53 protein-coding genes and 1 tRNA gene (1 of these 54 cut by a window edge) are annotated in these 55813 nt (G+C 70.8%); 23 read left to right on the top strand and 31 right to left on the bottom strand.

Annotated features, from left to right (window positions below):
* A protein-coding gene (locus tag H0488_RS01765; RefSeq protein ID WP_183097557.1) for a PucR family transcriptional regulator crosses the window boundary here: on the bottom strand, window positions 1-639 show its 5' portion. Its footprint begins 591 nt before the window's first position; only the first 639 of its 1230 coding nucleotides appear in the window; it begins with the start codon at window positions 637-639; the stop codon falls past the left edge of the window.
* A 122-nt stretch (window positions 640-761) separates the two neighbouring features.
* Here H0488_RS01765 and H0488_RS01760 point away from each other — a divergent pair, with 122 nt between their 5' ends.
* Complete coding sequence (locus H0488_RS01760) at window positions 762-2294, top strand: aldehyde dehydrogenase family protein (RefSeq protein ID WP_183097556.1); 1533 nt, start codon at window positions 762-764, stop codon at window positions 2292-2294.
* Window positions 2291-3115 carry an SDR family oxidoreductase gene (locus tag H0488_RS01755; RefSeq protein WP_183097555.1) on the top strand — a complete coding sequence of 275 codons (825 nt, stop codon included), beginning with the start codon at window positions 2291-2293 and terminating at the stop codon, window positions 3113-3115. Before H0488_RS01760 ends, H0488_RS01755 begins: the two co-directional genes overlap by 4 nt.
* Before the next feature lie 7 nt (window positions 3116-3122).
* Here the strand turns inward: H0488_RS01755 and H0488_RS01750 are convergent, their stop codons facing one another.
* On the bottom strand, window positions 3123-3818 hold the full coding sequence (locus H0488_RS01750; RefSeq protein WP_183097554.1) for an Ig-like domain-containing protein: 696 nt from the start codon (window positions 3816-3818) through the stop codon (window positions 3123-3125).
* Between the two features lie 91 nt (window positions 3819-3909).
* Here H0488_RS01750 and H0488_RS01745 point away from each other — a divergent pair, with 91 nt between their 5' ends.
* Complete coding sequence (locus tag H0488_RS01745; RefSeq protein ID WP_183097553.1) at window positions 3910-4596, top strand: acetoacetate decarboxylase family protein; 687 nt, start codon at window positions 3910-3912, stop codon at window positions 4594-4596.
* Window positions 4597-4688: 92 nt separating this feature from the next.
* Here the strand turns inward: H0488_RS01745 and H0488_RS23575 are convergent, their stop codons facing one another.
* From H0488_RS23575 to H0488_RS01720, 5 genes are read right to left on the bottom strand one after another with little or no spacing between them, the layout of a single operon-like run.
* Window positions 4689-5090 (bottom strand): hypothetical protein, encoded by a 402-nt coding sequence (locus tag H0488_RS23575; RefSeq protein WP_220794094.1) that lies wholly within the window; start codon window positions 5088-5090, stop codon window positions 4689-4691.
* A gap of 26 nt (window positions 5091-5116) precedes the next feature.
* Window positions 5117-5704, bottom strand: a complete 588-nt coding sequence (locus H0488_RS01735; protein ID WP_183097552.1) for a hypothetical protein — start codon at window positions 5702-5704, stop codon at window positions 5117-5119.
* A gap of 10 nt (window positions 5705-5714) precedes the next feature.
* The gene (locus H0488_RS01730) at window positions 5715-7007 is read right to left on the bottom strand and encodes an ABC transporter permease (protein ID WP_183097551.1); all 1293 of its coding nucleotides are present in this window, start codon (window positions 7005-7007) and stop codon (window positions 5715-5717) included.
* On the bottom strand, window positions 7004-7759 hold the full coding sequence (locus H0488_RS01725; RefSeq protein ID WP_183097550.1) for an ABC transporter ATP-binding protein: 756 nt from the start codon (window positions 7757-7759) through the stop codon (window positions 7004-7006). The genes H0488_RS01730 and H0488_RS01725 overlap by 4 nt, the downstream gene beginning before the upstream one ends.
* Entirely contained in the window at window positions 7756-9309 is a 1554-nt protein-coding gene (locus H0488_RS01720) for an efflux RND transporter periplasmic adaptor subunit (protein WP_183097549.1), read from the bottom strand. Before H0488_RS01720 ends, H0488_RS01725 begins: the two co-directional genes overlap by 4 nt.
* Before the next feature lie 253 nt (window positions 9310-9562).
* Between H0488_RS01720 and H0488_RS01715 the strand changes: the two genes are divergently transcribed.
* The 4 genes from H0488_RS01715 (at window position 9563) to H0488_RS01700 (ending at window position 13987) form a co-directional block, all read left to right on the top strand.
* Entirely contained in the window at window positions 9563-10279 is a 717-nt protein-coding gene (locus tag H0488_RS01715; protein WP_183097548.1) for a response regulator transcription factor, read from the top strand.
* On the top strand, window positions 10279-11691 hold the full coding sequence (locus H0488_RS01710) for a sensor histidine kinase (protein ID WP_183097547.1): 1413 nt from the start codon (window positions 10279-10281) through the stop codon (window positions 11689-11691). The genes H0488_RS01715 and H0488_RS01710 overlap by 1 nt, the downstream gene beginning before the upstream one ends.
* Window positions 11688-12380, top strand: a complete 693-nt coding sequence (locus tag H0488_RS01705; RefSeq protein WP_183097546.1) for a GTP pyrophosphokinase — start codon at window positions 11688-11690, stop codon at window positions 12378-12380. The genes H0488_RS01710 and H0488_RS01705 overlap by 4 nt, the downstream gene beginning before the upstream one ends.
* Window positions 12381-12475: 95 nt before the next feature.
* A complete protein-coding gene (locus tag H0488_RS01700; protein ID WP_183097545.1) occupies window positions 12476-13987 on the top strand; it encodes a PxKF domain-containing protein in 1512 nt (503 codons plus the stop codon).
* Window positions 13988-14167: 180 nt separating this feature from the next.
* Here H0488_RS01700 and H0488_RS01695 read toward each other — a convergent pair whose 3' ends face one another.
* The 9 genes from H0488_RS01695 to H0488_RS01655 are packed head-to-tail and all read right to left on the bottom strand — an operon-like array spanning window position 14168 to window position 24153.
* Window positions 14168-16090 (bottom strand): hypothetical protein, encoded by a 1923-nt coding sequence (locus tag H0488_RS01695; protein ID WP_183097544.1) that lies wholly within the window; start codon window positions 16088-16090, stop codon window positions 14168-14170.
* Between the two features lie 24 nt (window positions 16091-16114).
* Window positions 16115-17215, bottom strand: coding sequence for an MCE family protein (locus H0488_RS01690; protein ID WP_183097543.1), 1101 nt, complete (start codon window positions 17213-17215; stop codon window positions 16115-16117).
* Window positions 17212-18231 (bottom strand): MCE family protein, encoded by a 1020-nt coding sequence (locus tag H0488_RS01685; protein WP_183097542.1) that lies wholly within the window; start codon window positions 18229-18231, stop codon window positions 17212-17214. The genes H0488_RS01690 and H0488_RS01685 overlap by 4 nt, the downstream gene beginning before the upstream one ends.
* Before the next feature lie 26 nt (window positions 18232-18257).
* Window positions 18258-19322, bottom strand: coding sequence for an MCE family protein (locus H0488_RS01680; RefSeq protein ID WP_183097541.1), 1065 nt, complete (start codon window positions 19320-19322; stop codon window positions 18258-18260).
* Window positions 19319-20284, bottom strand: a complete 966-nt coding sequence (locus H0488_RS01675; protein ID WP_183097540.1) for an MCE family protein — start codon at window positions 20282-20284, stop codon at window positions 19319-19321. Before H0488_RS01675 ends, H0488_RS01680 begins: the two co-directional genes overlap by 4 nt.
* Complete coding sequence (locus H0488_RS01670) at window positions 20281-21348, bottom strand: MCE family protein (RefSeq protein ID WP_183097539.1); 1068 nt, start codon at window positions 21346-21348, stop codon at window positions 20281-20283. Before H0488_RS01670 ends, H0488_RS01675 begins: the two co-directional genes overlap by 4 nt.
* Window positions 21345-22469, bottom strand: a complete 1125-nt coding sequence (locus H0488_RS01665) for an MCE family protein (RefSeq protein ID WP_183097538.1) — start codon at window positions 22467-22469, stop codon at window positions 21345-21347. The genes H0488_RS01670 and H0488_RS01665 overlap by 4 nt, the downstream gene beginning before the upstream one ends.
* Window positions 22466-23305, bottom strand: a complete 840-nt coding sequence (locus tag H0488_RS01660) for an MlaE family ABC transporter permease (protein WP_183097537.1) — start codon at window positions 23303-23305, stop codon at window positions 22466-22468. The genes H0488_RS01665 and H0488_RS01660 overlap by 4 nt, the downstream gene beginning before the upstream one ends.
* Window positions 23305-24153: an MlaE family ABC transporter permease gene (locus H0488_RS01655; protein ID WP_246371310.1), complete on the bottom strand. Its 849-nt coding sequence runs from the start codon at window positions 24151-24153 to the stop codon at window positions 23305-23307. Before H0488_RS01655 ends, H0488_RS01660 begins: the two co-directional genes overlap by 1 nt.
* Before the next feature lie 126 nt (window positions 24154-24279).
* Here H0488_RS01655 and H0488_RS01650 point away from each other — a divergent pair, with 126 nt between their 5' ends.
* Window positions 24280-24921, top strand: coding sequence for a TetR/AcrR family transcriptional regulator (locus tag H0488_RS01650; protein WP_183097536.1), 642 nt, complete (start codon window positions 24280-24282; stop codon window positions 24919-24921).
* 42 nt (window positions 24922-24963) lie between these two features.
* Here the strand turns inward: H0488_RS01650 and H0488_RS01645 are convergent, their stop codons facing one another.
* From H0488_RS01645 to H0488_RS01620, 6 genes are all read right to left on the bottom strand, one after another.
* The gene (locus H0488_RS01645) at window positions 24964-26214 is read right to left on the bottom strand and encodes an acyl-CoA dehydrogenase family protein (RefSeq protein ID WP_183097535.1); all 1251 of its coding nucleotides are present in this window, start codon (window positions 26212-26214) and stop codon (window positions 24964-24966) included.
* Window positions 26211-27092, bottom strand: a complete 882-nt coding sequence (locus H0488_RS01640; RefSeq protein WP_183097534.1) for an SDR family oxidoreductase — start codon at window positions 27090-27092, stop codon at window positions 26211-26213. Before H0488_RS01640 ends, H0488_RS01645 begins: the two co-directional genes overlap by 4 nt.
* A 44-nt stretch (window positions 27093-27136) precedes the next feature.
* Window positions 27137-28000 (bottom strand): MaoC/PaaZ C-terminal domain-containing protein, encoded by an 864-nt coding sequence (locus H0488_RS01635; RefSeq protein WP_183097533.1) that lies wholly within the window; start codon window positions 27998-28000, stop codon window positions 27137-27139.
* Between the two features lie 7 nt (window positions 28001-28007).
* Window positions 28008-28442, bottom strand: a complete 435-nt coding sequence (locus tag H0488_RS01630; RefSeq protein ID WP_183097532.1) for a type II toxin-antitoxin system Rv0910 family toxin — start codon at window positions 28440-28442, stop codon at window positions 28008-28010.
* A 79-nt stretch (window positions 28443-28521) separates the two neighbouring features.
* Complete coding sequence (locus H0488_RS01625) at window positions 28522-29724, bottom strand: lipid-transfer protein (RefSeq protein WP_183097531.1); 1203 nt, start codon at window positions 29722-29724, stop codon at window positions 28522-28524.
* Window positions 29725-29824: 100 nt separating this feature from the next.
* Entirely contained in the window at window positions 29825-30682 is an 858-nt protein-coding gene (locus H0488_RS01620) for an SDR family NAD(P)-dependent oxidoreductase (protein WP_220794093.1), read from the bottom strand.
* A gap of 83 nt (window positions 30683-30765) precedes the next feature.
* On the opposite strand from H0488_RS01620, the gene H0488_RS01615 reads away from it, so the two are divergent.
* From H0488_RS01615 to H0488_RS01595, 5 genes are read left to right on the top strand one after another with little or no spacing between them, the layout of a single operon-like run.
* Entirely contained in the window at window positions 30766-32256 is a 1491-nt protein-coding gene (locus H0488_RS01615; protein WP_220794092.1) for an aldehyde dehydrogenase family protein, read from the top strand.
* Window positions 32253-33068, top strand: a complete 816-nt coding sequence (locus tag H0488_RS01610; RefSeq protein ID WP_183097530.1) for an alpha/beta fold hydrolase — start codon at window positions 32253-32255, stop codon at window positions 33066-33068. Before H0488_RS01615 ends, H0488_RS01610 begins: the two co-directional genes overlap by 4 nt.
* Window positions 33069-33077: 9 nt before the next feature.
* Window positions 33078-34862, top strand: a complete 1785-nt coding sequence (locus tag H0488_RS01605; RefSeq protein WP_183097529.1) for an AMP-dependent synthetase/ligase — start codon at window positions 33078-33080, stop codon at window positions 34860-34862.
* A 25-nt stretch (window positions 34863-34887) separates the two neighbouring features.
* On the top strand, window positions 34888-36765 hold the full coding sequence (locus tag H0488_RS01600) for a hypothetical protein (protein ID WP_183097528.1): 1878 nt from the start codon (window positions 34888-34890) through the stop codon (window positions 36763-36765).
* Window positions 36762-37754 carry an alpha/beta hydrolase gene (locus H0488_RS01595; protein ID WP_312856166.1) on the top strand — a complete coding sequence of 331 codons (993 nt, stop codon included), beginning with the start codon at window positions 36762-36764 and terminating at the stop codon, window positions 37752-37754. The genes H0488_RS01600 and H0488_RS01595 overlap by 4 nt, the downstream gene beginning before the upstream one ends.
* Before the next feature lie 3 nt (window positions 37755-37757).
* Here the strand turns inward: H0488_RS01595 and H0488_RS01590 are convergent, their stop codons facing one another.
* Window positions 37758-38492, bottom strand: coding sequence for an LmeA family phospholipid-binding protein (locus tag H0488_RS01590; protein WP_183097526.1), 735 nt, complete (start codon window positions 38490-38492; stop codon window positions 37758-37760).
* A 160-nt stretch (window positions 38493-38652) separates the two neighbouring features.
* Here H0488_RS01590 and H0488_RS01585 point away from each other — a divergent pair, with 160 nt between their 5' ends.
* The 3 genes from H0488_RS01585 to H0488_RS01575 are packed head-to-tail and all read left to right on the top strand — an operon-like array spanning window position 38653 to window position 41413.
* On the top strand, window positions 38653-39354 hold the full coding sequence (locus H0488_RS01585) for a response regulator transcription factor (protein ID WP_183097525.1): 702 nt from the start codon (window positions 38653-38655) through the stop codon (window positions 39352-39354).
* Window positions 39351-40814 (top strand): sensor histidine kinase, encoded by a 1464-nt coding sequence (locus H0488_RS01580; protein ID WP_183097524.1) that lies wholly within the window; start codon window positions 39351-39353, stop codon window positions 40812-40814. The genes H0488_RS01585 and H0488_RS01580 overlap by 4 nt, the downstream gene beginning before the upstream one ends.
* Before the next feature lie 44 nt (window positions 40815-40858).
* Window positions 40859-41413, top strand: a complete 555-nt coding sequence (locus H0488_RS01575; protein ID WP_183097523.1) for a hypothetical protein — start codon at window positions 40859-40861, stop codon at window positions 41411-41413.
* Here H0488_RS01575 and H0488_RS01570 read toward each other — a convergent pair.
* Entirely contained in the window at window positions 41406-43553 is a 2148-nt protein-coding gene (locus tag H0488_RS01570) for an MMPL family transporter (RefSeq protein ID WP_183097522.1), read from the bottom strand. The genes H0488_RS01575 and H0488_RS01570 overlap by 8 nt on opposite strands.
* Window positions 43554-43769: 216 nt before the next feature.
* Window positions 43770-43856, bottom strand: a tRNA-Ser gene (locus H0488_RS01565).
* Between the two features lie 136 nt (window positions 43857-43992).
* Between H0488_RS01565 and H0488_RS01560 the strand changes: the two genes are divergently transcribed.
* The 3 genes from H0488_RS01560 (at window position 43993) to H0488_RS01550 (ending at window position 47272) form a co-directional block, all read left to right on the top strand.
* Window positions 43993-45213 carry a GAF domain-containing protein gene (locus tag H0488_RS01560; protein ID WP_246371307.1) on the top strand — a complete coding sequence of 407 codons (1221 nt, stop codon included), beginning with the start codon at window positions 43993-43995 and terminating at the stop codon, window positions 45211-45213.
* A gap of 142 nt (window positions 45214-45355) precedes the next feature.
* Entirely contained in the window at window positions 45356-46879 is a 1524-nt protein-coding gene (exaC, locus tag H0488_RS01555; RefSeq protein ID WP_183097520.1) for an acetaldehyde dehydrogenase ExaC, read from the top strand.
* Window positions 46880-46891: 12 nt separating this feature from the next.
* Window positions 46892-47272, top strand: a complete 381-nt coding sequence (locus H0488_RS01550) for a DUF779 domain-containing protein (protein ID WP_183097519.1) — start codon at window positions 46892-46894, stop codon at window positions 47270-47272.
* Window positions 47273-47638: 366 nt separating this feature from the next.
* Here the strand turns inward: H0488_RS01550 and H0488_RS01545 are convergent, their stop codons facing one another.
* From H0488_RS01545 to H0488_RS01535, 3 genes are read right to left on the bottom strand one after another with little or no spacing between them, the layout of a single operon-like run.
* Entirely contained in the window at window positions 47639-48214 is a 576-nt protein-coding gene (locus tag H0488_RS01545; protein WP_183097518.1) for a TIGR03086 family metal-binding protein, read from the bottom strand.
* Between the two features lie 31 nt (window positions 48215-48245).
* A complete protein-coding gene (locus H0488_RS01540; RefSeq protein ID WP_183097595.1) occupies window positions 48246-48677 on the bottom strand; it encodes a nucleoside deaminase in 432 nt (143 codons plus the stop codon).
* A gap of 37 nt (window positions 48678-48714) precedes the next feature.
* A complete protein-coding gene (locus H0488_RS01535; RefSeq protein ID WP_183097517.1) occupies window positions 48715-49197 on the bottom strand; it encodes a tRNA adenosine deaminase-associated protein in 483 nt (160 codons plus the stop codon).
* A gap of 54 nt (window positions 49198-49251) precedes the next feature.
* Between H0488_RS01535 and upp the strand changes: the two genes are divergently transcribed.
* The 3 genes from upp to pntB all read left to right on the top strand — a co-directional run bounded on the left by upp (window position 49252) and on the right by pntB (window position 53032).
* Window positions 49252-49893: a uracil phosphoribosyltransferase gene (gene upp / locus H0488_RS01530; RefSeq protein WP_183097516.1), complete on the top strand. Its 642-nt coding sequence runs from the start codon at window positions 49252-49254 to the stop codon at window positions 49891-49893.
* Between the two features lie 108 nt (window positions 49894-50001).
* Window positions 50002-51531 carry a Re/Si-specific NAD(P)(+) transhydrogenase subunit alpha gene (locus tag H0488_RS01525; RefSeq protein WP_183097515.1) on the top strand — a complete coding sequence of 510 codons (1530 nt, stop codon included), beginning with the start codon at window positions 50002-50004 and terminating at the stop codon, window positions 51529-51531.
* Window positions 51532-51586: 55 nt separating this feature from the next.
* A complete protein-coding gene (pntB, locus tag H0488_RS01520; protein WP_220794100.1) occupies window positions 51587-53032 on the top strand; it encodes a Re/Si-specific NAD(P)(+) transhydrogenase subunit beta in 1446 nt (481 codons plus the stop codon).
* Between the two features lie 58 nt (window positions 53033-53090).
* Here the strand turns inward: pntB and H0488_RS01515 are convergent, their stop codons facing one another.
* Genes H0488_RS01515 through H0488_RS01505 form a run of 3 tightly spaced genes read right to left on the bottom strand, consistent with a single transcriptional unit; the run spans window position 53091 to window position 55049 of the window.
* Complete coding sequence (locus tag H0488_RS01515; protein ID WP_183097514.1) at window positions 53091-53705, bottom strand: trimeric intracellular cation channel family protein; 615 nt, start codon at window positions 53703-53705, stop codon at window positions 53091-53093.
* Window positions 53706-53709: 4 nt separating this feature from the next.
* Window positions 53710-54285 carry an RNA 2',3'-cyclic phosphodiesterase gene (gene thpR / locus H0488_RS01510; protein ID WP_183097513.1) on the bottom strand — a complete coding sequence of 192 codons (576 nt, stop codon included), beginning with the start codon at window positions 54283-54285 and terminating at the stop codon, window positions 53710-53712.
* A gap of 5 nt (window positions 54286-54290) precedes the next feature.
* Window positions 54291-55049, bottom strand: a complete 759-nt coding sequence (locus tag H0488_RS01505) for a VIT1/CCC1 transporter family protein (protein WP_183097512.1) — start codon at window positions 55047-55049, stop codon at window positions 54291-54293.
* Between the two features lie 103 nt (window positions 55050-55152).
* Between H0488_RS01505 and H0488_RS01500 the strand changes: the two genes are divergently transcribed.
* Window positions 55153-55740 (top strand): hypothetical protein, encoded by a 588-nt coding sequence (locus H0488_RS01500; RefSeq protein WP_183097511.1) that lies wholly within the window; start codon window positions 55153-55155, stop codon window positions 55738-55740.
* Window positions 55741-55813 lie beyond the last annotated feature (73 nt).

The following is a 55813-nucleotide window of genomic DNA, read 5'->3' as shown; positions in this document are numbered from 1 at the left end:
GGCGTCCCCGTCGGCCCGGGCGTCGGCCTCCCAGAGCACGAGCGCGGTCTGGTGCCGTCGCAGCGAGTGGCCGAGGTCCCGCCCCGCCTCGTCGATGTCGACGCGGTCGCCGTCGAGGATGCTCGCGACCAGCTGGGTACGACGGGTCAGCGCGCTGCGCAGCCAGCGCTCGCGCTCCTCGCCGTACGCCCCGATCAGCTGCTCGACCGAGTGGGCGAACCACTCGATCGCCTGCCCCCACACGGTGACCAGCGCGCCGGTGACCTGCGCGGGCGCCAGGGCGGCGTCCTTCGCGACCGAGGTCACGTAGGCGAGCGCCGCCTGCTGGCCGGAGCGGTAGACCTCGAGGAGCGAGGCGAGCTCGACGCCGCGGGCCGCGAACTCCCGCGCCAGCAGGAACGCCTCGTCGGGCGGACGCAGCTCGCCCGGGTTGACCAGGTGGGTGACGAAGGACCGCAGCTGGGCGCGGGTGCTGGCGTCCAGGGCCGCGCGCAGGTCGGGGTCGCGGGCGATGACGGCGACCTGGGCCGCGATCTGCTCGTCGAGCAGCCGCACCACCCGGTCGACCTCCTCCGAGGCCAGGCTCTCGACGGCGAACGTCCGGATCCACGCGGCGACGGCTTCGTCAGGTTGCTCCACCCCTCGATTGTGCGCCATGCACAGTCGGGGGCGATGGGATTGGGCGAGATCAGCCTTCCCCAGCCTCGGCGTTGTTCGGCACGATCGGAGGCGATCCGACCCCGTGCACCAAAGGAGGCGCCGTGAGCGTCGACACCACGTCCGCCGTACTCGACGTCCGCAACCCCGCCGACGGGAGCCTGGTCGGCAGCGTGCCGATCCTCGACGCCCGCGCGGTCAACGAGGCCGCGGCCGAGCTGCGGATGGCCCAGCGAGGCTGGGAGGCGCTCGGCGCCGACGGTCGCGCGGTGTGGCTGCGCCGGTGGCGCACCTGGATCCTCGAGCACGTCGACGAGCTCACCGACCTGCTGCAGGCCGAGACGGGCAAGGCCCGGCCTGACGCCGCGATCGAGCCCATCGCGTCGTGCGAGCTCGTCAGCTACTACGCCGACCACGCCGCGGCGTTCCTGGCCGACGAGAACGTGAAGCCGGCCAGCCCGATCAGCCTCCCGAAGAAGCTGACCAAGGTGTACTCGCCGTACCCGGTGGTCGGGATCATCACGCCCTGGAACTTCCCCATCACCCTCTTCCTGATGGACGCCGCGCCCGCGCTGGCCGCCGGTTGTGCCGTGCTGTCGAAGTCCTCGGAGGAGACGCCGCTGGCGTGCGCCCGCCTGATCGAGGGCTGGCACGAGATCGGCGCGCCGCCGGTGATCGCCAACGTCACCGGCCTGGGCGACACGGGCGCCGCGGTCGTGGACGCCGCGGACTACGTGCAGTTCACCGGGTCCACGGCGACCGGCCGCAAGATCGGCGTGCGCTGCGCCGAGCAGCTCAAGCCCTACAGCCTCGAGCTCGGCGGCAAGGACCCCGCGATCGTGCTCGCGGACGCCGACCTCGACCGCGCCGTCAACGGCATCGCCTGGGGAGGGCTGTTCAACGCCGGCCAGGTCTGCATCTCCGTCGAGCGGGTCTATGTCGAGGCTCCGGTCTACGACGAGTTCGTCGAGCGGCTGCAGAAGAAGGTGGCCGGACTGTCCCAGGGCGTCGCGAAGGGCGACGACGTCGGGGCGATGGTGACGGCCCAGCAGGTCGACATCGCCGACCGCCACGTCCGCGAGGCGATCGCGGACGGCGCCCGGGTGCTCACCGGCGGCAGCCGCGGGAGCTCCGGCAACTTCTTCGCCCCGACCGTCCTCGTCGACGTCGACCACTCGATGTCGTGCATGACCGAGGAGACCTTCGGCCCCACCATCCCGGTGATGAAGGTGGCCGACGAGGACGAGGCGGTGCGGATGGCCAACGACTCGCCGTACGGCCTCTCGGCGACGGTCTGGACCGGCGACGTCGACCGGGGCCAGCGGGTGGCGCGGCGGCTCGAGGCGGGCGCGGTCAACATCAACGACGTCTTCAGCAACCTGTTCGCCGCTCCCCTGCCGCACTCCGGCTGGAAGGAGTCGGGGGTGGGCGCGCGGCTCGGCGGTGCGTACGGCGTGCACAAGTACTGCAAGGTCCAGGCGGTCACGGCTCCTCGCATCCCGACGCTGTCCAACGAGCTCACCTGGTACCCCTACTCGGCGCGGCGCACCGCGCTCGCCGGCCGCGTCATGCGGGCGATGGCCGGACGCGGACTGCGACAACGCCTGGGCCTGCGCACGAAGGAGACCGGCCGATGAGCGCGCTGCACGGGAAGGTCGTCGCCATCACCGGAGGCGCCCGCGGGATCGGCTACGCCACCGCCAAGGAGCTGCTCGGGCGCGGCTGCCGGGTCGCCATCGGCGATGTCGACGAGGTCCGGCTCAAGGAGGCGGCGCTGGAGCTGGGCATCGACACCTACGCCCGGCTCGACGTCACCGACCCCGGGTCCTTCCGGGCGTTCCTCGACCTCGTCGAGACCGAGCTCGGCGACCTCGACGTGCTCATCAACAACGCGGGCATCATGCCGACCGGGCACACCCACGAGGAGGAGGACGCGGTCACCCGCCGTCAGGTCGAGATCAACGTCCTCGGCGTCATCTACGGCACCAAGCTGGCCTTGGAGCGGATGCTGCCGCGCGACCGCGGCCACATCATCAACACGGCGTCGCTGGCCGGCGAGCTCGCCGTACCCGGGCTGGCGACGTACTGCGGCACCAAGCACGCCGTCATCGGCTTCACCGAGGCGGCGCGGCTGGAGTACCGCAAGACCGGGATCCGGCTCTCGACCGTGCGCCCAACGTTCACCAACACCGAGCTGGTCGCCGGCACCGCGGGGGCGAAGGGCTTCCGCAACGCCGAGCCCGAGGAGATCGCCCGGGCGACCGCCGCGCTGATCGAGAAGCCCAAGCCGTTCGTGCGGGTGACCCGGGTCGCGGGCGGCATGGTGACGGGGATGAAGTTCGTCCCTCGCCGGATCGCCGAGGGCCTCAGCTCGGCGCTCGGTGGCGACGACGTCTTCCTCGACGAGGTCGACATGAGCGCGCGCAAGAGCTACCTCGACCGGATCCGGGGCAGCTGAGCCCAGCTCAGGGGCGCTGCTCGGCCCACATCCGGGCCTCGGCCCGGCTCAGGGTGACGCGGGTGCGGGCACTGCCGTCGTCGCCCGCCGGAAGCTGGATGTCACGCACGTGGCCGATCCCGACCAGGATGTCGCGGCCCATGTAGGCGACCCAGTCGATCCGATGACGGTGCACCCGGATGACGACCGAGTCGTTCGGCATCACCCGAGCCCGACCGTCGGGACGCTCCTCCCGGAAGCTGCCGTAGAGGAACCGGACCACCCGGTCGTTGTCGTTGGTCACGCGCAGCCGCCCCGGACGGTCGAGCTTGACGATCTTCATCGGGAAGATCTCCCGCAGGGAGATGGTCAGCGTCGCCGGCACCAACGTGTCGAAGTCGCACGCGTAGTAGGTGATCACGATGTCCTCGAGGCTGCCGCCGAACGGCGCGACGAGCAGCCGGCCCTCCACGATCTCGGCGTAGTAGCGGTCCTCGTCGACCTCACCCAGCCGACAGATCGCGAGCTGGTCGCCGTCGGCATCGGTGTCGTTGCGCAGCACGTTGATCAGCCGGACCTGACCGGGGTACATCGTCCGGTAGTCGTCGACCGCGACGGGCGGCGCCGCCGCGGCCGGCGCGGCCGACGTCAGGGTGGCGGCGGCCACGAGGGCGGTAGCGAGGACGGCGAGCGCGGCGGCGCGGAACCCGAGGAGTGCTGGCATCCCACCAACCTAGGTGACCTCGGGCCCGCCCATCGGGGATTCCGGGCGGACGCTCTGGAACTTCCTCGCTAGAACATGTTCTACTGCGATCGTGACTGCGACCCACGACATCCTCGGCAAGACCGTGACCATGCCCGTCGACGTGCGCGACGGATCGAGCGCCACCGTGATCTTCGACGTCGCGCTGGACGCCGCCCGGGCCCTCGCGCCGTCCGGCTTCGAGGTGGTCGAGTCGGCGCCCGGGCGGGCCCAGTTCGCCCTGGCCCTGATCGACTACCGGGACAACGACCTCGGTGCCTACCTCGAGGTCGGCACCCTCCTGTTCGTCCGTCCGGAGGGCGGCGGGGAGGACGGCACGTTCATCACCCACCTGCCCGTGACCGAGCAGTTCACCTGCGTGGCCGGCAACCAGATCTGGGGCTTCCCCAAGTCGGTCGAGCGGATCGAGGTGACCAACACCGACACCACCAGCCGCTGGGTCCTGACGATGGACGGCGAGCTGGTCGTCGACGTCACGGTGCCGCGCGGCGGTTCGGAGGAGATGCCGGCCATGCCGCTGGCGGCGTACACCCTGATCGACGGCCGCCCCCACGTCACGCGGTTCACCCAGGGCGGCAGCGGCAGCGGGGTGTACTTCGACGCCGACGTCGCCCTCACCCTGGGCGATCACGCGATCGCCAAGGAGCTCGCCTCCCTGGACCTCTCCCCCGACACGGTCGTCCTCACCACCTGGACCGAGCGGATGCAGGCGCGCTTCGAAGAGCCGGCCGCGCTCTGACCACGCTCGCACCTGAAGTTCCGGCCCCATCTGGACCGGATCCGGGGCCGAAACCTCAGGTACGACGGGCGGCGGGTGCGGAGGCAGGGAGGCTAACCCTGGTCGGGGGGCTGCGGCAGGTCGATGCCGCAGGCCTCGAGCGCTTCCTGGACCTCGGGGTCCTGGAACGCCCCGCCGCCGGGCCCACCGGAGCCGAAGTCCGACGGCAGGTCGGACGGGAGGTCGGTCGGGAGGTCCGACGGCAGGTCGGTCGGCAGGTCGGTCGGCTGCCCGGAGGGGAGCTGGTCCTCCAGGCCCGCCGCCTCGAGGCACTGCTGGATCTCCTCGAGCTGTTCGGCGTCGAAACCGGGGGCGCCCGACGGCGCGGCAGCGGCGTCGGTGGCGGTGTCGGTGGCGGTGTCGGCGCCGCCGTCGGAGTCCTCGCCGCCGCAGGCGGTGAGGGTGAGCAGGGCGGCGAGGCCGACGGCCCCGATCGCGGTGCGGGTCTTCTTCACTGAGCTGGTTTCCTTCCGGTTGGCGGTCATCGCAAGGTGACCTCGTCGGCCTTGATCCGGCCGCCGCTGCTGGTGCCCGTGATGTCGACGGGGTCGCCGACCTCCACCTGGGCGGGCTCGATGCGGGTCTCGCGGACGACGTCGGTGTCGTCGCCGACCTCGATCTCGTGGCGCTCGCCGCCGAGGTCCTCGACGATCCACAGGTCGCCGCGGACCTCGACGACCTCGCCGATCACCGACCCCCGGTCGTCCCCGCCGTCGGCGGTCGAACCGGCGGAGTCCTCCGAGTCACCCGGAAACCCGCCCTGGCCGATGTTCTCGGGGATGCCTTCGGGGAGCCCCTCGGGCAGCTGGCCGCCGGGGAAGCCCCCTGCGCCGGCCGCGGTGTCGCCGACGGCGTCGGTCCCCAGCTGCTTCTGGACCAGCGCGCCGCCGAGGAAGCAGACCGCGGCCGCGAGCAGCACGACGAGCACGGCGCGGAGCCGCGATCGTGCCGCAGGGGCGGCGAGCCACTCGTCGTCCAGCATCGGGTCGTCGAGGTCGGTGTCGTTCCTGGTGTCGTTCGTGGTGTCGTTCCTGGTGTCGTTCGTGGTGTCGTTCCTGGTGTCGTTCATCGGGGGGTCCTCACTCGTAGCGCAGGGCTTCGATCGGGCGCAGCGACGCGGCCCGGTTGGCGGGGTAGAGGCCGAAGAACAGGCCGATCAGGATGGCGACGCCGAAGGCCAGGAACACCGAGTACGGCGCGACCACGGGCTCGACGCCGACGATGGTGAACTGCGAGCCGATCAGGCCGGCGGCGACGCCGACCACGCCACCGAACAGCGACAGCAGCACGGCCTCGGCGAGGAACTGGCCGATGATGTCGGCCCTGCTGGCGCCGATGGCCTTGCGGATGCCGATCTCCCGGGTCCGCTCGGTGACGGTGACCAGCATGATGTTCATGACCCCGATGCCGCCGACCAGCAACGAGATCGCGGCCACCGCCCCGAGGAGCACGGTGAACGTCTGGTTGGACGAGGTGGCGGCCTCCAGGATGGACGAGGCACTGGTGACGCTGTAGTCGCGGTCGGCCGAGCTCACGTCGTGCCGGACGTCGAGGATGGCCTGCACCTCGCTCTGGGCGGCGGTCACGTCGTCGGCCGAGGTGGCCTTGACCGAGATCGAGCTGAGCGCGCCGTACCCCGAGAGCGTGTCCTGGACCGCGGTCGCCGGGGCGATCACCCGGTCGTCGGAGTCCATCGGCCCGGTGCTGCCCTTCTCGGCGAGCACGCCCACGACCTCGAACTGGAACCCGTTGAAGGAGACCGTCTGTCCGACGATCGTGCCGACGTCGTCGCCGACGAGCTCTTCGGCGACGGTCTGACCGAGCAGCGCCACGCGGCGGTGGGCGGTGTAGTCGTCGTCGGTGAACGCGTTGCCGTGGCGGACCTCGGAGTTGTCGATGAGCAGGTAGGCGGCCGTGGTGCCGGTGAAGGTGCCGACGTCGTGGGAGGCGCCGTCGTACGTCGCCGTCACCGAGGTCGCGCTGACCACCGGTGCGACGCCGAGCACGTGGTCGGCCTCGTCGCTGGTCGCGATGGCCTCGGCGTCGTCCATCGTCAGCTCGGCGGCCCTGGTCGAGGTGGCGTTCTCGCTGGTCGTGGTGTCGCCGCCGAACAGCCCACCGCCGGGGAAGCCGCCGCCGGGGAAGCCACCGGCGGTCCCGCCGCCGCCTCCGGAGCTGGCCGTGACGGTCAGGGTGTTGCTGCCCAGCGCGCCGATGGAGTCCTGGACGGCCTTGCTGGAGCCGGTGCCGACGGCGACCAGGATGATGACGGCGGCGACGCCGATCAGGATGCCCAGCGTCGTCAACGCCGAACGGGTCTTGTTGGCGGTCACGCCCTGCCAGGCGAACCGGCCGGTCTCGCGGACGTTCACCAGACGACTGCCCGGCTGGGGCGCCAGCGCGGCGGGGGTTGCTCGACCCCGACCTGACGGTCGTCGGAGACGATCCTGCCGTCGCTCATCCGGATGATCCGCTTGGCGTGGTGGGCCACCTCGTCCTCGTGCGTGATCACGACCAGGGTGCGACCGCTGACCGCGAGGTCGTCGAAGAGCGCCAGTACGTCGGCGGTGCTGTGGCTGTCCAGTGCGCCGGTGGGCTCGTCCGCCAGCAGCAGCACCGGTTCGGTGACCAGCGCCCGTGCGACGGCCGCTCGTTGCTGCTGACCACCCGACAGCTCGGCCGGGACGTGGTCGGCGCGGTCGGAGAGACCGACCCGGGCCAGGGCGGCCGCCGCCCGGCGGGCCCGTTCGGCGGATCGCACGCCGGCGTACGCCAGCGGCAGCTCGACGTTGCGCTGCGCCGAGGTGCGGGCGATCAGGTTGAAGCTCTGGAAGACGAACCCGATCTTGCGGTTGCGCACCAGGGAGAGGCGGCGTTCGTCGAGGCGTCGTACGTCGATGCCGTCGAGGAGGTAGCGACCCGAGGTCCCGACGTCGAGACAGCCGATGATGTTCATCAGGGTGGACTTCCCGGAGCCGGAGGCGCCCATGATCGCGACGTAGTCGCCGTGGCCGACGCGCAGGTCCACGCCGTCGAGGGCACGCACCTCGGCCTCGCCCTGGCCGTAGACCTTGGTGGTGCCGGTCAGCTCGATGACCGGCCGGGCCGGCGCGATCCCGGTCATCCGATCCCGCCGATCCCGCCGCCACCGGGGAAGGTGAACCCGGTCGGCGCCTCGGCCTGCTCCGGCAGCACGACGGTGTCGCCGGCGTCCAGTCCACTGAGGACCTCGGTGTACCCGTCGCCCTCCAGCCCGGTGACGACCTGGACCGTGCGGGTGGTGCCGTCGTCGTCCTGGACGGTGGCGGTGGTGCTGTCGCCGATGGTGGTCAGCGCGCTGGCCGACACCCGGACGACGCCCTGCTTGCTGCCGGTGGTCACCACGACCTGGGTGCTCTGGCCGAGCTTGACCCCCTTCGTGTCGCCGAGGGTGACGGTGACGCCGTACTCCACGACGTTGTTGGTCACGGTCTCGATCGCATCGACCGCGGTGACCGTGCCGGCGACCTCCTTGCCGCTGGCCGACAGCGTGACCGTGGCTTCCTGCCCGACCTGGACGTCGGCGATGTCTGCCTCCGCGACGTCGGCGGTGACCTGCAGCGCATCGGTCTTGGTCAGGGTGACGAACCCGGCCGCCTCGGTGGTCGAGGTGCCGGTGGTGGTGGTCGAGCCGGACGAGGCGGTGGAGGCGCTGGAGGTCGAGCCGGCCGGCTCGCCGACGGTGCCGTTGACCTTCGCGACGGTGCCGGCGACCGGCGCCCGCAGCGTGGTCTGCTCGAGCGTGGTCCGGGCCTGGTCGACCGCGACCTCGGCGCTGTCGACCTGGGCCTGGGCCTGGGCGACCTCACTGTCGCGAGGGCCCTGCTGGTTGACCGCCACCCCGGCCCTGGTCGACGCGAGGCTCGACTGGGCGGAGGACAGCTGGTCCCGCGCGCCGGCCACCTGCTGGCGCGCCTGCAGCAGGGTCGATTCCCGGTTGGCGCGGGCGGTGGCCAACGCGGACTGGGCCGTGTCGACGGCAGCCTCCGCCGTCGTGACCGCCTGCTTGTTCTCCGGCGTGCGGTCGGCCTGGTAGGCCGCGCGGGCGGCCTGCAGGTCCTCGCGCGCCTCGTCCACCGCGTCCTCGGCGCGCCGGACCGCGGCGTCCTGCTGGCGCTGCGCGAGGTTCAGGCTCTGTTGCGCCGAGCGCAGGCTGGTCCGGGCACTGGCCACCGAGGTCTCGGCCTGGTCGACGGTGCGGGCGTCGGCCGCCTGCTCGGCGGGCGTCTGGCCCTGGATCGCGCCCTGGTACGACGCCAGCGCCGAGTCCAGCTGCGCTTGGGCGGAGGCCAGTCCCTGGCGGGCCGAGGTCTGGTCCACCCGGGCGAGGACCTGGCCCTTGTGCACCTTCTCCCCCGGCTCGACCAGGATCGCGGTGACGACGCCGCCCGAACCCTGGAAGTCGACGTTCACGGCAGTCCCCGAGGCGATGTTGCCGTTGGCCGACACGGTGGCCGTCACGGCGCCGGTGTCCACGGCGGCGGTCTGGTCCGTGGCCTCCTCCTCGCTGCCGGTGCCACGAACGGTCCACACGATCAGCGCCACCACCAGCAGGACCGCCAGCAGGATGACGAGGTTGAGGATCAACCCGCGCCGTCCCAGCAGCCGCCGGCGGGTCGAGTCCGGGTTGCTCATCAGTTCGTTGCTCCTCGCATCAAGAGTCGGGCCCGCCCGCGACGGCGCCACCCGATGGGTCCGTCGACCCCCCAGGTGCGGGCGGGTGTCAAGGAGACTGGCGAAGGAACCTCCGAGCCCGCTGCGACGGATCTGGGAGTTCGCTGGGAGCCGGCGCATTCACAGGCAACGCCCAGGAACCTCCCAGAAGCGGGTCAGCGTCGTACCCCAGCATCGGTGGCACGCGTCGCGCGTCATCAGCAGGAGGAAGCACATGGCGGTCACCCCGGACTCCGTCGTCCCCGGCACTCGGCTCCTGGTCGTCGAGGACGAGCCCGCGATCCAGGACATGCTGGCGATGAGCCTGGCGTTCGTCGGGTACGACGTGCTCCGCGCCAGCACCGGCGCCGAAGCCGTCGCGCACGCCGACCGGACGAAGATCGACCTCGCACTCCTGGACGTGATGCTGCCCGACACCGACGGTGTCGACCTGCTCCGACAGCTGCGCAAGGTGCACCCGGACATGGCGGCCGTGTTCGTGACCGCCCGCGACGCCCTCGAGGACCGGCTCGCCGGCCTCACCCTCGGCGGCGACGACTACGTCACCAAGCCGTTCTCCCTCGAGGAGGTCGTCGCCCGGGTCGGGGTGGTGCTGCGCCGCACCAGGCCGGCCACGCGCGACGAGTCGAGCCGGCTCGCCTACGCCGACCTCGAGCTCGACGAGGCCCGGCACGAGGTGCACCGTGCCGGTGAGCTCATCGCCCTGTCCCCGACCGAGTTCGCGCTCCTGCGCTTCTTGATGCGCAACGCCGAGCTGGTGATGAGTCGCGCCCAGATCCTCGATCACGTGTGGCACTACGACTTCAACGGCAACTCCGGCGTCGTCGAGTCGTACATCAGCTATCTGCGCCGCAAGGTCGACGTCGTCGACCCGCCGTTGATCCACACCGTCCGCGGAGTCGGGTACGTGCTGAAGACGCCGAGCGCCTGATGCGGATCCCCGCGCTGGGGCTGTCGATCCGGGCCCGGCTGGTGCTCGGGATGGTGGTGCTGGTCTCGGTGGGGCTCGCGGTCACCAACGTGGCCGGCATCCTGCTGATGCGGTCCTACCTGCTCGACCGGGTCGACAGTCAGGTCGGATCCATCGCCCCCGACGACGAGGAGGGCCGCCCGCCCGGCGCTCCCACCAACCTGTGCGCCAATCCACGGGACCCGCAGGGCCTGCGCAGCGACTTCGTGCTGCTCGTGCTCGACGCCGACGGCGAGGTGGCCTGCTCCCTGGGCCCGGACCTCGGGGACGCCGCGCCGGCGTTCGAGCCGGCCGACCTGGCCGGCACCGACGAGGTGGTCACGCTGCGGTCGGTCGACGGGGACAGCCGGTGGCGGGCGCGGGCGATGCCGGACGAGGACACCGGCCAGACGCTCGTCCTGGCGGTCTCGCTCGCCGACGCCGACGCCACCGTCTCCCGGCTCACCTGGCTGTCCCTGCTGGTGAGCACCCTCGTGCTGCTCTTCACGGCTGCCGCAGCGTGGGCGATCGCCCGGATCGGGCTGCGCCCGCTGGAGCGCATCGAGGAGACCGCCGAGCACATCGCGGCCGGCGACCTGACCGAGCGGGTTCCCCACTACCGGCGCCGTACCGAGGTCGGGCGGCTCGCCCACGCCCTGAACGGCATGCTCGGCCAGATCGAGCGGGCCTTCTCGGCCAGCACCACCTCCGAGACCCGCCTGCGCCGCTTCATCTCCGACGCCAGCCACGAGCTGCGCACTCCCGTGGCCGCGATCCGCGGCCACGCGGAGATGTGGCGCACCGGGATCACCACGGACGTCGACACGAGCATGGCCCGCATCGAGTCGGAGTCGAAGCGGATGGGTGACCTGGTCGACGACCTGCTGCTGCTCGCCCACCTCGACCAGTCCAGGCCGATGGAACGGACGCCGGTCGACCTGCTCAGCCTCGCCACCGACGCGGTGATCGACACGCAGGCCCTGCAGCCCGAACGACCGATCGCCCTCGACGCGCGACCCGGGACGAGCCCCCCGGTCGTGATCGGCGACCAGTCACGGCTGCGGCAGGTCCTCGCCAACCTGCTCACCAACGCGCTGGCCCACACCCCGGTCACCTCACCGATCGAGGTCGCCGTCCGGACCCGCGACCACCACGTCGACCTCTCGGTCCGCGACGCCGGCCCCGGGATGACACCCGAGGTCGTCGCCAAGGTCTTCGACCGCTTCTACCGCGCCGACCCCTCCCGCACCCGCGCCCACGGCGGCTCCGGCCTGGGGCTCGCGATCGTCAAGTCCCTCACCGAGGCCCACGGAGGTACCGTCAACTGCATCAGCGACCCGAGCTCCGGCACCACCTTCACCGTGAGCCTCCCCCTCGAAGCGAGCAGTCCATGACGAGCCCCGACCCCGACCCCTCCGGGCAGTCCGAGATCGCGTTCCTCGACGGGCAGGGTCCGGAGCTCCGGCAGGTGCATCAGCAGCTCAACCGGTTCCGACTGCGGTACAAGTTCGCCATCGACGAGGTCACCACCAAGATCGCGATCCTGCGCGAGGAGTTCGAGGAGACCTACGACCACAGTCCGATCGAGCACGTCCGGAGCCGACTGAAGTCGCACGACAGCCTGTTCGAGAAGGCCTCCAGACGAGGCAGCCACAACTCGCTGGACGCCATCGCCGAGTCCGTCCTGGACATCGCGGGCGTCCGCGTCGTGTGTCCGTTCGTGTCCGACGTCTACTGGATCAAGGAGATGCTGACCCGGCAGTCCGACGTCACCGTCCTCGAGGTCGAGGACTACATCGCCGACCCGAAACCCAACGGCTACCGCAGCCTGCACCTCACCATCGAGGTCCCGGTCTTCCTCTCCGACCGCACCGAGCACGTCCCGGTCGAGCTGCAGATCCGCACCATCGCGATGGACTTCTGGGCCAGCGTCGAGCACGCCATCTACTACAAGTACGACGCGACCGTGCCGCACACGCTGGTCGAGGAGCTCACCGACGCGGCCCGGATCGCCGCCGACCTCGACCACCGGATGACCCAGCTGCGCGAGGAGGTACGGGGGCTGCAGGTCCCGCGGGACTGAGCCGCGCGGGTGCGGTGGGCCCCGTGCTTATGGGCTTGAACGCCCAGCTGCCCGTTCGTGGCCTCGGGGGACGCGATCCGCGTGCAACCTGAGCCATGCGCATCTCACGCCTTGCCGCGGCGGCCGCGGTCCCCGTTCTGTTCCTCGGGTCGATGGCCCCGAGCCACGCCGACGACGTCTCCAACGACCTCGACACCACCATCGACGCGGTGGCCGAGTCGATGGCGCTGAACGTCGGCGGCTCGCCCGGCACCACGGACCTCTACGTGAAGCCGCTCAACGGTGACGGCAAACCGGGCTGCAACCTCAGCAGCGGGCAGCTGACTCTCTCGGTCAGCTCCTCCGACACCTCGGTCGCCACCGTCAGCCCCGGCACCGTCACGTTCACGACCGGCTGCGGCGACACCCCCACCCTCACGGTCACCCCGGTCGCCGCCGGCGGCACCTCGGTGACGGTGGCCGTCCTGTCGAACACCACCGGCGGCTCGTTCAACCTCGACTCCGCCAGGTTCGACGTCGAGGTGGCGGGCGCCTCGAACACCGCTCCCGTGGTCGACCTCGCGGGAGTCACCGCCGGAGCCGCCTACGACAAGGGCGCCGTGCCCGACGCGATCTGCATGGTCAGCGACGCGGAGGACGGCAACTCCTCCTTCGCCGCCACCCTCAGCGCGATCACCGGCCCGTACGCCGTGGACGGCATCGGCTCCCAGACCGCGAGCTGCTCCTACACCGACGGCGGCGGGCTGACCGCCAGCGCCTCGGCGACCTTCAGCATCGTGGATCCCACCGCTCCCGACATCGGCTACACCGTCTCGCCGGCGTCGCCCGACGGTGACAACGGCTGGTACCGCAGCGACGTGTCGGTCGACTGGACCGTGACCGAGGAGGAATCCCCCAGCTCGCTGCAGACGACCGGCTGCGACGACGTCACGATCGAAGCCGACCAGGGTGAGACGTCGTACACGTGCTCAGCAACGGGCGCCGGCGGCACCTCCGAGGTCACCGCCGGACCGATCAAGCGCGACGCCACCGATCCGTCGGTCGACGTCGTGGACGGCCCGCAGGACGGCGCGAGCTACTACTGGGGCAGCGTCCCGGCCGCGCCGACCTGCTCCGCCGACGACGTCACCTCCGGCGTCACGGACGCCGGCTGCACGGTGAGCGGCTACTCCACGGCGGTGGGCTCGCACACGGTCTCCGCCTCCGCGACCGACAACGCCGGCAACAGCACGACCGTCAGCCGGTCCTACCAGGTGCTCGCCTGGACGCTCAAGGGGTTCTACGCGCCCGTCGACATGGGCGGGGTGTTCAACGTCGTCAAGGGCGGGAGCACGGTCCCTCTGAAGTTCGAGGTGTTCGCCGGGAGTGAGCTGACGAGCACCGCGGCGGTGAAGAGCTTCACCACCACGAGGATCGCCTGCAACGGCACGGCACCGCAGGACACCGTCGAGATCGTCAGCACCGGCGGCACCTCGCTGCGGTACGACGCCACGGCCGGCCAGTTCATCCAGAACTGGAAGACGCCCACCACGGTCGGCGCGTGCTACTCCGTCAAGATGACGACGATGGACGGCTCGTCCATCACCGCGTTCTTCAAGCTGAAGTGACGGGCTGAACCGCCCGTCTCACGGACCTGACGACGAGGCCGACCGTCACGGCCATGACCAGGGTCGCCAGCCCTGCCCGAGACACGGGCAGGGCTGGCGTTGATCTCGGGCCCGCCATCCCGACGACAGCGCGAGCGCAAGCGGTCCGAGCACCGCATCCAACGCCGGGACGGCCGGACCTCACTCATGCCAGCTGCGGAACCCCCCAGCCGCGGCCGACACCAGTCCGGTGATCCCTGGGGGAATCGTGACGACGCCGGTCGGGCCCGTGATGTAGCGGTGCGTGCCGACGGTGACGGTCGCCCCGTTGACCGGCCGCGGCCGGGCATCCTCGGCGACGAGGGACGTGACCGTGACGACCCGGGCGCCACCTAGGCCCGGAGCCACGTCCGCCTCGAGGGCCGGCTGCCGCATCCCGGGACAGTCAGCCTGCCGGGGGACGCCGGTCCAGGTCTGCCCGTTGATGGTCGTGACGACGTCTCCGGTCGCACTTCCGTCGGGCTGGATGGCCAGACGGCCCTTGGTCGTACCCCGCCGGGCGCCGGTCGATCTCAGGTCCGCGGTCCACACCGAGACCCCCGCGGCGGCAGGCACGCGGATCGACTCCCGCCCGGAGAGGAAGTTCACGCCGTCGTCGGAGTAGTTGCGGTAGCGAACCTTCCAGCTTCCTCCGGCGAAGGCACCGAGGTAGGTCAGCACGGCCCTTCCGCTCTCGCGGCCGCGAAGCACGCGGACCGGGACCTGGCGCGACGCGATCCCGCGGTACTCAGCAGCCGGCACGCTCACCGCATCCCAGTCGACCTCGTCGAGAGACTGCTCCGGCATCGGCTCCGTGGCAGGCCCGGGCAGGCGGACGACGCGAAGACGGAACTGCCGGCCCCGCGGAACGCCGCTGGCGACGTTCGGCAGCAGCTGCTCGGTGAGGAGGATGTGCTTGCTGTCCGGGTACCACTGTCTCTTGCGCGCGAGCCAGTTGTCCTCGGTGAGGAGAGGCTGCCCGCCGTACCCGTCCTGGCGCTGCCCTCCGAAGCCCATCAACCACGCCTCGTTCATGCACCGGCGGTTGTTGAAGAGCCCGACCCTGCCGATCTGGCCGAACGCGACCATGTCGATGAAGGGGGGCCGCACGAGCTGGGTGAACACGTCCATCCGGTCGAGTCCGCGAGCAGACGAGTACGTGTACCAACTGCCGTCGGGCGACGCGTCACCGGTCTCGTTGTAGTCGAGGTCCCGGGTCATGAACCGGTACTGGCCGGTGGACAGGTCGAGGAGCCCGGTGTCGTAGTTCAGGGCCGTCCGCGTCGTCTGGTACTTGAGGTAACGGTTGCCGAGCACGAATCGCCCGCCTTCGTAGAAGCGACCGCCAGCCACCCAGTCGGCGGGACCGCCCGTGGTCGAGAACTGCGGCTGGACGACTCGGGGATCGACCACGCGGTACTGCGTCGCACCGCGTTCGATCCGGCCGACCGTCACCCGGGTGCCTTCGAGCGTGCGGACCTCGTTCCACACCACGTAGCGACCCTCGCCGTCGGGGGTGGCCTCGCGGTTCTGCGCTCCCTGGGGCAGCGACGTCAACGAGTCGATGGGGAAGTCGACGGGGACCAGCGTCCGGTCCCGGCAGTCGTAGATGTCGGGGGCGCACTCCAGCATCGACCACTGGAAGTCGGCCAAGGCGCCTGAGGTCTGGCCGCTGGTGTTGGTGAGCCAGATCCGCTTCTCGTCCTCGAGGACCTCGGGCTTCTCCGCAGCGGGCGTCAGGCCGCAGGTGAGGCACTGGTAGTCGGACCCGTCCGGACGGGTGACCGCGAAGTGGGCGGCACCGTCGACAGTGATGCCGAGCAGCCAGTGCTCGCCGTCCGGCAGCAGGTCGACGCCGGTGACCACCGTGCCTGCCGGCACCGGGATCTCATCGAAGTAGATCGTGTCGACGACCTCGATGGCCTGGAGCGGCGGCGGTGCCGCGGTCGTGTTGTCGGGGATGGTCTCCCCCCATGTCACCGGCGCTTCGGGCCCCGCCGTGGAACCGGCGGGGCTGACGAAGGCGCCGGTAGCGAGGAGCACGACGCTCGCTACCGCCACGCTGGGACCTAGGTGCCTGATCATGATCGTTCTCCTTGTGCGAGCACCTCATCGAGGTGCGTGGGCGGATCCTCGGAAGTTGGTGGCGCCCTCACGGCACGCCAGGTCGTAACGGGGCGGGGCGATCGACAGGTCCTGGGTGGAACGCCACTCGTCCGGCGGCAGGTAGCCGACCTGGCAGGGAGTGGGCGACGGCGTCGCGGCCAGGCTGAACTGAGCCTGCCCGTCGCGAACGCCGACCTGGGCGGCCGCAAGGCTGTAGGGGAACGCGATGAGGGCCTGTTCGACGCCGTCGAGCCGACCTGCCACGACCTCGACGTACGGCAGGGTGTTGGCGAGGAAGCGCGGCGCGAGGGGACCGAGATCGCCCACCAGCGCCGCCAGCTCTGCCGCCGCCGGGCCACCGTCCCGGAGCACGGCCCGGAGCTCCCGATCACTCATCACCAGCGTCTCCGACAGCAACCTGAGGTCTCCGGAGATGCGTCGGAGGTCGTCCCCGTGGCGTGCCTGGGTGCGCAGGACCACCAGCCCGGAGCGCAACAGTCGCTGGGTGGCATCGAGACCCTCGGTCGCCTCGTCGACCAGCTGTTCCGACCCGTCGAGGATGCGCCGGAGGTCGACGTCGGCGTCCTCGAAAGCGTGGCCGAGCTCCCGGATGACGACCCGGAGCGCAGGGCGATCGACCGACGTCACGAACCGGTCGACGTTCGCGAGCAGCTCCTCCTCACCGAGCGGCGTGCTGGTGACCGAGCGCGGGATCCGGCTGCCGTCCTCGAGCAGCGCCGGCTCCCCCGCGCTGGTCAACGCTGCGGGGTCGGGGGCGAGATCGAGGTACTGCTCACCGACCGCCGACCGGTTGCGTACCGCAGCGTGCACGTCCGCCGGGATCTCCGCGTCGTCGTCGATCTTCAGCACGGCGTGGACCGAGTCGCTCGTCAGTCGGAGGTCGTCGACCCGTCCGACCGGCACTCCCCGGTAGGTCACCTCGGCTCCTTCGAACAGACCGCCGGTCTGCGTCAGCTCCACGGTGACCGCGTAGGTCGGTGAGTAGACCGCATCGGTCAGCCGTGCGTAACGCGCCCCTGCGTACGCGACCGCGACGGCGCCGATGACCGCGAACAGGAGAAGTCGCAACCGGATCGCGTTCATCGGGCGCCTCCGAGGTCGAGGGCCTCGAGCTGCCGGGGACTCAGCGCCCCCAGGAGGTCGAGCAGGTCGGTGACCCGAAGTGCGTACTGGGCAGCGAAGTTGACGTAGTCACCGCGCACCGCTGACATCGCCGACTCGGGGAAGGGATAGGTGAGCAGGAACTCCAGGGAGCGCGGAATGGCATCCCCTGCCTCGACCAACCGGGCGAGCGTCGGCTCCAGCGCATCGAGTACGGCGAGCAGGTCCGACCGCATCGCGCGGACCGTTCGGGTTCCGACGTCGCTCAGTCGGTCCATCGACGCCAGTGCCCGGACCAGTCCGCGCCGCTGGTCGGCGAGCACAGCGATCGCGGCCGGAAGCCGGTCGAGCGTGCGGTCGATCACCTCCGACCCGTCGGCTACGCGTCGAGTGAGGACGTCCAGACCCCTCAGCGCGCCGTTGATGTGGCGCCGGTTCGCAGCGAGGGTGCGGGTGAAGACGTCGACGTTCCCGAAGAGTGAGCGCATCTCCTCCTCGTTGCCGTCGAGAGCGTCATGCAGCTCGACGGTGATCGTGCGCAGGTTCTCCAGTCCGCCGCCATTGAGGAGCAGCGACAGCGAGGCGAGCACCTCCTCGACCTCGGTCGACCTGCTCGTCCGCTCCAGCCGGATCAGCTGCCCGTCCGCGAGCCGGCCGTGCGCGCGCTCGTCGACCGGAGGCGCGAGCTCGACGTACTTCTCGCCCAGCAGACCCGTCTGTCGAACCGCCGCCACCGCGTTGGCGGGCAGGTCGACGTCCCCGCGGAGCGAGAGCGTTGCCTCCGCCCGCCAGCCCACCCGCTCGATCCTCACCACCTCACCGACCGTGACGTCGTCGACCTTCACGGTGGCGCCGCGGGCGAGGTTGAGCACGTCCCGGAACTGCACGGTCACCGTGACCGGCGAGTCGCCGACGTCGACGCCTCCCGGCAACGGCAGGTCGGCGAGGCCGTCGTAGGAGCCGCCTCCACAGCCGCCCAGCAGTAGCGCCAGAACCACCGCCGCAACGACAATCCGGAACCGCCTCACGATCCACCTCCGACGAGGCGGTCGCACAGCCGCCCAGGCAGCGGTACGCCGGCACGGATGATCGCGTCACAGATCAGACCGTCGAGATCGTTCAGGATCTGGTCGAGGTTGGCCCGGGACCGGATCGCCTGGCTGTCCTCGTCCCAGACCCGGTTGAGGTTGTTCAGCGCGACGGGCACGACCCGGAGCAGGCTGTCCAGGGCCACCTGCTCGGCGGTGAGCGCCCGACCGACCCGAGTGAGGTGCTGCACGTTCCGGACGACGAGGTCCCGGTTGTCGTGCACGAAACCCCGAACCTCGCCCAGTGAGACAGCGAGCGACTGCAACACGGCCGCCAAGTCCCGACGGTCGTCGGCCAGGAACGCCGCGACGTCACTGAGGTGGTCGTAGAGGCGCCGGACGTCCTGGTCGTCCCGCGCCAGCGTGGTCGTGAGGTCGGCGAGGTTGTCGACGGTCGCGAACAGGCCCGGACTCAGCTCGCCCATCGTCGCGGCCGCGTCGCCCATGCGATCGAGCAGGCGCCGCAGCGCAGGACCTTGGCCACGGAGATCGGTCGCGGCCACGGCGAGGGCATCGTTCAACGCGCCCTCCTGGTTCGCTCCCCTCGGGCCGAGAGCGACCAGGAGCTGGTTCATCGTGGAGAAGACCTCGTCGAGCTCGACCGGCGTGCGGGTTCGCTCGAGCGGGACGACCGCGCCGTCCCTCAGCCGCGCCCCGGACCCGGAGTAGGCGGGGGTCAGCTGGACGAAGCGGTCGGCGATCACCGACGGCGCCACGATCACCGCGCCCACGTCGTCGGGCAGGTCGTAGTCCGCGTCGTACTCGATCTCGACGGTGACCGACGTCGCCCCCGGATCGACGCCGGTCACCCGCCCGATCCGGACCCCCATGAGCCGGACGTCGGATCCTTCGTAGACGCCTATCGCACTCGCGAACTCCAAGGTCGCCGTGCGATCGGGCTTCCCCGGCACGAGAGCCAGGAGCAGGGCCAGCTGGACGGCCACCGCCAAGGCGATGATGACGTTGCGGCGATCGCGAAGGCGGATGTCTGGTGTCCTCATCGGTCGACCCCGATCTGGACCGAGTCCGGGAGCCGCGGGATGTAGTTGTCGAACCACGGGCCGCTGCCGACCACGTTCGTGTAGTAGCGGCCGTAGGCATCCATGTTGCGGATCGTTGCCCGCAGCTCTCGCTGACGGCCGGCCAGCAGACGGGTCACCGCCTCGAGGTCCTCCAACGCCGGCGTGATTCGGTCCTGGTTGTCGACCACGACGGCGTGCAACGCATCACTGAGCTCACGGGTGCTGACCAGGACGGCGCGGATCGCGTCGCGACGCTGCCGCAGCTCGCCGAGCAAGAGGTTGGACGAGCGCAGCAGTCGGCTCAGGTCCCCGCGGCGGTCGGCGAGCACGCCGGAAACCTCCGTGGCATGGCCCAGGAGGCGCTCGAGCTCGGCGTCGCGGCGCGCGATGGAGTCGGACAGCCGGGTCAACCCGGAGACCGCGGCGCGGACCTGCGGGCGCGAGCCCCGGAAGGTGTCGGCGAGGGTCGTCAGCGCATCCGCGATCAGCTCGTCGTCGAGGCGGGCGGTCGTGTCGGTGAGGTCGGCGAAGGCGTCCACGACGTCGTAGGCGGGCCGGGTGCGCTCGAGAGGGATCGTCGCGCCGTCCGCGAGGGTGCCCTCGCCCAGCGGCTCCAGCTTGAGGTACTTGTCGCCGAGGAGCGAGCCCGATCCCACGGTGGCCTCGGTGTCCGCGCCCAATCGGACGTCGGCGTCCACCTCGAACTCGACGGTCACCCGGTCCTGGTCGATCTCGATCTCGCGGATCGTCCCGACCGCGATGCCGGCGACCTTGACCGGGTCGCCCTCGGCCAGACCGCTGGCGTCAGTCAGCTCGGCCTGGTAGCGGATCCCGCCACTTCCGATCAGCGGCAGGCGGTCCACGTTGAGGGCCGCGGCCAGCACGAGCGCGCAGGCGGCGAGCCCGACCAGCGCCCGCCGGGTCGCGTTCTCGCCGTTCACGGCCGACACCTCGGCGAGGTGTCGTGGATCGTGATCTGCTCGATGTCTCCCAGGAGCTGCTCGATGGTCCCACCGCCTCCGGCGCCCTGCACGTCCAGGCCGAGGTCGCACAGGTAGAAGTTGAACCAGGACCCGTACGACGCGACCCGCGTGATCCGGGCAAGGCGCGGGGGCGCGACCCTCAGCGCCTCGTCGACGAGCGCCCGATTGGTCGGCGTGTCGAGCATCGCGACGAGGTCGGCGAGGCGGTCGATGTCGGAGCGCAGAGCCGGCCGGGCGTCATCGAGAAGGGACGCCGTCTCGCCGGCCAGGTCGGCGATCCCCTCCAGCGACCCGCCGAGGACCCGGCGGTCGGCAGCCAGCCCGCCGACGTATCGCCCCAGCTGGGTGACGAGCTGGTTGAGCCCGACCTGGTTGGCGTCCACGACCTGGAGGGTGGTGGTCAGGTTCTCCACGACCCGCCCCACGACGGCGTCGCGGTCGGCGAGGTTGCTGGTGACCTCGGCGGTGTGGCTCAACAGCGACCGGATCGTGCCCCCCTCCCCCTGGAACGTCGCGACGAGGTCCGCTGCCAGCGCGTTCGCATCGTCCGGCGACAACGCCGCGAACAGCGGCTTGAACCCGGTGAACAGCTGGTCCAGGTCGAGGGCGGGGCTGGTCCGCTCGACAGGAATCGTGCCGCCGGCCGTCAGCACCTCCGCTTCCGACGATCGCCTGCCCTCGGACAGGGCGAGGTACCGGTTGCCGATCAGGTTGAGGTAGCGGATCTCGGCGCGGGTCTCCGTGGTGAGGTCGAGCTCCTCGTCGACGGTGAAGCTGATCCGGGCGTGCCCGTCCGGATCGAGCGCCACGTCGGAGACCCGGCCGACCACCACCCCCGCGACCCGCACCTGGTCGCCGGGCTTCAGGTCGCTCGCACTCACGAGGATCGCGTGGTACTCGTGGTTCCCGCCCGAGCCGATGGGCCTGATCGTCCCGGCGACGGTGAGCGTGACCGCCGCGGCAGCGAGCAGGAAGACCGACAGCTTCACCGCGGCCGAGACCGTCACGCTGCGGCGACTCATGCGCCGTCCCTCAGCGGGGGCAACAGGACGCCCGGCGGATAGTCGGCTCCGTCGTCCGAGCGCGGAGCCGGGACCGGCGGGTCGACGTCGGGCAAACCGGCGCAGTGCGGGCCCTTGCCGAGGTCACCGAACCGGGGCACGTCGGCCGCCGTGTAGCCGGGATACTGCCGACCGATCACCACGTCCGCGTGGAAGACTCCGTCGCGGAACGCTTGACCCGCCGCGGTCTCGGCGCGCAGCAGACCATCGAACAGGCACGGGAACTGCGGCGAGTAGCGCCCCAGCAGCTCGAGTACCGGACGGGTGCGACCGGTCAGCTCCACGATGCCGTCGCCGTTGGCGTCGAGGAAACGGCGGGTCACGTCAGCGAAACGGGTGAGCTCGTCCTGGAAGGCCGACAGCTCGTCGCCGCTGTCGAGGATCGTGTCCCCGACCGCGGTCGCGTTGCGCAGCACCGCGAGCACGTCGGGCGTCGCCGCGCCGTAGGCCCTCGAGACAACACCGAGCAGACGCAGGTCCGTCGCCAGCACGGGCAGGTCGACGTTGAGCTCGGTCAGGTAGGCATCGACGTCGGTGGCCGTCGCACCGAGCCGCTCCCCGCGGCCCCGCAGGCCGTCGGCAAGGGTCTGGAGGGTCTCGGCCAGCTCCTCGGGGCGGACGGCGCGGAGCAGCGGCTCGAGGTTGTCGATGACCCGCGTGATCTCGACGGCCTCTCGGCTGGTGTCCTCACGCAGCACCGATCCGTCGGCGACCGAAGGCCCGTCGGAGCGGCTGGCCACCAGCTCGACGTACTTCTGCCCGAAGAGGGTCGTGGGCAGGATACGGGCGCGGGTGTCGGCGGGCACCAGCTCCGCAGCATCGGGTTCCAGCGCGAGATCGATCACCACCCCGCTCTCGCCGGACCGGATGCCGGTGATGCGTCCGATGATGGCGCCGCGCATCCGCACGTCGCCGTTGACGGGGAGCTGTAGTCCGGCCCGCCCGGTCAGCACCGTCACGTCCACGCTCGGCACGAAGACCTTCTGGTACGACGCGATCGCTCCTGCGACGAACACCGCCAGGATCGAGACCAGGAGCAGGCCCCTCAACCGGAGGCCCGTCCTCGAACGTGCGGCGGTCATCCCGTGATCCGAACCGTTGTCGTCGAGCCCCAGATCGCGAAGCTCATGAGGAAGTCGACGACGTTGATCGCCACGATCGAGAGACGGATCGCGCGTCCGACAGCGAGCCCGACGCCGGCTGGGCCCCCGGTCGCGGTGTAGCCGTAGTAGCAGTGGACGAGGATCACCACGACCGCGAACACGAGCACCTTGGCGAACGACCACAGGACGTCGACCGGAGCCAGGTACTGGAAGAAGTAGTGGTCGTAGGTGCCCGTCGACTGTCCGAAGTACTGGGTGATGACCGTGCGCGAGGCGAGGTAGGAGGCGAAGAGCCCGATCGCGTACAACGGCACGACCGCAATGAATCCCGCGATCATCCGCGTGGTGACGAGGAACGGGATCGACGGCACCGCCATGACCTCGAGCGCGTCGATCTCCTCGCTCACCCGCATCGCCCCGAGCTGCGCCGTGAACCCGCAGCCCACGGTCGCGGCGAGCGCCACGCCGGCGATGAGCGGCGCTGCCTCGCGGGTGTTGAAGTAGGCGGACAGGAACGCGGAGAAGTTGCTGGCCCCGATCTGCTGCAGCGCCGCGTAACCCTGCAGGCCCACCTCGGTGCCGACGGCGAAGGCCAGCGCGACCATCACCCCGACGGTCCCGCCCACGACGGCGAGGCCCCCTGAGCCGAAGGCGGTGTCGGCGAGCACGGCCCTGATCTCTGGCCGGTAGCGGCGGACCGTCCGCGGAGTCCACCGGACGGCTGAGACGTAGAAGTCCAGCTGCCGGCCGGCTTCCTCGAGGATCGCCAGCGGCGGTTGCGTCAGTCGACGCGCGCGCTCGGTCGTGGTCGTCATCAGCCGACCTGCGGGAAGAGCTTGAAGTAGACGGTCGTGAGCAGGTAGTTGACGAGGAACAGCAGCAGGAAGGTGATGACCACGGCCTCGTTCACCGCCTGGCCGACGCCGCGCGGCCCACCTCCGGCACGGAGCCCCTTGAACGACCCGACGATCGCCGCGAGCGCACCGAAGATCAGGCCTTTCAACAGGCTCGCGTAGAGGTCCGGCATCGTCGCCAGGTTCCGGAACGCGTCGACGTAGACGCCGGCCGTGCCGTGCTGAAGCACCACGTTGAAGAAGTAGCCGCCGGCGATGCCGACCCCCATGACCATGCCGGTCAGGGCCACACCGACGAGCATGCCCGCGACGACGCGCGGTACGACGAGCCGCTCGATCGGGTCGATGCCGAGGACGCGGAGCGCGTCGATCTCCTCGCGGATCGTCCGGGCCCCGAAGTCGGCGCAGATGGCGGAGCCTGCTGCTCCGGCCAGCATCAGCGCGGTCGCGAGCGGCGCTCCTTCGCGGATGATCGCGACGGCCGAGCTGGAGCCGGTGAACGACTCGGCGCCGAGCTGGGAGCTGAGGCTGCCCACCTGGAGTGCGATGACCGCTCCGAACGGGATGGCGACCAGGGCGGTCGGCAGGATCGACACGGTCGCGATGAACCACGCCTGCTCGACGAACTCCCGCCCCTGGAACCGCGTCCTGGCCCCGGCCCGCAGGACCTCGCCGCAGAAGCCGAAGAAGTCCCCCACTCCCATGAGCAGCATCCGCGTGCGCCCCGGCGGACGGATCCCGCGCACGGCGACCGAAGCGGGGCGCCGGGGCCGCGACCGTGGAGCCGGCGCCTGCGGACCTGAGGTCATGCGGCTTCTCCTCGACTCGGAACTTGCGTGGATGAGTGGCGACAACTTAGATTCCGGCCAGCCGGTATGTCAATGCGCGGCGCGATGTGGAAAACTGACCCGAACGGTCGACGGGAGGAGAAGTAGATGACGGAGGTGGCGCCGATCGCCGGCCGGCGACGTACGCAGGCCGAGCGGACAGCACGGACACGAGCCGCGCTGCTGGAGGCGACCATCGCCTGTCTGATCGAGACCGGCTATGCCGGCACGACCACGAAAGACATCGCCGCCCGCGCGGGGGTGACGCGCGGCGCCCAGGCGCACCACTTCACCAGCAAGGCGGACCTCGTCACGGAGGCGGTCCGCTTCCTCACCCAGCGGATGGTGGTTGAGTTCGTCATGCCGATGAAGGCAGGCGCCAGCGAGCGGGAGACGGTCGCCGAGACCCTCGACCGCCTGTGGTCCTTGCACCGCAGCGAGGTGTTCGCCGCCGCCACCGAGCTGTGGCTCGCCGCACGGACCGACGAGGAGCTCCGCGCCTCACTGCGCTCTCTGGAGCAGGACGTCATGGAGGCGCTGGCCGTCACTGCGAACCGCACCCTGCCGGAGCTCAGCAGGCACCGCAGCATGTTCGGCCTCATCTCCACCACCCTGGCCACGCTGCGCGGGCTGGCGCTCCTGACCTTCGTCCACGACGACGTCGAGCGAGAGTGGCAGCGGGCGCGCTCGGACCTGCTGACCCTGTGGGGGGCCGAGCTCGACCGGATCGAAGACGGCCCCGAGGCCTGACCCGACGGTCCGCGCGAGCGTCGCCGGGCCAGGCTCTCCCGTTCATCCTCGACCGAGCACACCCTTGGCGACGTGGGTCACCTGGATCTCGTTGCTTCCCGCGTAGATCATCAGCGACTTGGCGTCCCGCGCGAGCTGCTCGACGCGGTACTCAGCCATGTAGCCGTTGCCCCCGAAGAGCTGCACCGCCTCCATGGCGACCTCCGTCGCGGCCTCCGAGGCATAGAGCTTCATGGCGGAGGCTTCGGCAAGAGACGGCATCTTCCCGGCCCGCACGTGCTCGAGCAGGCTGAAGACCATGTTCTGCACATTGATCCGGGCCACCTCCATGCGGGCCAGCTTCAGCTGGATCAGCTGCAGGTCACCGATCGAGCGGCCCCACAGCTCGCGGGTGCGGGCGTACTCGATGCTGAGCCGTTGGCACTCGTTGATGATGCCGAGCGCGAGGACCGCGACGCCCATCCGCTCCCCTGCAAAGCTCGCTCGCACGCTGTCCCGACTGTCGCCGCCGGCGCGGGCAGGCTGGCAGCCGAGGAGCCGGTCCGGACCTAGCCGTACGTCGTCGAAGAACAGCTCGCTGGTCGGCGAGCTCATCATGCCCATCTTCTTGAACGCGGATCCCTGCGTCAGCCCGGGCATCCCCCGGTCGAGGACGAAGGTCAGCACCTGTCGGTCCCGCGGCGCGGTCCCGTCCTCCTCGTCGAGCTTCGCGTAGACGACGATGACGTCGGCGTCCGGACCGTTGGTGATGAAGGTCTTGCGACCGTTGAGCACGTAGCCGTCGCCATCACGACGCACATAGGTGCGCATGCCGCCGAAGGCATCCGATCCCGCGTCGGGCTCGGTGATGGCCCACGCTCCGACGTGCTCGAAGGTGGCCAGCTTCGGCAGCCACCTCTCCTTCTGCTCCAGCGTGCCCTTCGTCCAGATCGTCTGAGCGGTGAGCCCGAGGGAGACACCGATCGAGGCGACCGTTCCGAGGCTCACGCCGGCCAGCTCGCTGATCACGACTGCGGCCATGCCTTCTGCGCCGTCGAGGCCAGGTCCGCCCTTCGACCGAGGAGAGCGCTCCTCGTCGGGAGCCTCCTCCCGACGGCGCTCGGACGCCAGCGCCTTCCGGACGGCGTCGGCCGCCATCACGTCCAGACCGAAGGACGAGAACAGCTTGCGGATGATGTCGTACGGCGGCAACGCTCCCGTCTCGAGCTGGTCCAGGTGCGGCCGCACCTCCTTGTCGACGAAGTCGCGGACGGCTTCGCGGATCGCCTCGTCGGCGTCGCTCCACCCGATCACGACTGCCACTCCGACAGCCGTTGGCTCACCTCGTCGATCGTCCACGGGTCGTCGGTCTCCGTGGTGTGCGCGACGGTCCAACCCAGCAGCTGCTGGATCGAGCCGCCCTGCACCGCGTAGACCTGCCCTGTGATCGGGCACTTCTCCGTGGCCAGGTACGCCACCAGAGGCGAGATGTTGGCCGGGTGGAACGCGTCGACCACCCCGTCCTCGATGGTCGAGCGCATGATCTCGCCGAACCCGGGGGTCGCCTCCGTCAGGCGGGTCCGGGCGACCGGCGCGATCGCGTTCACCCGGACGCCGTAGCGCGCGAGCTCCTCGGCGGCGACCAGGGTGAGGGCCGCGATGCCGGCCTTCGCAGCACCGTAGTTCGCCTGCCCGGCGTTGGGAAGCGTGATCCCCGACCCGGAGGCGGTGTTGACGACCGCCGCCAGCGGCTGCCTGCCGGCCTTGGTCTCCGCCTTCCAGTACGCCGATGCCCGCTGCAGCATCGCGAAGTGCCCCTTGAGGTGGACCTTGATGACGGAGTCCCACTGGTCCTCGGTCATGCCCGGGATGAAACCGTCGCGCAGGATGCCCGCGTTGTTGACGAGGACGTCGAGGCCGCCGTACTCGGCAACAGCCTGTTCGACCAGCGCCTGGGCGCCGTCCCAGGAGGCGACGTTGTCGGTGTTGGCGACCGCGGTCCCACCGGCCGCCACGATCTCGTCGACGACGGCCTGTGCCGGCCCGGTGTCGACGCCGGCGCCGTCATTCGCGCCGCCGAGGTCGTTGACGACCACCCGTGCGCCCTCCCGCGCGAACAGCAGCGCGTGCTCGCGTCCGATGCCGCGGCCGGCCCCGGTGATGATGGCAACTCGCCCTTCGAGTGCGCCCATTGTCTTGCTCCTTCATTCGATGTGAGTTGCCGGATCGGCAGGGGTCAGTCCCAGATCTCCGCGAGGCCGTCCTTGATCGCGACGTCGTCGCCGACCCGCGTCTCGTAGGCATACGAGGTGAAGCCGTCGCCCGTCGCACCGCGCCACACGGTCGTGGTGAGGTCCGAGTCGGGGAGGACCATCCGGTTGAAGCGGACGGCGAGTCGCTTGAGGCGCCGTACGTCGCCCTCGGCGACCTCCGTGAGGACGGCCCAGGAGGTGAAGGCCATCGTGCACAGGCCGTGCGCGATGATCCCCGGCAGGCCCGCGTCCCGGGCGACCTCCTCGTCGAGGTGGATCGGCATCGGGTCGCCCGCCGCCGGGCCGTACCGGAAGGTCTGGTCGGCGTCGATGTGCTGGTCGACCTTCGCCACCGGCGCTGAGCCGCGCAGCTCCTCGACGAGCGCGTGCGCCGGGCCGAGGTCGCCGACGCTCCGCCCGGCGTCGACGTTGCGGAAGAACGCCGTGACGTACTGCTCGTTGACGAGCTCGCCGTCCCGGTCGCGGCACTCGAGGAAGATCGTGGTCCGGGTTCCGTTGGGCAGCGACTCGTAGCCGGTCATCTTCCCGCGGGAGGTGAGCACGTCGCCGGGGACGATCGGTCGGTGGAAGTGGAAGTCCTGCTCGCCGTGGACCAGCCGCCCGAAGATGCCGATCGGAACGACGTCGAGCGCCGGCATCATCAGCGCATCGAAGACCGGGACGATCGCGAACACCGGCGGCGCCACGTCCCCGGCCCGGTGGGCCGCGATCGGGTCGTTCGTCGCCTCGGCGTACTCGACGATCCGCTCCCGGGTCACGTCGAAGACGGTCTCCTCCTCCGACCAGGACCCGAGGGCGTCGTCGTTGAAAGCGTGGATCTCGGACATGTCGACCTCAGGCCGCCGCGAGGACGGCGAGCTTCTCGAGGCTGTCGGAAAGGTTCTTGTTGGCGTCTTTCTCCACTGCCTTCCCGAGCGCTCCGACGATGAGGGAGCCGCTGAACTCGGCGTCGACGGTCACCGTCGTGCTGTCGCCCGACGCCGTCAGGGCGAAGCTGAAGCGGGTCTTGACCCCGGCCATGCCGCTGCCGGCGATGACCAGCTCCGAGCCCGGGTCGCACTTCTCGACCGTCCACTCCAGCTTGTTGGCCATGCCGAGCATGACCACCTTCTCGGTGAGCTTCGCACCCTCGGCCAGCGCCGTCGGCGGCTCCTCCAGCCAGCCCGCGTGGATGGTGAGCCAGGAGTCCCACGTTCGGGGGTCCGAGATCGTGCTCCACAGCTTGTCGACGCTGACGGGAAGCTCTTGACTGACATTGACGTGACCCATCGGTTCTCTCCTTGTGTTGGTGGGCCTGGTGCGGCCCGGGTTTGGTGGTGTTCGGTCTTGCTGTCGGCGACCGGGCGCGTCAGCGATCGGCGCGCTGGTAGATGCTCACGACAGCGGTGCCGCCGAGGCCGATGTTGTGCTGCAGCGCGGCCTGCACGCCGTCGACCTGGCGCTTGTCCGCCTCCCCGCGCAGCTGCCACGTCAGCTCGGCGCACTGCGCGAGCCCGGTGGCACCGAGCGGGTGGCCCTTGGAGATCAGGCCGCCCGACGGATTGACGACCCAGCGGCCGCCGTACGTCGTGTCGTCGTTGTCGATGAGCTTTCCGGCTTCGCCCTCGGGGCAGAGGCCGAGCGCCTCGTAGAGCAGGAGCTCGTTCGCGGAGAAGCAGTCGTGCAGCTCGATGACCTGGATGTCCTCGGCTCCCAGACCCGCCTGCTCGTAGGCCTTCCGAGCAGCCTGCACGTTCATGTCGTAGCCGATGATGTTCTTGCAGGACCCGTCGAAGGTCGAGGCGAAGTCCGTGGTGAGCGCCTGGCCCACGATCTCGACCGCCCGGTCCGCCAGCCCGTGGCGGTCGATGTACGCCTCGCTCGCCAGCACGGCTGCCCCCGAGCCGTCCGAGGTCGGCGAGCACTGGAGCTTGGTGAGCGGCTCGTAGATCATCGGCGCCGCGAGGATCTCCTCGAGCGTGTACTCGTCCTGGAACTGCGCGTACGGGTTGTTGACCGAGTGCTTGTGGTTCTTGTAGCCGATCTTCGCGAAGTGCTCGGGCGTGCTGCCGTAGGTCTCCATGTGCTCGCGCCCGGCGGCCCCGAAGGTCCACGGCGCGGGCGGGAACCGGACCTCGGAGATCTCGGCGAGCGCCATGAAGTGCTTGGCCATCGGCTGCTCGCGGTCATCGAACGTCGTGCCGAGGGAGCCGGGGTTCATCTTCTCGAAGCCCAGCGCGAGCGTGACGTCCGCCTGGCCCGAGCGGATCGCCTGCGCGGCGAGGTAGAGCGCGCTCGAACCGGTCGAGCAGTTGCTGTTGACGTTGAAGACCGGAATGCCGGTCATCCCGAGCTCGTACGCCGCCCGGTGGCCGGCACAGGACTCGCCGTACACGTAGCCGACGTACGCCTGCTCGATGCGCGTGTAGTCCAGTCCCGCGTCGGCGAGAGCCTTCGTGCCGGCCTCCTTGGCCATCTCGGGGTAGTCCCAGTCACGGCGACCCGGCTTCTCGAACTTGGTCATCCCGACGCCGATGACGAAGACCCTCTTGCTGGTGGCGGAGCTGCCCATGGGCGCTCTCCTCTCTGGACGCAGGGCGACGCCGATCGCGGCACCCGGATGAGGCGTCATCTTACATGCCAACCGGCCGGTATGTTTAGAGTGATGTGGCTCACAGGTCGAGGATCGAGGTGTCGTCGCCGGAGATCCGGCGCTCGTAGGCGGCCCGCACTGCCGGGTCGGCACCGACCAGGACGTCGTCGTACCCCGTCCAGCGCTCGAGGCGGCGGCGCGCCCCGTCGGGCACCAGGTCCGCGACCCGCAGCACGACGCCGAGCCGACGGGGCACGGTGCGCCGGAACTGGTCACGGCGGACCGCCGCGACCACGGCGTCAGCCACGTCGTCGGGCGACACGCTCACGAAGCCACGCAGGGCCGCCGGCAGCCGCATACCGGCAGACAGCTCCGTGCGCACCACCCCGGGCAGGACGACGTGGACCGAGACGTCGAGCGGTTCGAACTCCGCGCGTAGCGCGGCACTCAGTCCGACCACGGCGAACTTGGTCGCGCTGTAGGTGGCCACGCCGGGGAATCCGGTCGCGCCGGCGAGCGACGCGATGTTCACGATCGCGCCACCTCCCGCCAATGGCAGGTGGCGTCCGGCCAGCCGACAGCCGTTGATGACACCGCCGAGGTTGACGGCCAGCTGACGGTCGGTCGCGGATTCGACTTCGTCGACGAACCGGCCGACCGGCATGATCCCCGCGTTGTTGACCAGGACCCGGATGGGCTCGCCGTCACCTTCGGCCGCCTGCCAGAACTCCCGGAACGACACCGGATCGGTCACGTCGAGCGGAAGCCCGAGGCCGCCGAGCTCCTCCGCCGTCCTCGTTGCCAGGCTCGCATCGATGTCGCCGATGACGACCCGCGCGCCGGCGGCACGGAAGGCCGCCGCCGTCGATCGCCCGATGCCGCGTCCGCCCCCGGTGATCGCCACCTTGACGCCGCTCAATCTGTCCAGCTTGCCCATGTCGTCCCCACTGTGATGGTTGCCACCGCTACGTTGACGTATCTAACATGCCAGCCGGCATGTATGTAAATGAAGGAGGTCGGGTGGCGAACATCGAGGTGACGTCCCCGTGGGACGGCTCGCGCGTCGGGGAGGTGCCGGCGACCGACCCCAGGACCGTCCCGGTCGTCGCAGAGCGGCTCCGCGCCGAGCAGCCGGCGTGGGCCCGCACCCCGGCAACCGACCGGGCGGCGTGGGTCTCCCGTCTCCGCGACCAGGTCCTCGCCGACGTCGACTCGTTCGTCGAGACGCTGAGCCGCGAGACCGGCAAGCCTCAGGCAGAGGCCAGGGTGGAGGTGCTCTTCGCAACCGAGGCCATGCGGCATCTCGCGGCACGCTCCCCTCGCTACCTGGCGCAGCGACCGGTCCGCTCGCTGACCACGGCGCTGGGCGTCGAGCGCGCCACCGTCACCCCAGCGCCGTACCCCCTGGTCGGCGTCATCTCGCCGTGGAACTTCCCCTTCGGACTCGCCGTCGTCGACGCCGTACCAGCCCTGCTGGCCGGCGCCTCCGTGCTGATGAAGCCGTCGGACCTCACCCCCTTGTCCGCCACCGGCTTGGTAGCCGCGTGGAGGGCTATCGGGGCGCCGGACGTCCTCGACGTCGTGGTCGGCGATGCCCCGACCGGTGTCGCCGTCGTCGACACGGTCGACTTCGTGGCGTTCACCGGGTCAACCGGCACCGGCCGCGCCGTCGGACGCCGTGCCGCAGAGCGCCTGGTGCCGGTGAGCCTCGAGCTCGGAGGCAACGACGCGATGATCGTGCTGGCCGACGCGAACCTCGACCACGCAGCCAACGCGGCGGTCTTCGGGGCCATGTGCAACGGCGGGCAGATGTGCGTGTCCACCGAGCGGGTGTACGTCGAGGATTCCGTGCACGACCGCTTCGTCGACCTCGTGCGCGATCGGCTGCGCGACCTCGGGCAACGCGACATCACGCCCCTTGCTTCGGCCGCCCAGCTCGAGGTGGTGCGCCGCCAGGTGGTGGATGCCGAGCGCAAAGGGGCAAAGGTCGAGCGCTGGCACGACCTGTCGAGCTCCGGGACCTGGTTCCCGCCGACCCTGGTCCTCGACGCGACCGACGACATGGACTGCGTGCGCGAGGAGACGTTCGGCCCGGTGATGCCCGTCCTACGGGTGGGTTCGGCCGACGAGGCGGTCGAGCGTGCCAACCTCTCCCCCTACGGGCTCTCGGCCACCGTGTGGACGACCGACCCGTTCCGCGCGCAGGACGTCGCGGACCGGCTGGAGGTCGGCGCGGTGAACGTGAACTGCGTCTTCAGCAACCTGTTCTTCTTCGACGCGCCTCAGCAGGGCTGGAAGTCGTCGGGCCTCGGAGCCCGCTTCGGCGGAGCCCACGCTGTGCGCCGCTACTGCCGGGACCGGGTGGTGCTCCACTCGCGGCACCGGCTCCGCGCCGAACCGCACTGGCTTCCTTACTCCAGCCGGACCAATCGGTTGTTGGGCACCGCCCTCGGCGTGCTCCGGCACGGCGCGGTCCGACGACTGCGCCGTCGGGGTTCGGTGCGCACATGAGCGGCCTGCAGACAGACCACTTCCGCGGGGGCTCGGGCGAGCCGCTGGTACTGCTCCACCCCGCGGTGACCACCTGGCGGATCTGGCGACCGGTGATCGACCGGCTGACAACCCACCACGACGTCTTCGCGCCCACTCTGCCCGGCCACCACGGCGGGCCACCGCCGCCGCGACTGCTGACGTTCGGTGGGCTGGCGGACGCCGTCGAGGATCTCCTCGACGGCGCCGGGATCGGTCGCGCGCACCTCGCCGGGAACTCACTCGGAGCAGCGGCGGTGCTCGAGCTCGCGCGACGCGGACGTGCCATCACCGCCACCGCGATCGCCCCGCCCGGCGCCTGGGGGACGGGATGGGACCGACTTCTTCTCGAGGTCAAGCTCGTCGCGGCCATCCGGATCGCATCCGCGCCACTGCCGCCGATCCCCGTTGGCAGCGCCGTCGTTCGTCGTGCCGCGCTCGCTCCGCTGATGGTGCGCGGCGACCGAGTGCCGGTCGACGAGGTCCGCCAACTCCTGACCTCTCGTCGACACTCGGCCCGATTCGTCGTCCGCCTGATCACCGGGCTCCGCTCCGAGGGACACAGCGAGGCCCCCTTCGCGCCGGGACCGTGCCCCACGCTGGTGGCTTGGCCACAGCTCGACCGGGTCCTTCCCTACCGGCGCTACGGCAGTCCGTTCCGGACACTGCTCCCGCAATCCGGCCACGTGCAGCTCCCCCGAACCGGTCACGTGCCCATGTACGACGACCCCGAGCTCGTCGCGAGCACGATCCTCTCGCTGACGTCCCCCTCCGCCATCGACACCGCCGTCTGAGGACTCACCATGACCACCTCGCAACCCGTCGCACGAACCATGTGCGAGCTCTTCCAGCAGGCCGTACGCGAGCACGCCGAGCAGGTCGCCATCCGGGACCTCGACGACACCCTCGTGCTCACCTGGCACCAGTACGGCGACCGAGTACGACGGGTCGCGGCAGGCCTCGCGCACCTGGGCGTCGGCCGCGGGGACACGGTGGGGCTGATGCTCGCGAACCGGCCCGAGTTCCACCTCGCTGACGCGGGAGCCATGCATCTCGGTGCCACCCCGTTCTCCAGCTACAACACCAACACCGCGGAGATGATCCGCTTCCTGCTGCTCAACGCGGGCTGCCAGGTCGTCGTCACCGAGCGCCAGTTCCTCTCCCGGGTCGAGGAGGCTGCGGCCGGCACCGACGTGAAGCACCTCGTCTGCGTGGATGCGGACGAGCAGACGCCCGGCGTCATCACCCTCACCGAGCTCGAACGAGTCGGCGACCCCGGGTTCGACTTCGAGAGCGCGTGGAACTCCGTCCAGCCCGAGGACGTCCTGACCCTGATCTACACCTCCGGTACCACTGGAGACCCCAAGGGCGTCGAGATCACGCACGCGAACATGCTGTTCTCCTTGCAGACCGTGACCACGCTCGCGGAGCAACCCGCCGAGGCACGGGTGATCTCCTACCTGCCGGATGCCCACGCGCTCAACCGCTACCTCGCGCACTACTACCCGATGTTCTCCGGCGCAGAGGTCACGACGCTCGCCGAGCCGAAGGAGCTGCTCGGCGCACTGACCAAGGTCCGCCCGACGATCTTCGTCAGCGTCCCGATGCTCTGGTACAAGCTCAAGGCCACGATCGACAGCAGGCTCGCGAACCAGCGGGGCCCACGCGTCGCGCTCGCCCGATGGGCGCTGCGCGTGGGACGGGACGAGGCGAGGCGGCGGCTCGACCATCGCAGCGCGACGGCGTACCAACGGCTGGAGTACGCCCTGGCGTACCGACTGGCGCTCCACCAGGTCGCCAAGCGCCTCGGCCTTGACGCCTGCACCTATGCCGTCACCGGCGCGGCCCCGATCGCCGAGGACGCGATGGAGTTCGTGCTGTCCCTGGGCATCCCGCTGTGCGAGGCGTGGGGGATGACGGAGATCACGGCCGTGGCGACGGTCAACCGCGCTGACGCGATCCGGCCCGGCACGGTGGGCCAGGCGATCCCGGGCGTCGAGGTCAAGATCGCGGCCGACGGCGAGCTCTTGGTCCGCAGCCCGGGGATCATGCGTGGCTACCGCAACGAGCCGGAGCTCACGGCCCGGACGGTGATCGACGGGTGGATGCACACCGGCGACGTGGGGACCGTCGACGCGGAGGGCTACGTCCGCATCATCGACCGCAAGAAGGAGCTGATCATCAACTCCGCCGGCAAGAACATGTCGCCGGCGCGGATCGAGAACGTGTTGAAGATGGCCTGCCCGTTGATCGGCACGGTCGTCGCGATCGGGGACCGTCGCCCCTTCGTCACCGCGCTCATCGCGCTCGACCCCGACCAGGTCGCCGAGTTCGCCGCGGCGCGCGGGCTGTCCGGCGACTTCACACAGCTCAGTCAGCATCCGGCGGTCACTGACGCCGTGGCCGAGGGCGTCGCCAGGGCGAACGAGCAGCTCGCACGCGTGGAGCAGGTACGCCGGCACCGCGTGGTCGACCAGCCGTGGGAGCCCGCCGGCGACGAGCTCACCCCGACCTTGAAGCTGAGGCGGCGACCCATCTCCGAGAAGTACGCCGACGTCATCGACTCGATGTACGCCGCAACCCCCTGACCCGTACGCCACCAGAGGAGACCCCATGCCCACCGACCGGCGCCTGCGCGCCCTCACGCTTTCTGTCGCCTGCTCGCTCGTGACCGCTCTCCTCGTCACGGCTCCCGCCGACGCCGGACAGGTCACCACCGTCGCAGCGACGCCGGCGCTCCACGCCCTCTCGGCGGGTGAGCCGATCGCCCTGCCGGCGGGCGTCGCTCTCCAATCGGGCCAGGCGAACGGCCTTCGGCTGATCGAGGACGAGGAATGGGTCCTCGCCAACGTCCGCTACGAGGGTTCCCCACAGGTGGGCGCGATCCGTTTGGGCCGTCCGGAGTTCAGCTGTGTGACCTGCGGCGTCCTTGACGGTGGCCGCGAGGCCAGTCCGTTCGAGGACGGCCGACGCGTCTTCGTCGCCGGCCCTGCCGCGACGATGTCCGACATCCAGTTCCACGTGGTGACCTGCACGCCGAGCCTGGTCGATTGCCAGGAGCGCACTGCGAAGCCGGTGACCTTGCCCCGCGACGGCCTGCAGCAGGGTGTCCAGAACCGCGAGCCGCGGGTGAGCCCTGACGGTCGGCACCTCACCTGGACCGAGGTGCGTGCGACCGGCGGCCCGGTCATGGTCATCGGCGAGCTGGTCGAGACAGCGCGTCACTACCGGGTGCGCAAGCCGTACGTCATCAACCCGCGCCATCGGTTCGGGGCCCGCGTCCCGACCTGGGTCGAAGGCACGAGGTACTACGAGACGGGCGGCGGTTGGCTCGATGGCGGCCGCACCCTGGTGTACCGGGCGACGAGCACGTCGATGAACTACGACATCTGGGAGCTCGACCTGGCGACGGGTCAACGCCGCCTGGTCACGACGGACCTCGACTACAACGAGATCTATGAGGGCTCTCCCGACGGGCAGCTGGCGCTCTACGCCTCCGCGCGGGGCCTGGACCGGATGGACGTCTTCACCCAGCTCGTCCGGCCCGCCCTGCTCGACACCATGACGTTCCCCCAGCTCGGTCGGATCTCCCTTCACAACAACCGCCGATGCATGAACGAGCACTGGCTGATGGACCGCGCCGGGCAACGCGGTGACTACGCCGGCCAACCCGTGGTCCTGTCCGACGGATGGGTGATCCGCGGCTCGGACTGGTTCGACGACGGCCGCAGGTTCATCGTGAGTCAGCAGCAGTTCTCACCCGGGGCTGGTGGAGCCACTGACGAGGGGGTCGAGCTGCGGGTGGTCGAGGTCGCGGGCGCAGAGGCGACGACGCCCACCCCGGCGGTCGACCTGGGCCAGGTCGGCTACGAGGACTGGGCCATCCCGTACCGCAGCTACCGTCCTGCCGGCTCCCGCATGCTGGTTGCCCGACGTCTCGCGGGAGCGCACTCCGGCGCCGCGATCGTGAGCTACGCCGGAACCTTCGCCGCCGGCACCTGGTCGGTGCGGTACGACAGCTATTCGGAAGACGGGCGCACCTTCCTCGACGGAACGGAGCTGATCACCACCTCGGCCGCTCCGATCCAGTCGACCTGGACCGCCGACCTCCGGAGCTCGGGTGAGCGCACAGGCTCGATGCGCGGCGCTCTGTCGATCCGCTACCCCGCCGCCTTCGACGGCTCGGTGCGGACCGAGATCGACGGCGAGGTCTGGGAGGGGGTTCCCACCCAGCAGAAGTCCTGCCCCGGAGTCCACCGACCGCGGCTCCAGATCGGCGAGACCGTTGCCGTGCCCGGCGCAGTTCGGGTCCGGGTCGTCGCCAACGTGCCGGAGTCGGCAACCCCGCAGCCGGTTCAGGGTGCGACAGTGGCAGGCCTCGGCAGGGCCGTCGTCACCGACGCCGAGGGGTGGGCAGAGGTTCCTCCAGGGACGAGCGAGGTCGCGATCTCCGCAGGAGGCTTCGCCCCGACCACGGCCGAGCTTCCATGAACCACCGGCTGAGTTGCCGATCGTTCGGGATCGCGCTGGTCCTGATCACCTCGTTCCTAGCTGCTGCGCCCGCCGACGCCCGATCGTCCGATCTCCTGTTCACGTCGATGGGACCTCGCCAGGTCCGGGTGGAGCTCGCGAACCAGACCTACGTCGACCCGTCGAGCGTGAGCGGCCGCACCAAGGACCCGGTCCCGCACAGCGGGGTGGTCCAGCTCCCCGTCGACTTCCATCCTCAACCGGCCGGCCGATACCGCCTGCTCGTGCTCCTCCACGGTTCCGGCGGCTCATCCACCACCTGGACCGAACGAGGCGATCTGCTGCACGACGCGCGACTCCAGGACGTCGTGGTCCTGTCCCTCGACGGTGGTCACTACGGGATGTACACCAACTGGGTACGCCTCGGCGGGGCCCGATGGCTTGACCTCCACCGCGCTCTGATCAATGCGGTCATCGAACGGTTCAGCATCTCCACCGATCGCTCGGCGCGAGCAATCGTCGGTGTGTCCATGGGTGGTCAGGGCGCATTGAGGTACGCCGGCCAATGGCCCGAGACCTTCGGGACCGTAGGGGCCCTGTCGCCGGCGCTCCCCGACATGCGGTCCCCTGAAGCGGTGGCCGCCTACCCGCTGCAGGTCTCCGCCAAGGCCGGGACATTGGTGCGCTATCGCGACACCTGGGGCCCGGTCTTCGGACCCCGGGCGCGGCGGGCCAACCCGATGGACAACCTCGCTCGGCTCGTGGGCACCACTGTCCACGTGACGGCAGGTGACGGCAGCGCGTGTCCTGACGGCGCTGGCGTGCCCGAGCCCGACAGCGCGGTCACCGAGATGGGCATCGCGCGGCAGACCCGTCGCTACGCACGCGCACTGTCAGCCAACGGCGTCGCCGTGACAACCGCTGAGCATTGCGGTGCCCACGGCGACTGGCGATGGTGGCTGATCGGTCTGGACGAGACGCTGGCGCTGTGGTCGGCGACATCGACGTAGACGTCAGCAGCGGTTCGGCTGCCGGGCCAGCCCGGTCGGGTCGGCCGGGTCCAGCCGGGCCGACAGCCGGATGTTCTGGTCGACGACGTCGACGTCGGTGAGCTCGACCGAGGGCGGCACCGGCAGCGGAAGGCCTTCGCCCAGCGCGGTCGCCAGGACACTGTCCCCCTGCCGCGCCAGCAAGCGGTCGACCAGCCGCTCCGCGACCGTGCCCGTCAGGGTCCGGCCACCCAGCTCGACTCCGTCGGGCGCGAGCACGAGGCGCCCCGACCGCAGCTCGACCTGGAACAGCACCGAGACGGCGAAGATCTGCGGCCCGACGGTCGCGACCAGACGCCCGCCGTCGCCCCGGACATCGACCTGGCGGCCGCCGCTTCCGAGGCGCTCGACCAGGTCCGTGACGGGCAGACTGACGACCGCTGTCGCCTCGTCCGCCACAAGGTCTCCGTCGTCCCGACGAACGTCCGCGAGCCGTAGGTCGACGTCGGCCGCGACACCGCTGAGCTCCACCTCCTCGGCGCGTACTCGGACCGACGGAATACGGCGAGTCACGAGCGAGAGCGCGTGCGGCCAGCCACCGACCTCGACGTCGGCGTGTGCGGCCCCGAGCCGGCACTCCACGGCGCCGGCGACGCGGTCGGCGACATGGCGACCGATCAGCCAGTCCGCCAACAGGAGCAGGACCAGGAGGAGAGCGATCGACCCCGCGACGACACGACGGCGGTTCAGCAAGACCATGCGCTCACCGTGGTCGCCGTACCTCCGGGCCGGGCGCTCCCGCCCCCTCTCTTTCCCTGAAGACCCCGCCGCGTGGCCGTATGCACGACGGCGCACGGCGGCAGCCAACACTCAGGCGGAGTTCAGGATCGGCGCACCCGCAGCGGGCACACTGCTGGGCATGCCATCCCAGCGTCGAGCTGCTCGCATCCTGGTCGTGGAGGATGAAGCCTCCTTGCTCGCCGTCACCACCCGATCTCTGGAGTACGCCGGGTTCTCGGTCACCGGAGCCGCGACAATCGCGGCTGCCCGCGCCGCGATCGCCGACGCCACCTTCGACCTCGTCCTGCTGGACGTGATGCTCCCCGACGGCTCGGGCCTGGAGTTCGCGACCGAGGTCCACGTGTCCGCCGGAGGGATCCCGATCATCTTCGTCACTGCACGTGACTCGATCGACGACCGGCTCGCAGGCTTCGCCCTCGGCGGCGACGACTACGTCACCAAGCCGTTCAGCGTGGCTGAGCTGATCGCCCGCGTCGGCGCGGTGCTGAGACGCACCGAGGACCAGCAGGACCAGCCGGAGCTCCGGGTCGGGGACCTCGCGCTGTCGGTGACCACGCACGAGGTCAGGCGCGGCGAGCGCGAGGTGGACCTGTCGCCGACCGAGTTCCGGCTCCTCCACCTGCTGATGCGACACCAGAACCAGGTGCTGACCAAGGAGCAGATCCTCGCGCAGGTGTGGGGGTACGACGTCGGCGACACCGGCATCGTCGAGAAGTTCGTGTCCCAGTTGCGCCGCAAGATCGACGAGGCCGACCAGCCGCTCATCCACACCGTCCGGGGCTTCGGCTACGTGCTCCGGCTGCCCAAGGCCGCGGGATGAGCCGACCCGGCCGATGGAGGCGCAGCCTGCGCGCCCGGTTGCTGTTCGGGTCGACCGTGGTGCTCATCGCCGCCGTCGGAACTGCGGACGCCGCCGCCTACCTCGCACTGGACGACCACCTCTCCGACCGCACCAGGGACTCGTTGCGAACCGCTGCCCACCGCATCGGCGCCGCGCCGACCGACCGGCAGGTGGCGCTCGGCCCGAACGTGATCCAGAGCCTCGTCCCGGCGGGGCTGTTCGTCGCTCTCCTCGACGCGAAGGGGGAGGTCCTGCTGACCAGCGCCCCCGCGGGCGCGGGTGATGCGCCTGAGCAGCTCGTCGCCTCGGGGCTCGACGACTACCCGGTCGGGGAGCTGGTGAGGCGGGAGACCGACGAAGGCACGTTCCAGCTCCTCCGCGTCGACGTACCCGCCGACGCCGAGGTGACCGCCGGCCGCACCAGCTCAGTGCGGGTGAAGCACGTGCTCCTCGGGGCGGATCTCGGTCCGGCGGAGGAGACCACCAGGGCGCTGGTCAGGACCGAGCTCCTGATCGGCCTGCTGATCCTGGTCGTCTGGGCGGCGACGGCGTGGACCATGATCGGGCTGGGTCTGCGTCCGCTCCGCGCGATGGCCGCGGCAGCCCACCGGATCGCCGCCCACGAGGAGGGGCGGCTGCCCGACAGCCACCCCACGAGCGAGACCGGCGCACTGGCGACTGCTCTCAACGAGGCCTTCGACGTCCGCGCCCGAGCCGAGGCGAACGCGCGGGGCTTCCTTGCCGACGCCTCTCACGAGCTCCGGACGCCACTGGCATCGATCCGCGCCTGGACCGAGCTGTACCGCGTCGGCGGACTCACCCAGGCCGGCGCCGTCGAGGACGCGATGGCGTCGATGGAGGCCGACGCCCAGCGGATGAGCCGTGTCGTCGAGCAGATGCTCGAGCTCGCCAGGCTGGAGGGGGCCGAGACCCGGCGCCAGGAGTCGGTCGACCTGGGCCGCCTCGTCGGCGGAGTTGTCGAGAGCCTGCACCCCCTCGCCGCCGACCGGCTCCACTTCGCACCGCCAGCACGACAGGTGTGGGTCACCGGTGACCACGAGGAGCTCCGGTCCTTGACTCAGAACCTGGTTAGGAACGCGCTGATCCACTCCGGAGAATCCTCGCGGGTCGAGGTGACGGTCACGGCGACCGAGCAGCACGCCACCCTCACGGTTGCCGACGACGGGCCGGGGATGACCGAGACCGAGATCGCGCGCGCGTTCGACCGCTTCTGGCGGGCCGACGATGCCCGCTCCCGGCCGGGCGGCAGCGGGCTTGGACTGGCCATCGCGCACGAGATCGCACGGCGTCATGAGGGTCGCGTCGCGCTGCACAAGCGGACGTCGTCCGGGCTCGAGGCGGTCGTCGAGCTTCCCCTTCGCGCCCCCACGACCGGCTCAGCGGACCTTCAGGGGGACGTCAGCACCACGGAAGCGTGATCGCGCGGAGACGTTCTGCTCGGTGGGTTGTCCTCGTCTGTGTGATGACGTCCCTTCCCACCTGCCTGGCCACGCCGCTCTCGGCGCTCTCGCTCGCGCGGGCAGCCCTCACTGTCCGCGACGTGACGAAGGCCTGGTCCGAGGGCGACGCCGATCGGGCCAGGTTCCGCCTGCGCACCGCGACGTTCTGGACGGCGATGCTCGGGGAGTTGCAGGCCGCGCTGCCCCCCACCGGAACGGTCCCGGGTCGCGACCCGGCGCGCACCGCCGCCGTCACAGCCGCGGTTCTCATCAGCGCATGCGCACATCGAGTGCCCACCAGCGACGACGTCGAGCGCGAGCTGGCGGCAGCGCTGGGCCGGATCTGGGCGCAACCCGGTCCGGACGGTCCCGAGCGAAGGCGGATCGCTCAGGACGTTCGTCGTCTCGCGACCCGAATCCCCACCACCGGGTACGACGCCGGCCTCGCCGCCGTGGTGCAGAGCTGCGACCCGCGGCTGGGCGACATCGGCGTCGAGGTGCGAGTCCACGCGGCCGTCAGCGTCGCGGCAACGGTCCGCAGCAACGAGGAGTCCTGGATCGTCGCCGCGCTCATCTGACGCCGTTCGTGGACCGGCCTGGGGGCAGCAGCCGCTCCAACCAGCCAGGCAGCCACCAGTTGGCTCGCCCCAGCAGGACCATGGCGGCCGGGACCAGCAGCAGGCGCACCACCGTGGCGTCGATGGCCACACTCGCAGCGAGCCCGACGGCCAACATCTTGACCGCCACATCGTCCTGCTGGGTGAAGGCGAGGAACACGCACACCATGATCAGCGCGGCTGCGGAGATGACCCGTGCCGTGGCGGCCAGCCCAGCGGCGACCGACTCGACGTTGTCCTTTCCTGCGACCCACTCCTCGCGGATCCGGGACAGCAGGAACACCTCGTAGTCCATCGACAGGCCGAACACGATCGCGAACATCATCATCGGCACGAAGGACTCGACCGGGACTGAAGTGTCCAGGCCCAGGAGGGACGACCCCCACTGCCACTGGAACACCGCGACCAGCACGCCGTACGACGCACCGATCGACATCAGGTTCATCACCGCCGCCTTCGCAGCCACCACGACGGAACGAAAACTGACCATCAGGAGCAGGAAGGCGGCTCCCACGACGACAGTGATGATCAAAGGCAGTCGTGCGGCCATCTCGTCGGCGAGCGCCACGTGTGCGGCGGTCTGTCCGGTGATCATCAGGTTGTCCCCGGTCACCCGCTCGACCTCCTCGGCCGCGGGACCGGCGAGGTCGTGGACCAGGTCGACGGTCGCGCTGTCCTGGGGAGCGGCGAGCGGTACGACCGAGGCCTTGGCGACTTCTCCATCAGCGCTGACCTCGAAGGGAGTCACGTGGGCCACTCCCGGTCGCGCGGCGAGGACGGCCTCCGCCACGTCCAACGTCGCCGGGTCGGGCGGCGCCGTGAGGTCAAGGACCGCCACCACCTCGACCTCCGCGCCCGGCCCGAACCCCGCCGCCAACCGGTCGGACGCGATCCGCGTGGTGCTGCCGACGGGGTCGGCCGACTCGTCGACGTGCCCGAGCCGGAGGGTGGTCACCGGCAGCGCGAGCACAGTCAGCAGCACCGAACAACCGACGACCACGAGGACGGCGTGACGCGACACGAACCGGGCGTGACGGTGCCAGCCGGCGCCGCCCTCCTCGGCCTCGGCCCGCGCAGCCGGGCGCACACGCAGCCGGTCGACCCTCCGTCCGAGCAGGCTGAGCACGGCGGGGGCGAGCGTCACAGAGGCCAACGCCGCCGTGCCGAGAGTGACAACCGCTGCCAGGCCGAGCCGTGCCACGAAGTCGATGCCGGACGCGTACAGGCCGAGAAGTGCGACGGCCACGCTCCCGGCCGCGACCAGCACGGCGTGGCCTCCCGAGTGGACCGCCCGACGGACAGCCTCCCCGGGCTCCGCCCCGCCGAGCACGTGCTGCCTGGCCCGGGTCACGAGGAACAGGGCGTAGTCGATCCCGCAGCCGAGGCCGATCATCGTCGCGAGCACCGGCGCGCTCGTACCGAAGGTGACAGGAGCCGCCAGCAGCGCCAGCAGCCCGAGTCCGGAGAGCACGCCGAGCACCGACGCCAGGACCGGAAGGACCGCTCCCGCCACGGACCCGAAGACCAGCAGCAGCACGAGCAGCGCCGCGCCGAGCCCGACGGCCTCGGGCAGGCGATGCTCCCGGTTGCCGGAGAGCACGTCGCCGAGGGCTCCGGGCCATGACGCCTCGACAGTCGAGGGGAGCCCCGCCGTACTGTCGCGGAGGGATTGCCGACGGTCGTCGTCGAGGTTCCGCGGCGCATCGTCCAGCCGCAACGGAAGAACCGCCGTCGTGCCGTCGGGACTGAGGTTGGGCGGTTCGAGCGGGTCTCCGGCGGCGAGCACTCCGTCGGTGGACTCCAGCCGAGCCGTCAGCTCCTCGAACGCAGCAGCGTCGTCAGCGAGCCCGTCCTGGTCGTGGAGCACCAACCGGGCGGCGTACCCCTCCGGCGAGTCGAAGTGACGGGCGAGGAGGTCGGCGCCCGCGGAGGTCTCGCTGCCGGGGAGGTCGATCACGTTCTCGTAGCCACCGCCCCAGCTGCGGCTCGCGCCCGTCAGGGCTACGACTGCGACCAGCCAGATCGCGATCGTCCAGCCCGGCCTGCGGACAGGTAGTTCGAAGATCGGAGGGAAGCGCTTGGCGCGATGCGCGGTCGGCATGACGCCATCTCAGCGACCCGCGCGGAACGGCCGCTGCGGGAATGCTCCCGAGCGCCTGACGATTGGCCGACGCCTGCAGATGACCGCGGGTGCGAGGTGCTCACGAATCCCTGACCCGGCACGGGGCTCGGGGACGCGCCCGGGTGCAAACTGGAAGACCCGGATCCGCTGAGCGGATCCGGGTCTTCTGCGTCCTGCTGTCGCAGGACGGATCGGCGGTGGCGGTGGGATTTGAACCCACGGTGGGTTTGACCCCACACATCATTTCGAGTGATGCACCTTCGGCCGCTCGGACACGCCACCGCGGGGAAGGTTACCGGAGGGTGCTGGTGGGGTTGAAATCGACCGCCAGGCTCCCCGAGACGCGGAATGCAACGTCGTTGCAACGTCGGGAGAGCGACGGTCGTCACACAAAGTGCTGTCGTCACCTGGATCGCCGATGTCTACTGGACTCATGACCGAGGACCTGCCCCTGACCCCCATGCGGGCAGAGGTGGTCGCGTCGTGGGAGCGGTCGGCCGCCGCCGGGGTCGAGATCGGGCAGCAGGACACCCCCATCGCGCTCGACGACTCGGACCTGCGCGGGCAGCGTGAGGCGCACCCGCTGGCGCGGGTCTACCCGCTGCTCGACGACGTGCTCGGCCGCGAGGTGCGGGCGTGCGGCGCGGTGATGGCGCTCGCCGACGCCGAGGGCAACCTGCTCTGGATCTGCGGCACCTCGGAGTCCCGCCGGCAGGCCGAGCAGATCGGCTTCGTCGAGGGCAGCAACTGGGACGAGCGGCTCGCCGGCACCAACGCTCCCGGCCTGGCGCTCGCGACGGGCCGCGAGGCGACGGTGACGCGCGACGAGCACTTCCGCTCGAGCGTGCGGTCGTGGAGCTGCGCGGCGACCCCGATCCACGACCCCGGGACCAGCCAGCTGCTCGGCGTGCTCGACGTGACCGGCGGCGACGAGGTCGTCGTACCCCAGACCATGGCGATGGTCCGAGCGGCCGCGCGGCTGGCCGAGGCCGAGCTGGCCCGCCACCTGCCGCGTCCCGACGCCGTTCCCAACGCCTCGGGCCTGCAGGTCGTCCTCGAGCTGCTCGGCCGCAACGAGGCGCTGGTGCGGGTCGCGGACGGACGCGACCGGCTCGGTCAGTTCCGGTTGTCGCGCCGGCACAGCGAGATCGTGGCGCTGCTCGCCGCGGCGCCGGCCGGACTCAGCGGTGACGAGCTCGCGGTGCTGCTCTACGAGGAGGACGGTGGGTCCTCCACCCTGCGCGCCGAGCTCAACCGGCTGCGCGGCCTGCTCGGCGACGACCTGCTCGCCTCCCGCCCCTACCGACTGACCGCACCGGTGACCGGCGACTGGCTCGCCGTCGGCGCCCAGCTCGCGGCCGGCGACCTCCGCTCCGCGATGCGGGGGTACGACGGACCGGTGCTGCCGCGCTCGACCGCACCGGGCGTCGTACGCATCCGCGAAGAGCTCGAGTCGTCGCTGCGGCACGCGCTGCTCCGCTCCGGCACCGCCGACCTGATGTCGGCCTGGACCCGGTCCAGCTGGGGCCGCGACGACTACGAGATGTGGCAGGAGCAGCGGCGGACCGTGTCCGCCTCCTCGCCGATGCGCGCCCTGGTCGACGGGCAGATCGCCCGCCTCGACCGCGAGCTGCTCTGATCGTCAGCGCCTTGGTTTCGAGGCTCGCTTCGCTCGCACCTCAACCAGCGGCGGACAGCGCAACGTCCGCGCAACGTGGCGCTACCTAGCGTGTGAGGACCGTCACAGAGGGTGGCGGTCGGACCGACACCTGGAGCACCTCATGACCGTCTACGCAGCACCCGGACAGCCGGACTCGCTCGTCACCGTCGACAACCGCTACGGCCACTACATCGGTGGCGAGTGGGTCGACCCGGCGAAGGGCGACTACTTCGAGAACATCTCGCCGGTGAACGGCAAGCCCTTCACCGAGATCGCTCGCGGCACCGCCGAGGACATCGACGCCGCGCTCGACGCGGCCCACGCCGCCTTCGCCTCGTGGGGCAAGACGTCGGCGACCGAGCGCGCCAACATCCTCAACAAGATCGCCGACCGCATGGAGGAGAACCTCACCATGCTCGCGGTCGCGGAGACCTGGGAGAACGGCAAGCCGGTCCGCGAGACCCTGGCCGCCGACCTCCCCCTCGCGGTCGACCACTTCCGCTACTTCGCCGGTGCGCTGCGGGCCCAGGAGGGCTCGATCGGCGAGATCGACGGCAACACCGTCGCCTACCACTTCCACGAGCCGCTCGGCGTCGTCGGCCAGATCATCCCCTGGAACTTCCCGATCCTGATGGCGGTGTGGAAGCTCGCGCCTGCGCTCGCGGCCGGCAACTGCATCGTCCTCAAGCCCGCCGAGCAGACCCCGTGGTCGATCCTCAAGCTGATCGAGCTGGTCGGCGACCTGCTGCCCGCCGGCGTGCTGAACATCGTCAACGGGTTCGGCGTCGAGGCCGGCAAGCCGCTCGCCTCCAGCTCCCGGATCGCCAAGGTCGCGTTCACCGGCGAGACCACCACCGGTCGGCTGATCATGCAGTACGCCAGCCAGAACATCATCCCCGTGACCCTGGAGCTCGGCGGCAAGAGCCCGAACATCTTCTTCGAGTCCGTCGCCCAGCACCAGGACGCGTTCTACGACAAGGCGCTCGAGGGCTTCGCGATGTTCGCGCTCAACCAGGGCGAGGTCTGCACCTGCCCGAGCCGCGCGCTGGTCCAGCGGAGCATCTACTCCGACTTCGTCCACGACGCCGTGCTCCGGGTGGAGCAGATCAAGCAGGGCAACCCGCTCGACGACACGACGATGATCGGCGCCCAGGCCTCCAACGACCAGCTGCAGAAGATCCTGTCCTACATCGACATCGGCACCCAGGAGGGCGCGAAGCTGCTCACCGGCGGCGAGCGCAACATCCTCGAGGGCGACCTCGCGGAGGGCTACTACGTCACGCCGACCATCTTCGAGGGCGACAACTCGATGCGGATCTTCCAGGAGGAGATCTTCGGCCCGGTCGTCTCGCTCACCGGCTTCGACGACGAGGCCGACGCCCTCAAGATCGCCAACGACACGCTCTACGGCCTCGGCGCCGGCGTGTGGACGCGTGAGGGCTCGCAGGCGTTCCGCGCGGGCAAGGAGATCCAGGCCGGTCGGGTCTGGACCAACTGCTACCACGCGTACCCCGCGGCCGCGGCGTTCGGCGGCTACAAGCAGTCGGGCATCGGCCGCGAGAACCACAAGATGATGCTCGACCACTACCAGCAGACCAAGAATCTGCTCGTGTCGTACGACGACAACGCGCTCGGGTTCTTCTGAGCCGATGCCCACATGATGTCCGACTCACCCTCGCGGGTCGCGGTCACCGACGAGGCGGCGGAGCATCTCCGCCGCCTCGTCGGCTCGAACGGACCGGTGATCTTCCACCAGTCCGGCGGCTGCTGCGACGGGTCCTCACCGATGTGCTTCCCGGACGGCGACTTCCTGCTCAGCGATGCCGACGTCCGGCTCGGCGCCCTCGACATCGGGCTCGAGCAGCCGGTGCCGGTGTGGATGTCGCGCTCGCAGTTCGAGTACTGGTCGCACACCCACCTCACCATCGATCTGGTCGAGGGGCGGGGTGCCGGGTTCTCGCTGGAGGCGCCGTACGGCGTGCGCTTCCTCATCCGGTCGCGGCTGTTCACCGACGAGGAGGCCGCTCAGCTCGGCTGAGACTCGACTGCTGCAACACGTCGTACGCCGCACTCGCGGGGCGATGGCTGCTGTAACACGCTGTTCGCGGCACTCGCGGGCCGACGGCGGCTGTAACACGTCGTACGACGATCTTGCAGGACGATCACTTCCCTAGGAGACCCTTGCAACGGGGCCGAACAGGCGGGAACGGCGTGACAGTTCACCTGTTGGCGTGTCAGATCGCCGAACGTCCTGCCAGTGCGGCGGTCAGCCGCCCAGCGCAACGAACAGCGTGTTACAGCCCGGCCCGCCCCGCAACCGCCCGCCCCGCAACCGACCGCCCCGCAACCGCCCGCCCCGCAACCGACCGCCCCGCAACCGCCCGCCCCGCAACCGACCGCCCGGTCAGACCTTTCGCCCCATCATGCCGAGCAGGCGCTCGAGAGGCGGCGCGTCCTCCGGAACGAGCACGACCGGCCCGAACGCGTCGCCCCGCATCTCCTCCGATCCCGGCGAGGAGAACGGCTCGGCGAACGCCATGCAGGCCGCCACATCCTCGTCGCGGGCCGAGAACGGAAGGCCCAGGCCGGTCGCCAGGTCCCAGCCGTGCACGACCACCTCGTTGAGCGCGACCGAGGCGGCGATCGGGGCGGGCATCGCGATGCCGCCCGCTTCGGTCTCGCCGTCGTACGCCGCCGGGTCGCGCCAGGCCTCGGCCAGCCCAGCGAGGTCGCGGTCGATCTGGTCGCGCCGGCCCGGCTCGAGCCGGGACGCGTCGCCACTCCCGCCCTGCTCCGAACCCGGCACCGGCTGCTTCCTCGCGGCACCGGCGAAGGCGATGGCCAGCCCACCGATGTGGTCGACCAGGTCGCCGACCGAGTAGTCCGCGCACGGCGTCGGCGCGGCGAGCTGGTCGTCGGTCACCGACGTCACCAGCCGGCGGAGCGTCGTGGTGGCGGGCTCGAAGTCGATGAGGTCCATGTCCATCAACGACCGGCCCGCGGCGGCGTACTCATCGCTGGTCGGCGAAGAACTCCTCGAGCAGCGCCGCCGACTCCTCGGCGAGCACGCCGGACACCACCTCCGGGCGGTGGTTGAGGCGGCGGTCGCGGACCACGTCCCAGAGCGACCCGACGGCGCCCGCCTTCGGGTCCCACGCGCCGAAGACGACCCGGTCGACCCGCGAAAGTACGGCGGCGCCCGCGCACATCGTGCACGGCTCGAGGGTCACCACCAGCGTGCAGCCGCCCAGCCGCCACTCCCCCCGGTCCTGCGCGGCGGCGCGCAGCGCGACCACCTCGGCGTGCCCGGTCGGATCGGCGGCTGCTTCGCGCACGTTGCGGCCGGCGCCGATCACCGCACCGGCGCTGTCGACCACGACCGCGCCGATCGGGACGTCGTCGGTGGCGAGCGCCGCGCGCGCCTCAGCGAGGGCGGCGCGCATCGGCTCGCGCCACGGATCGGTGGGGCTCAACGCGCGTTCACGCCGAGGTGAGGCCGACCGCGTCGTCGAAGAGCTCGCCGAAACCGAGCCGCCGGGCGACGTCGGAGAGCATCTCGTCGGGATAGAGCTCGACGTCGTCGAGCAGGACGGCGAGATCCATCGCGTGCACGCCGAGGTCTCCGAGCAGGTCGAGGTCGCCGGCCGCCTCGGGCTCGTCGTCGTCCTCAGGCATCGGGAGGTGCAGGAACTCCACCGCGGACGCCGCGAGCTCCCACTCGCCGGCGGCGGTGATGTCGGACAGGAGCACCCGGGTGTGCTGGCCGGCGACCCGGACCAGCACGAAGAAGTCCTCGTCGATCGCGACCAGGCCCACCGCCCCGTGGTCACCGGGGAACCGCCGCAGCGCCGAGGCGAGGGTCTCGACGTCCGCCACGTGGTCGTGGGTGAGCTCAGCGACCTGCCAGACGCCTTCCTCACGGTAGGCGGCCAGCGCGAAGTCGACTGCGTCGGATGCGGTCACCCTTCAAGGGTGACACCAACCGTCCCATCAAGCCAGGGGGTTAGGGTTCGGGTCATGCGCACCCTGGTCGTCGACCACCCCCTCGTGGCCCACAAGCTCACCGTGCTCCGCGACGAGACGACCGACTCCCCGACGTTCCGCAACCTCACCGCCGAGCTGGTGACCCTGCTCGCCTACGAGGCCACCCGCGACGTCCGGGTCGCGAACCACGACATCGTCACGCCGGTCTCGCCGACCACCGGGGTCAAGCTCGCGTCACCCCGGCCGCTGGTCGTCCCGATCCTGCGCGCCGGCCTCGGGATGCTCGACGGGATGATGCGACTGCTCCCGACCGCCGAGGTGGGCTTCCTCGGCATGGTGCGCAACGAGGAGACGCTCGAGGCGTCGACGTACGCCGAGCGCCTCCCCGACGACCTCAGCGGCCGGCAGTGCTACGTGCTCGACCCGATGCTCGCCACCGGCGGCACCCTCGCGGCGGCGATCCGCTTCCTCACCGACCGCGGGGCCGACCACATCACGGCGGTCTGCCTGCTCGCCGCCCCCGAGGGCTGCGCCCGCCTCGAGCAGGAGCTCACCGGCATCGACGTCCCCGTGACGGTCGTCGTCGCGGCGATGGACGAGCGGCTCAACGACAAGGGCTACATCGTCCCGGGCCTCGGCGACGCCGGTGACCGGCTGTACGGCGTCGTGGGCTGACTCTCATCCAGAAGACTGGTTTACGGACAACCTGCGTCGCCCGGCCCCGCCTCCTTGTAGGTTGACCTGCGCTGGATCCCAGGAACCCCAGCCGGAAGCGAGGCAGTCATGCTCATCGGAATCCCCCGCGAGTCGAAGTCCGGCGAGACGCTGGTCGCAGCGACCGCGAAGACGGCCACCCAGCTCCTGGGTCTCGGCTACGACGTCGTGGTCGAGTCGGGCGCCGGCGCCAAGGCGGACCAGGCCGACGAGGCGTTCGCGGACGCCGGAGTCACCGTCGGCACCAGCGCTGACGTCTGGGCCGCGGACGTCGTGGTCAAGGTCAACGCACCGACCGCTGAGGAGATCGGCCGCCTGCGTGCCGGCGCGACGGTGATCTCGATGATGGCGCCCGCACGGAGCCCCGAGCTCGTCGAGCAGCTCGCCGCGCAGGGCGTCACGGGCCTGGCCATGGACGCCGTGCCCCGGATCTCCCGCGCCCAGTCGATGGACGTGCTGTCGTCGATGGCCAACGTCGCCGGCTACCGCGCGGTCGTGGAGGCCGCGCACGAGTTCGGCCGGATGTTCACCGGCCAGGTGACCGCCGCCGGCAAGATGCCGCCCGCCCGGGTCTTCGTGGTGGGTGCAGGCGTCGCCGGTCTGGCCGCGATCGGCGCCGCCTCGGCGATGGGCGCGATCGTGCGGGCCTTCGACGTACGCCCCGAGGTGGCCGAGCAGGTCGAGTCGCTCGGCGGCCAGTTCGTCGAGGTCGACTTCGAGGCGGAGGTCAGCACCGACGGCTACGCCAAGGAGATGACCGCGGAGCAGGAGGCGGCCACGGCCGCGATGTACGACGAGGAGGCCCGCGCCGCCGACATCGTCATCACCACCGCCCTGATCCCCGGCCGCCCGGCACCGAAGCTGCTCCACGAGGACACCGTCGCGGGGATGAAGCCCGGCAGCGTGATCGTCGACATGGCCGCGGCCAACGGCGGCAACTGCGCCGGCACCCAGGCCGACCAGCGGGTCGTCACCGACCACGGCGTGACCATCCTCGGCTACACCGACCTCGCCGGCCGGCTCGCCGCCCAGACCTCCCAGCTCTACGGCACCAACATCGTCAACCTGCTCAAGCTGCTCACGCCCGAGAAGGACGGCGTGCTCACGCTCGACATGGACGACGTGGTGCAGCGCGGCATCACGGTCGTCAAGGAGGGCGAGAACATGTGGCCGCCCCCGGCGGTGCAGGTGTCCGCGACGCCGAAGGTCGTCGACACCCATCCCGCGGGCATGAAGGAGGAGAAGGCCAAACTCACCGCGCGCGGCCGGCTCACCGCGGTCAGCGGCGCCGCGCTCGTCCTGTTCGCGCTGATCGCGATCTCCCCGCCTCCGCTGCAGGAACGGCTCACGGTCTTCGCGCTGGCGATCGTGATCGGCTACTACGTCATCGGCAACGTGCACCACGCGCTGCACACGCCGCTGATGTCGGTGACCAACGCGATCTCGGGAATCATCGTGGTCGGAGCGCTCCTGCAGCTCGGCGAGGACAACACGCCGATCATGCTGATCGCCTTCGTCGCGACCCTGCTCGCCAGCATCAACGTGTTCGGTGGCTTTGCGGTGACCCGCCGCATGCTCGGACTCTTCACCCGGTCGTGACGGCCAGTAGGGACTGACTCAGATGATCTCGCCTCTCCTGACCCAGGTGACCTCGATGGTGACCTCGCCGCTGCTGGTCTCGATCGAGACCGCGTCGAACGCGGCCTACATCGTCGCCGCACTGCTCTTCATCCTCGCCCTCGCCGGGCTCTCCCACCACGAGACGGCCAAGGTGGGCAACACGTTCGGCATCCTCGGCATGGCCATCGCGCTCGCCGCGACCATCACGGTCGCGCTCGACAACGAGATGGACGCCCTCCCGATCGTGCTGCTGGTCGCGGCCATGGCGATCGGCGCGGTCATCGGTCTCTGGCGCTCCCGCGTCGTCGAGATGACCGGCATGCCCGAGCTGATCGCGCTGCTGCACAGCTTCGTCGGTCTCGCCGCCGTCCTGGTGGGCTGGAACGGCTACCTCGAGGTCGAGGACGACCCGGACAGCCACCACGCCGCCGTACTCGCTGCTCAGGACCTGCTCGGCGTCCACAGCGCCGAGGTCTTCATCGGCGTGTTCATCGGCGCGGTGACGTTCACCGGCTCGATCGTGGCGTTCCTCAAGCTGTCCGCGCGGATGAAGTCGGCCCCGCTGGTGCTGCCGGGCAAGAACTACATCAACCTCGGCGCGCTCGCCGCGTTCGCCGGCCTGACCGTGTGGTTCGTCATCGACCCGCAGCTGTGGCTGCTGATCCTGGTCACCCTGGTCGCGCTCGCGCTGGGCTGGCACCTGGTCGCCTCGATCGGCGGCGGCGACATGCCGGTCGTGGTGTCGATGCTCAACAGCTACTCGGGCTGGGCCGCGGCCGCGTCCGGCTTCCTGCTCGAGAACGACCTGCTGATCGTGACCGGCGCCCTCGTCGGCTCCTCGGGTGCCTACCTGAGCTACATCATGTGCCAGGCGATGAACCGCTCGTTCATCTCGGTCATCGCCGGCGGCTTCGGCATCGAGGCGCCGTCCTCGGGCGACACCGACTACGGCGAGCACCGCGAGGTCCAGTCCGCCGAGGCGGCCGAGGTGCTGGCCAACGCGCGGTCGGTCATCATCACGCCGGGCTACGGCATGGCGGTGGCGCAGGCGCAGTACCCCGTCGCCGAGCTCACCGCGAAGCTGCGGGCGCGGGGCGTCGACGTACGGTTCGGCATCCACCCGGTCGCCGGCCGCCTGCCCGGCCACATGAACGTGCTGCTCGCCGAGGCCAAGGTGCCCTACGACATCGTGCTCGAGATGGACGAGATCAACGACGACTTCCCCGACACCGACGTCGTCCTCGTCATCGGCGCCAACGACACCGCCACCCCGGCGGCCGCCGAGGACCCCACCAGCCCGATCGCCGGCATGCCCGTGCTCGAGGTCTGGAACGCCAGCGAGGTCATCGTCTTCAAGCGCTCCATGGCCACCGGCTACGCCGGCGTGCAGAACCCGCTCTTCTTCCGCGAGAACTCCCGGATGCTGTTCGGCGACGCCAAGGACAAGGTCGACGAGATCATCCACAACCTGCCGGAGTGACGGCCGTTCGTCGTACCAGACCTGGATGTCGCGGATCGCGTGAGGTGCAGCTCCCAGGTCAGGTACGACGCACGCCCGGCACCGGTGCGGTCCAGCCGCGCCAGATCGCGAGCAAGCGCCAGCCGGTGGTGAGGGCCGCGGCGGGGACCGCGACCAGCGCGGTCTGCACCCCGAGCTCGAAGCCGATCGCGGCGACCGCGGACCCGGCGACGGCCGGGATCGCGTAGAGCTCGCCGCTGGTCAGGACCACCGGCACCCGGCCGGACAGGACGTCGCGGAGCAGACCGCCACCGATGCAGGTCACCATGCCGAGGATCGCGGCGGGCACCGGACCGAGGCCGTGCTCGGCCGCCTTCAACGCGCCGGCGACGGCGAACAGGCCGAGCCCGAACGCGTCGAACACGTTGACCTGCCGGTCCATCCGTCCGAGCGTCGGGTGGAACCAGAACGTCAGCAGCCCGCACCCGAGCGGGACCAGGAGGTAGCGCCAGTCCTCGAGCGACGCCGGCGGGGTGTCGCCGATGAGCACGTCCCGGATCCAGCCGCCACCGAGACCGGTGACGGTCGCCAGGACCAGGACGCCGACGATGTCGAGCCGCTGCCGTACGGCGACCAGCGCCCCGGAGACCGCGAACACGGCGATCCCCAGCAGGTCGAGGACGAGGAGCAACATCGGTCTACTGACCGATCGGGAGCTCGGCGACGGTCTCGTAGCGGGGCCGCCCACGGGGCCCCTGCCCGAGGTGGGAGGCGATCACCGTCGCCTCGATGACCGGCCACTCCGGCCCGGTGTAGGTCTCCAGCAGCCGCACCCAGCTGGTCGTGTCGGCCCGCTGCCGCAGCCGGGCGATGGTCAGGTGCGGCCGGAACCGCTGCCCGTCGACCTCGGTGCCGACCGTGACCGCGGCGTTGCGGGCGCGCCCCGCCATCCGCTCGAGTACGACGTCCGCCCCCTCCGACTCGGGCACGACCCCGACCGCGAGCGCCCGGGTCTCGGCTGCGTTCGGGAAGGCGACCGGGCCGGCCAGCCGCACGACGGGGATCGGGGTGCGGGCGAGCCCGTCGCCGAGCCGGTCGGCGTACTCGTCGACGAGGTGCTCGGGGACGCTCGGCATGAAGGCGAGCGTGATGTGGAACTGGTCGGCGACCGTCCACCGGAACGAGCCGGCCTCCCGCCGCGGTTCGAGGAACTGGTCGAGGTGCTCGACCACGTCGACCGGAGGCACGATCGCCGCGAAGAGCCGCACCCCCATCGCGCTCACAGCACCTGGGCGCCGAGCACGGAGCCGACGAGGTAGGTGATGAGCATCGCGAAGCTGCCGCCGGTGATGTTGCGGATCACCGCACGCCCGGGCGGGGCGTAGCCGAGCCGCGCCGATGCCCAGCCGGTGATCGCCAGCGCGACGATCACGGCCCCGACGGTGACCGCGAACCTCTCGGGATCGGGCAGCAGGATGGTCAGCGCCGGCAGCGAGGCCCCGAAGATGAAGGCCACCATCGACGCGATGGCCGCCGCCCACGGACTGGTCAGCTCGTCCGGGTCGAGTCCGAGCTCGAGCACGGCGTGGGCGCGGAGCGCGTTGGTCTCGGTGAGCTGTGCGGCGACCTCGTGGGCGAGGTCGGGGCTGAGCCCGCGGTGCTGGAGGATCTCCTGGAGCTCGGCGAACTCCTCGGCCGGCATGGTCCGCAGCTCCTCGCGTTCCTTCGCCAGGAGCGACTTCTCGGCGTCGCGCTGGGTCGAGACGGAGACGTACTCCCCCGCCGCCATCGACAAAGCACCCGCGACGAGGGCGGCGACACCGGCGATGAGGATCGCCGTACGGTCTGTCGTGGCGCCGGCGACGCCCATGACGACGCCGGCGACCGAGACGATGCCGTCGTTGGCGCCGAGCACTCCCGCGCGCAGCCAGTTGAGGCGGCCGCTCAACCCTTCTTCGTGAGCGGCGGGCTCGTCGGGGTGCCCGCTGACCTCCGGCGGCTCGGCCTCGGCGTGCTGACCAACAGCAGAGGTGTCCATGCCCCCATCATCCCTGGTCGGACGACGATCCGCGCCGCCGGGAGAGCGACCGATGACCTTCGCCCCTTCTCCTCGGGGCAGCCGGGGTGCTGGTGTGGTCCTCATGGCGACGGACGACCGGGGCCCGCAGTCGCGGGCCGACCTGTACTGGCTCCCCCTGGGCGCCGGCGGCTGGTTCGTGCGGGCGAACGGCCGCGTCTACGAGTGGCTGTCGGCTCGCCGACAGCTCCCGCCGGCCGCCGACCTGTACCACTCGGGCCTCCTGCTGACGACGGACAACACCTCGTACGCCGTGGAGATGGGGCCGGTGTGGAACGTCTCGGAGGCCGACCGCGGCGTCGTCTGCGAGGGGCCGGTCGGAAGCCGGTGGCTCGGTCGCTTCCGGGCCTTCCGCTACGAGGTCCGGTGCTGGCCCGGCGGCTACATCCCCGATGTCGCGGAGGCCGTCGGCAGCCCGGTGCGGCTGACCGCGGATCCGGCCCGGGTCGCTGCCCTGCTCGCGGTGCTCGAGGAGGTGCCGGCGCTGACCTGGGGCCGCGACGAGCTGGGCACCGGCGAGATGTGGAACTCCAACTCGGTCGTCGCGTGGGCGCTGGCACGCACCGGCCACGACCTGGACACCATCCGGGTGCCTGCGGGCGGCCGGGCGCCGGGGTGGCACGCCGGTCGCGTCCTCTCACAGCGCACCTGATCGACCCGGCTCGAACTCGAGCGAAAAACGCGCCGACCCGGCTCCAGCTTGGGGCCGGGTCGGCGGGTTTGGG

This window comes from Nocardioides pelophilus, from assembly GCF_014180685.1.
Lineage (GTDB): Bacteria > Actinomycetota > Actinomycetes > Propionibacteriales > Nocardioidaceae > Nocardioides > Nocardioides pelophilus.
Note: the sequence above shows the minus strand (reverse complement) of the source record. Positions and strands in the feature narration are given on the sequence as shown.

What these genes read in the sequence shown, in the direction of transcription:
- H0488_RS01755 (WP_183097555.1), top strand. Translation starts at nt 2,291, where the DNA reads ATGAGCGCGCTGCACGGGAAGGTCGTCGCCATCACCGGAGGCGCCCGC.
- H0488_RS01750 (WP_183097554.1), bottom strand. Translation starts at nt 3,818, where the DNA reads ATGCCAGCACTCCTCGGGTTCCGCGCCGCCGCGCTCGCCGTCCTCGCT.
- H0488_RS01735 (WP_183097552.1), bottom strand. Translation starts at nt 5,704, where the DNA reads ATGAACGACACCAGGAACGACACCACGAACGACACCAGGAACGACACC.
- H0488_RS01725 (WP_183097550.1), bottom strand. Translation starts at nt 7,759, where the DNA reads ATGACCGGGATCGCGCCGGCCCGGCCGGTCATCGAGCTGACCGGCACC.
- H0488_RS01720 (WP_183097549.1), bottom strand. Translation starts at nt 9,309, where the DNA reads ATGAGCAACCCGGACTCGACCCGCCGGCGGCTGCTGGGACGGCGCGGG.
- H0488_RS01715 (WP_183097548.1), top strand. Translation starts at nt 9,563, where the DNA reads ATGGCGGTCACCCCGGACTCCGTCGTCCCCGGCACTCGGCTCCTGGTC.
- H0488_RS01710 (WP_183097547.1), top strand. Translation starts at nt 10,279, where the DNA reads ATGCGGATCCCCGCGCTGGGGCTGTCGATCCGGGCCCGGCTGGTGCTC.
- H0488_RS01705 (WP_183097546.1), top strand. Translation starts at nt 11,688, where the DNA reads ATGACGAGCCCCGACCCCGACCCCTCCGGGCAGTCCGAGATCGCGTTC.
- H0488_RS01700 (WP_183097545.1), top strand. Translation starts at nt 12,476, where the DNA reads ATGCGCATCTCACGCCTTGCCGCGGCGGCCGCGGTCCCCGTTCTGTTC.
- H0488_RS01695 (WP_183097544.1), bottom strand. Translation starts at nt 16,090, where the DNA reads ATGATCAGGCACCTAGGTCCCAGCGTGGCGGTAGCGAGCGTCGTGCTC.
- H0488_RS01690 (WP_183097543.1), bottom strand. Translation starts at nt 17,215, where the DNA reads ATGAACGCGATCCGGTTGCGACTTCTCCTGTTCGCGGTCATCGGCGCC.
- H0488_RS01680 (WP_183097541.1), bottom strand. Translation starts at nt 19,322, where the DNA reads ATGAGGACACCAGACATCCGCCTTCGCGATCGCCGCAACGTCATCATC.
- H0488_RS01670 (WP_183097539.1), bottom strand. Translation starts at nt 21,348, where the DNA reads ATGAGTCGCCGCAGCGTGACGGTCTCGGCCGCGGTGAAGCTGTCGGTC.
- H0488_RS01665 (WP_183097538.1), bottom strand. Translation starts at nt 22,469, where the DNA reads ATGACCGCCGCACGTTCGAGGACGGGCCTCCGGTTGAGGGGCCTGCTC.
- H0488_RS01660 (WP_183097537.1), bottom strand. Translation starts at nt 23,305, where the DNA reads ATGACGACCACGACCGAGCGCGCGCGTCGACTGACGCAACCGCCGCTG.
- H0488_RS01655 (WP_246371310.1), bottom strand. Translation starts at nt 24,153, where the DNA reads ATGACCTCAGGTCCGCAGGCGCCGGCTCCACGGTCGCGGCCCCGGCGC.
- H0488_RS01650 (WP_183097536.1), top strand. Translation starts at nt 24,280, where the DNA reads ATGACGGAGGTGGCGCCGATCGCCGGCCGGCGACGTACGCAGGCCGAG.
- H0488_RS01640 (WP_183097534.1), bottom strand. Translation starts at nt 27,092, where the DNA reads ATGGGCGCACTCGAAGGGCGAGTTGCCATCATCACCGGGGCCGGCCGC.
- H0488_RS01635 (WP_183097533.1), bottom strand. Translation starts at nt 28,000, where the DNA reads ATGTCCGAGATCCACGCTTTCAACGACGACGCCCTCGGGTCCTGGTCG.
- H0488_RS01630 (WP_183097532.1), bottom strand. Translation starts at nt 28,442, where the DNA reads ATGGGTCACGTCAATGTCAGTCAAGAGCTTCCCGTCAGCGTCGACAAG.
- H0488_RS01625 (WP_183097531.1), bottom strand. Translation starts at nt 29,724, where the DNA reads ATGGGCAGCTCCGCCACCAGCAAGAGGGTCTTCGTCATCGGCGTCGGG.
- H0488_RS01620 (WP_220794093.1), bottom strand. Translation starts at nt 30,682, where the DNA reads ATGGGCAAGCTGGACAGATTGAGCGGCGTCAAGGTGGCGATCACCGGG.
- H0488_RS01610 (WP_183097530.1), top strand. Translation starts at nt 32,253, where the DNA reads ATGAGCGGCCTGCAGACAGACCACTTCCGCGGGGGCTCGGGCGAGCCG.
- H0488_RS01605 (WP_183097529.1), top strand. Translation starts at nt 33,078, where the DNA reads ATGACCACCTCGCAACCCGTCGCACGAACCATGTGCGAGCTCTTCCAG.
- H0488_RS01600 (WP_183097528.1), top strand. Translation starts at nt 34,888, where the DNA reads ATGCCCACCGACCGGCGCCTGCGCGCCCTCACGCTTTCTGTCGCCTGC.
- H0488_RS01595 (WP_312856166.1), top strand. Translation starts at nt 36,762, where the DNA reads ATGAACCACCGGCTGAGTTGCCGATCGTTCGGGATCGCGCTGGTCCTG.
- H0488_RS01590 (WP_183097526.1), bottom strand. Translation starts at nt 38,492, where the DNA reads ATGGTCTTGCTGAACCGCCGTCGTGTCGTCGCGGGGTCGATCGCTCTC.
- H0488_RS01585 (WP_183097525.1), top strand. Translation starts at nt 38,653, where the DNA reads ATGCCATCCCAGCGTCGAGCTGCTCGCATCCTGGTCGTGGAGGATGAA.
- H0488_RS01580 (WP_183097524.1), top strand. Translation starts at nt 39,351, where the DNA reads ATGAGCCGACCCGGCCGATGGAGGCGCAGCCTGCGCGCCCGGTTGCTG.
- H0488_RS01575 (WP_183097523.1), top strand. Translation starts at nt 40,859, where the DNA reads ATGACGTCCCTTCCCACCTGCCTGGCCACGCCGCTCTCGGCGCTCTCG.
- H0488_RS01570 (WP_183097522.1), bottom strand. Translation starts at nt 43,553, where the DNA reads ATGCCGACCGCGCATCGCGCCAAGCGCTTCCCTCCGATCTTCGAACTA.
- H0488_RS01560 (WP_246371307.1), top strand. Translation starts at nt 43,993, where the DNA reads ATGTCTACTGGACTCATGACCGAGGACCTGCCCCTGACCCCCATGCGG.
- exaC (WP_183097520.1), top strand. Translation starts at nt 45,356, where the DNA reads ATGACCGTCTACGCAGCACCCGGACAGCCGGACTCGCTCGTCACCGTC.
- H0488_RS01550 (WP_183097519.1), top strand. Translation starts at nt 46,892, where the DNA reads ATGATGTCCGACTCACCCTCGCGGGTCGCGGTCACCGACGAGGCGGCG.
- H0488_RS01545 (WP_183097518.1), bottom strand. Translation starts at nt 48,214, where the DNA reads ATGGACCTCATCGACTTCGAGCCCGCCACCACGACGCTCCGCCGGCTG.
- H0488_RS01540 (WP_183097595.1), bottom strand. Translation starts at nt 48,677, where the DNA reads ATGCGCGCCGCCCTCGCTGAGGCGCGCGCGGCGCTCGCCACCGACGAC.
- upp (WP_183097516.1), top strand. Translation starts at nt 49,252, where the DNA reads ATGCGCACCCTGGTCGTCGACCACCCCCTCGTGGCCCACAAGCTCACC.
- H0488_RS01525 (WP_183097515.1), top strand. Translation starts at nt 50,002, where the DNA reads ATGCTCATCGGAATCCCCCGCGAGTCGAAGTCCGGCGAGACGCTGGTC.
- pntB (WP_220794100.1), top strand. Translation starts at nt 51,587, where the DNA reads ATGGTGACCTCGCCGCTGCTGGTCTCGATCGAGACCGCGTCGAACGCG.
- H0488_RS01515 (WP_183097514.1), bottom strand. Translation starts at nt 53,705, where the DNA reads ATGTTGCTCCTCGTCCTCGACCTGCTGGGGATCGCCGTGTTCGCGGTC.
- thpR (WP_183097513.1), bottom strand. Translation starts at nt 54,285, where the DNA reads ATGGGGGTGCGGCTCTTCGCGGCGATCGTGCCTCCGGTCGACGTGGTC.
- H0488_RS01505 (WP_183097512.1), bottom strand. Translation starts at nt 55,049, where the DNA reads ATGGACACCTCTGCTGTTGGTCAGCACGCCGAGGCCGAGCCGCCGGAG.
- H0488_RS01500 (WP_183097511.1), top strand. Translation starts at nt 55,153, where the DNA reads ATGGCGACGGACGACCGGGGCCCGCAGTCGCGGGCCGACCTGTACTGG.